The sequence below is a fragment of the Clostridium sartagoforme AAU1 genome (genome assembly GCF_000401215.1).
Lineage (GTDB): Bacteria > Bacillota > Clostridia > Clostridiales > Clostridiaceae > Clostridium > Clostridium sartagoforme.
Map to the genome: position 1 here is coordinate 1 of NZ_ASRV01000132.1, position 57671 is coordinate 57671.

At 28.7% G+C, this 57671-nt stretch carries 59 protein-coding genes and 2 pseudogenes (1 of these 61 running past the window's edge); 52 read left to right on the forward strand and 9 right to left on the reverse strand.

Translation table 11 applies throughout. The features are described 5' to 3' along the window. Positions 1-217 precede the first annotated feature (217 nt). Positions 218-805 carry a flavodoxin family protein gene (locus A500_RS10395; RefSeq protein WP_083935692.1) on the reverse strand — a complete coding sequence of 196 codons (588 nt, stop codon included), beginning with the start codon at positions 803-805 and terminating at the stop codon, positions 218-220. Between the two features lie 110 nt (positions 806-915). Beyond that, the gene (locus A500_RS10400) at positions 916-2004 is read right to left on the reverse strand and encodes a glycosyltransferase (RefSeq protein WP_016207546.1); all 1089 of its coding nucleotides are present in this window, start codon (positions 2002-2004) and stop codon (positions 916-918) included. A gap of 125 nt (positions 2005-2129) precedes the next feature. Between A500_RS10400 and A500_RS10405 the strand changes: the two genes are divergently transcribed. From A500_RS10405 to A500_RS10420, 4 genes and pseudogenes are all read left to right on the forward strand, one after another. Next, entirely contained in the window at positions 2130-2699 is a 570-nt protein-coding gene (locus A500_RS10405; RefSeq protein ID WP_016207547.1) for a TetR/AcrR family transcriptional regulator, read from the forward strand. Between the two features lie 605 nt (positions 2700-3304). After that, a complete protein-coding gene (locus A500_RS10410; protein ID WP_016207548.1) occupies positions 3305-4108 on the forward strand; it encodes an alpha/beta fold hydrolase in 804 nt (267 codons plus the stop codon). 124 nt (positions 4109-4232) lie between these two features. After that, entirely contained in the window at positions 4233-4997 is a 765-nt protein-coding gene (locus A500_RS10415; RefSeq protein WP_016207549.1) for a MerR family transcriptional regulator, read from the forward strand. A gap of 13 nt (positions 4998-5010) precedes the next feature. After that, positions 5011-5253 (forward strand): annotated as a pseudogene (locus A500_RS10420) (ABC transporter permease); the annotation flags it as partial. Positions 5254-5387: 134 nt separating this feature from the next. Here the strand turns inward: A500_RS10420 and A500_RS10425 are convergent. Then, positions 5388-5729, reverse strand: a complete 342-nt coding sequence (locus A500_RS10425) for a winged helix-turn-helix transcriptional regulator (RefSeq protein WP_016207551.1) — start codon at positions 5727-5729, stop codon at positions 5388-5390. Positions 5730-5963: 234 nt separating this feature from the next. Here A500_RS10425 and A500_RS10430 point away from each other — a divergent pair, with 234 nt between their 5' ends. The 5 genes from A500_RS10430 to A500_RS10450 all read left to right on the forward strand — a co-directional run bounded on the left by A500_RS10430 (position 5964) and on the right by A500_RS10450 (position 9166). Beyond that, complete coding sequence (locus A500_RS10430) at positions 5964-6599, forward strand: flavodoxin family protein (RefSeq protein WP_016207552.1); 636 nt, start codon at positions 5964-5966, stop codon at positions 6597-6599. Positions 6600-6714: 115 nt separating this feature from the next. Then, on the forward strand, positions 6715-6972 hold the full coding sequence (locus A500_RS10435) for an aldo/keto reductase (protein ID WP_016207553.1): 258 nt from the start codon (positions 6715-6717) through the stop codon (positions 6970-6972). A 462-nt stretch (positions 6973-7434) separates the two neighbouring features. Next, positions 7435-7755, forward strand: a complete 321-nt coding sequence (locus A500_RS10440; protein ID WP_016207554.1) for a PadR family transcriptional regulator — start codon at positions 7435-7437, stop codon at positions 7753-7755. A 15-nt stretch (positions 7756-7770) separates the two neighbouring features. Beyond that, the gene (locus A500_RS10445) at positions 7771-8499 is read left to right on the forward strand and encodes a DUF2812 domain-containing protein (RefSeq protein WP_016207555.1); all 729 of its coding nucleotides are present in this window, start codon (positions 7771-7773) and stop codon (positions 8497-8499) included. 178 nt (positions 8500-8677) lie between these two features. Continuing rightward, entirely contained in the window at positions 8678-9166 is a 489-nt protein-coding gene (locus A500_RS10450) for a helix-turn-helix domain-containing protein (RefSeq protein WP_016207556.1), read from the forward strand. Positions 9167-9313: 147 nt separating this feature from the next. Here A500_RS10450 and A500_RS10455 read toward each other — a convergent pair whose 3' ends face one another. Beyond that, positions 9314-10426, reverse strand: coding sequence for a DNA alkylation repair protein (locus A500_RS10455; protein WP_016207557.1), 1113 nt, complete (start codon positions 10424-10426; stop codon positions 9314-9316). Between the two features lie 314 nt (positions 10427-10740). Here A500_RS10455 and A500_RS10460 point away from each other — a divergent pair, with 314 nt between their 5' ends. The 7 genes from A500_RS10460 (at position 10741) to A500_RS10485 (ending at position 16511) form a co-directional block, all read left to right on the forward strand. After that, positions 10741-11409: a response regulator transcription factor gene (locus A500_RS10460; protein WP_016207558.1), complete on the forward strand. Its 669-nt coding sequence runs from the start codon at positions 10741-10743 to the stop codon at positions 11407-11409. Continuing rightward, positions 11406-12416, forward strand: a complete 1011-nt coding sequence (locus tag A500_RS10465; protein ID WP_016207559.1) for a sensor histidine kinase — start codon at positions 11406-11408, stop codon at positions 12414-12416. Before A500_RS10460 ends, A500_RS10465 begins: the two co-directional genes overlap by 4 nt. A 94-nt stretch (positions 12417-12510) precedes the next feature. Continuing rightward, positions 12511-13278 (forward strand): ABC transporter ATP-binding protein, encoded by a 768-nt coding sequence (locus A500_RS10470; RefSeq protein WP_016207560.1) that lies wholly within the window; start codon positions 12511-12513, stop codon positions 13276-13278. Beyond that, positions 13268-15073 (forward strand): FtsX-like permease family protein, encoded by a 1806-nt coding sequence (locus A500_RS10475; protein ID WP_242835118.1) that lies wholly within the window; start codon positions 13268-13270, stop codon positions 15071-15073. Before A500_RS10470 ends, A500_RS10475 begins: the two co-directional genes overlap by 11 nt. Continuing rightward, a complete protein-coding gene (locus A500_RS21285; RefSeq protein ID WP_242835119.1) occupies positions 15027-15326 on the forward strand; it encodes an FtsX-like permease family protein in 300 nt (99 codons plus the stop codon). Before A500_RS10475 ends, A500_RS21285 begins: the two co-directional genes overlap by 47 nt. 174 nt (positions 15327-15500) lie before the next feature. Then, positions 15501-15785, forward strand: a complete 285-nt coding sequence (locus tag A500_RS21290; protein WP_016207561.1) for a hypothetical protein — start codon at positions 15501-15503, stop codon at positions 15783-15785. Between the two features lie 183 nt (positions 15786-15968). Continuing rightward, positions 15969-16511, forward strand: a complete 543-nt coding sequence (locus A500_RS10485; RefSeq protein ID WP_016207562.1) for a DUF1697 domain-containing protein — start codon at positions 15969-15971, stop codon at positions 16509-16511. Between the two features lie 183 nt (positions 16512-16694). Here A500_RS10485 and A500_RS10490 read toward each other — a convergent pair whose 3' ends face one another. Next, positions 16695-17444 (reverse strand): acyl-[acyl-carrier-protein] thioesterase, encoded by a 750-nt coding sequence (locus A500_RS10490; protein WP_016207563.1) that lies wholly within the window; start codon positions 17442-17444, stop codon positions 16695-16697. A 295-nt stretch (positions 17445-17739) separates the two neighbouring features. On the opposite strand from A500_RS10490, the gene A500_RS10495 reads away from it, so the two are divergent. The 9 genes from A500_RS10495 (at position 17740) to A500_RS21725 (ending at position 29601) form a co-directional block, all read left to right on the forward strand. After that, a complete protein-coding gene (locus A500_RS10495) occupies positions 17740-18588 on the forward strand; it encodes a helix-turn-helix domain-containing protein (RefSeq protein WP_423219293.1) in 849 nt (282 codons plus the stop codon). A gap of 429 nt (positions 18589-19017) precedes the next feature. Beyond that, complete coding sequence (locus A500_RS10500) at positions 19018-20307, forward strand: ABC transporter substrate-binding protein (protein WP_016207565.1); 1290 nt, start codon at positions 19018-19020, stop codon at positions 20305-20307. A gap of 12 nt (positions 20308-20319) precedes the next feature. Continuing rightward, positions 20320-21237: a carbohydrate ABC transporter permease gene (locus tag A500_RS10505; protein ID WP_016207566.1), complete on the forward strand. Its 918-nt coding sequence runs from the start codon at positions 20320-20322 to the stop codon at positions 21235-21237. Positions 21238-21251: 14 nt separating this feature from the next. Continuing rightward, entirely contained in the window at positions 21252-22106 is an 855-nt protein-coding gene (locus A500_RS10510) for a carbohydrate ABC transporter permease (RefSeq protein ID WP_016207567.1), read from the forward strand. A 17-nt stretch (positions 22107-22123) separates the two neighbouring features. Further along, a complete protein-coding gene (locus tag A500_RS10515; RefSeq protein ID WP_016207568.1) occupies positions 22124-23887 on the forward strand; it encodes an FAD-dependent oxidoreductase in 1764 nt (587 codons plus the stop codon). Between the two features lie 134 nt (positions 23888-24021). Next, complete coding sequence (locus A500_RS10520) at positions 24022-25137, forward strand: response regulator transcription factor (RefSeq protein WP_016207569.1); 1116 nt, start codon at positions 24022-24024, stop codon at positions 25135-25137. 8 nt (positions 25138-25145) lie between these two features. Beyond that, entirely contained in the window at positions 25146-26954 is a 1809-nt protein-coding gene (locus A500_RS10525) for a sensor histidine kinase (RefSeq protein WP_016207570.1), read from the forward strand. Between the two features lie 193 nt (positions 26955-27147). Further along, positions 27148-27483, forward strand: a complete 336-nt coding sequence (locus A500_RS10530) for a rubredoxin-like domain-containing protein (RefSeq protein WP_016207571.1) — start codon at positions 27148-27150, stop codon at positions 27481-27483. Positions 27484-27813: 330 nt separating this feature from the next. Further along, a complete protein-coding gene (locus tag A500_RS21725; protein WP_016207572.1) occupies positions 27814-29601 on the forward strand; it encodes a methyl-accepting chemotaxis protein in 1788 nt (595 codons plus the stop codon). Positions 29602-29668: 67 nt separating this feature from the next. Here the strand turns inward: A500_RS21725 and A500_RS10540 are convergent. Beyond that, positions 29669-30978: pseudogene (locus A500_RS10540) on the reverse strand (DUF4317 domain-containing protein). A gap of 455 nt (positions 30979-31433) precedes the next feature. Here A500_RS10540 and helD point away from each other — a divergent pair. Beyond that, positions 31434-33677, forward strand: coding sequence for an RNA polymerase recycling motor HelD (helD, locus tag A500_RS10545; protein WP_016207573.1), 2244 nt, complete (start codon positions 31434-31436; stop codon positions 33675-33677). A 77-nt stretch (positions 33678-33754) separates the two neighbouring features. Here the strand turns inward: helD and A500_RS10550 are convergent, their stop codons facing one another. Both A500_RS10550 and A500_RS10555 read right to left on the reverse strand, forming a co-directional pair. Continuing rightward, a complete protein-coding gene (locus tag A500_RS10550; protein ID WP_016207574.1) occupies positions 33755-34684 on the reverse strand; it encodes a TDT family transporter in 930 nt (309 codons plus the stop codon). A gap of 11 nt (positions 34685-34695) precedes the next feature. Then, a complete protein-coding gene (locus A500_RS10555; protein WP_016207575.1) occupies positions 34696-35181 on the reverse strand; it encodes a C-GCAxxG-C-C family protein in 486 nt (161 codons plus the stop codon). A 218-nt stretch (positions 35182-35399) separates the two neighbouring features. On the opposite strand from A500_RS10555, the gene A500_RS10560 reads away from it, so the two are divergent. From A500_RS10560 to A500_RS10570, 3 genes are read left to right on the forward strand one after another with little or no spacing between them, the layout of a single operon-like run. Further along, positions 35400-36695: an SPFH domain-containing protein gene (locus tag A500_RS10560; protein WP_016207576.1), complete on the forward strand. Its 1296-nt coding sequence runs from the start codon at positions 35400-35402 to the stop codon at positions 36693-36695. Positions 36696-36713: 18 nt separating this feature from the next. Continuing rightward, on the forward strand, positions 36714-37379 hold the full coding sequence (locus A500_RS10565; RefSeq protein WP_016207577.1) for a hypothetical protein: 666 nt from the start codon (positions 36714-36716) through the stop codon (positions 37377-37379). 26 nt (positions 37380-37405) lie between these two features. Further along, a complete protein-coding gene (locus A500_RS10570; RefSeq protein WP_016207578.1) occupies positions 37406-38047 on the forward strand; it encodes a UbiA family prenyltransferase in 642 nt (213 codons plus the stop codon). A 177-nt stretch (positions 38048-38224) separates the two neighbouring features. On the opposite strand, the gene A500_RS10575 is transcribed toward A500_RS10570, so the two are convergent. Then, positions 38225-39076: a Cof-type HAD-IIB family hydrolase gene (locus A500_RS10575; protein WP_016207579.1), complete on the reverse strand. Its 852-nt coding sequence runs from the start codon at positions 39074-39076 to the stop codon at positions 38225-38227. Positions 39077-39305: 229 nt separating this feature from the next. Between A500_RS10575 and A500_RS21305 the strand changes: the two genes are divergently transcribed. The 23 genes from A500_RS21305 to A500_RS10685 form a co-directional block, all read left to right on the forward strand. After that, positions 39306-39809, forward strand: a complete 504-nt coding sequence (locus A500_RS21305; protein WP_016207580.1) for a helix-turn-helix transcriptional regulator — start codon at positions 39306-39308, stop codon at positions 39807-39809. 29 nt (positions 39810-39838) lie between these two features. Next, the gene (locus tag A500_RS21310) at positions 39839-39934 is read left to right on the forward strand and encodes a hypothetical protein (RefSeq protein WP_242835121.1); all 96 of its coding nucleotides are present in this window, start codon (positions 39839-39841) and stop codon (positions 39932-39934) included. Then, the gene (locus A500_RS21315) at positions 39922-40275 is read left to right on the forward strand and encodes a GIY-YIG nuclease family protein (RefSeq protein ID WP_016207581.1); all 354 of its coding nucleotides are present in this window, start codon (positions 39922-39924) and stop codon (positions 40273-40275) included. The genes A500_RS21310 and A500_RS21315 overlap by 13 nt, the downstream gene beginning before the upstream one ends. A gap of 288 nt (positions 40276-40563) precedes the next feature. Continuing rightward, positions 40564-41433 (forward strand): AraC family transcriptional regulator, encoded by an 870-nt coding sequence (locus tag A500_RS10590; protein ID WP_016207582.1) that lies wholly within the window; start codon positions 40564-40566, stop codon positions 41431-41433. A 190-nt stretch (positions 41434-41623) separates the two neighbouring features. Continuing rightward, positions 41624-42772: a 1-propanol dehydrogenase PduQ gene (locus A500_RS10595; protein ID WP_016207583.1), complete on the forward strand. Its 1149-nt coding sequence runs from the start codon at positions 41624-41626 to the stop codon at positions 42770-42772. Between the two features lie 163 nt (positions 42773-42935). Next, entirely contained in the window at positions 42936-43772 is an 837-nt protein-coding gene (locus A500_RS10600) for a MerR family transcriptional regulator (protein WP_016207584.1), read from the forward strand. 515 nt (positions 43773-44287) lie between these two features. Beyond that, positions 44288-45415, forward strand: a complete 1128-nt coding sequence (locus tag A500_RS10605; RefSeq protein WP_016207585.1) for a membrane spanning protein — start codon at positions 44288-44290, stop codon at positions 45413-45415. Continuing rightward, the gene (locus A500_RS10610) at positions 45402-45668 is read left to right on the forward strand and encodes a hypothetical protein (protein ID WP_016207586.1); all 267 of its coding nucleotides are present in this window, start codon (positions 45402-45404) and stop codon (positions 45666-45668) included. The genes A500_RS10605 and A500_RS10610 overlap by 14 nt, the downstream gene beginning before the upstream one ends. 83 nt (positions 45669-45751) lie before the next feature. Next, complete coding sequence (locus tag A500_RS10615; protein WP_016207587.1) at positions 45752-46048, forward strand: BMC domain-containing protein; 297 nt, start codon at positions 45752-45754, stop codon at positions 46046-46048. A 25-nt stretch (positions 46049-46073) separates the two neighbouring features. After that, the gene (locus tag A500_RS10620; protein ID WP_016207588.1) at positions 46074-46379 is read left to right on the forward strand and encodes a BMC domain-containing protein; all 306 of its coding nucleotides are present in this window, start codon (positions 46074-46076) and stop codon (positions 46377-46379) included. 62 nt (positions 46380-46441) lie between these two features. Next, on the forward strand, positions 46442-47932 hold the full coding sequence (locus A500_RS10625) for an aldehyde dehydrogenase family protein (protein WP_016207589.1): 1491 nt from the start codon (positions 46442-46444) through the stop codon (positions 47930-47932). Between the two features lie 49 nt (positions 47933-47981). Continuing rightward, positions 47982-50522, forward strand: a complete 2541-nt coding sequence (gene cutC / locus A500_RS10630) for a choline trimethylamine-lyase (RefSeq protein ID WP_016207590.1) — start codon at positions 47982-47984, stop codon at positions 50520-50522. Positions 50523-50576: 54 nt separating this feature from the next. Further along, positions 50577-51530 (forward strand): choline TMA-lyase-activating enzyme, encoded by a 954-nt coding sequence (gene cutD / locus A500_RS10635; protein WP_016207591.1) that lies wholly within the window; start codon positions 50577-50579, stop codon positions 51528-51530. A 37-nt stretch (positions 51531-51567) separates the two neighbouring features. Further along, positions 51568-51921 (forward strand): BMC domain-containing protein, encoded by a 354-nt coding sequence (locus A500_RS10640; protein WP_016207592.1) that lies wholly within the window; start codon positions 51568-51570, stop codon positions 51919-51921. Beyond that, positions 51918-52358, forward strand: coding sequence for a EutP/PduV family microcompartment system protein (locus tag A500_RS10645; RefSeq protein ID WP_016207593.1), 441 nt, complete (start codon positions 51918-51920; stop codon positions 52356-52358). The genes A500_RS10640 and A500_RS10645 overlap by 4 nt, the downstream gene beginning before the upstream one ends. A 13-nt stretch (positions 52359-52371) precedes the next feature. Beyond that, positions 52372-53028: an ATP--cob(I)alamin adenosyltransferase gene (locus A500_RS10650; RefSeq protein ID WP_040436760.1), complete on the forward strand. Its 657-nt coding sequence runs from the start codon at positions 52372-52374 to the stop codon at positions 53026-53028. Continuing rightward, complete coding sequence (eutJ, locus tag A500_RS10655; protein WP_016207595.1) at positions 53010-53855, forward strand: ethanolamine utilization protein EutJ; 846 nt, start codon at positions 53010-53012, stop codon at positions 53853-53855. The genes A500_RS10650 and eutJ overlap by 19 nt, the downstream gene beginning before the upstream one ends. Positions 53856-53869: 14 nt before the next feature. Then, entirely contained in the window at positions 53870-54172 is a 303-nt protein-coding gene (locus A500_RS10660) for a BMC domain-containing protein (protein ID WP_016207596.1), read from the forward strand. Then, positions 54169-54432, forward strand: a complete 264-nt coding sequence (locus A500_RS10665; protein WP_016207597.1) for a EutN/CcmL family microcompartment protein — start codon at positions 54169-54171, stop codon at positions 54430-54432. The genes A500_RS10660 and A500_RS10665 overlap by 4 nt, the downstream gene beginning before the upstream one ends. 17 nt (positions 54433-54449) lie before the next feature. Then, positions 54450-55778 (forward strand): 4Fe-4S dicluster domain-containing protein, encoded by a 1329-nt coding sequence (locus A500_RS10670; protein ID WP_016207598.1) that lies wholly within the window; start codon positions 54450-54452, stop codon positions 55776-55778. A gap of 1 nt (position 55779) precedes the next feature. After that, positions 55780-56328, forward strand: a complete 549-nt coding sequence (locus A500_RS10675; RefSeq protein WP_016207599.1) for a BMC domain-containing protein — start codon at positions 55780-55782, stop codon at positions 56326-56328. 54 nt (positions 56329-56382) lie between these two features. After that, positions 56383-57042, forward strand: coding sequence for a cupin domain-containing protein (locus A500_RS10680; protein WP_016207600.1), 660 nt, complete (start codon positions 56383-56385; stop codon positions 57040-57042). Between the two features lie 24 nt (positions 57043-57066). Next, positions 57067-57671: the 5' portion of a BMC domain-containing protein gene (locus tag A500_RS10685; protein WP_016207601.1), read on the forward strand. Its footprint extends 43 nt past the window's final position; only the first 605 of its 648 coding nucleotides appear in the window; the start codon lies at positions 57067-57069; its stop codon lies off the right edge, out of view.

Genomic DNA, 57671 nt, shown 5'->3' on the forward strand with positions numbered 1-57671 from the left:
TTATGTTATAATTTGTGTAAGTGAAGTATATGTTTAAAAATGTAAAAACAAAATAAGAGCAAGATTTTTATATGACTTTACCAAATTTAGTGCTACAAAAAGAATAAGGAAAGACAATAGCTCTATAATATGACAAAATATACAATTTTATTAAATAAAGTATAAATTGGTGAACAGGATGTTTTAATGAGATGGATTAAAGTAATGTAAGTATTTTTTATATATTTTTCCCAATAGAAATTAGTTTTGATTGAAGTTTTACATCATTTTTAACCTTATCAATAGTAGTACAACCATGAATTATAATATTCCTGTTATTAACTAATCCCATTGCTTTTAAAGATTTACCTGTATTTCTAATATATTTTGAAAAAATAAAAGGGATAGGTGCACCATAGGTGCAAAGCATTATAACATTACGTTTTCCGAAACGTGGTTTATGGTATTTATCGGTAAGTGGATAACATCTATCCAGAAAGGTTTTTGTGTATCCGTTAACTTGGTTAATATAAATTGGCGATGATATTATTACAGTATCAGCGGTTTTAATATTTTCAAAAATCTCAGTGAAATCGTCTTTCAAAACGCATACACCACCATTTTCTACACATTTTCTGCAACCTAAACAGTTTTTTATGTTAATTTTAGAAAGCTCATATTTTAAAAATATTGCTCCTTTTTCTTTTGCACCTTTAAGTATGCAATCTAAAGCAAATGCACCATTTCCATTAATATGTGGACTACCTAAAATTGCTACAATTTTATGCATATTTAATTTACCATCCTTATAATTATATCTACACAATGCTTTGCTCCATTTTCACTTGCAATATTTTTACCCAATTGCTTTGCATTTTTGGTGATTTTGTCAGATAAAGCATAGTTTATTGATTCTACAAGCTTTTTTGCTGATAATTATTTTTTGTATATAGGTTTTGTCCCTACGCCAATGTCGTAACTACGATGTGCCCATGCAAATTGGTCGTTGGAAAAGGGAATAATAATAGACGGCACTCCTGCAGCAAACCCAGCTGCTGTTGTACCTGCCCCACCGTGGTGACAGACAGCCAAGCATTTTGGAAATAGCCATGTATGAGGGATTCTGTCTATTGCGAATATATTTTCAGGTAAGTTCTTAACATTACCCATACCACAAATAATTCCACGATTATCTGTTTTAGATAATGATTCCTTTACATAAGATATAAACTTATCTTTATTTTTTTCGTTAAATACAGAACCAAATCCAAAATAAATAGGTTTTTCACCCTCTGATAAAAACTCTACAAGTTCTTTTGGTGGAGTATATTCATCATTTTCTTGAGTAAACCAATATCCAAATTGGTAAACATTTTTATTCCAGTCTCCTGGACGTGGAAAAACATAATTTGAACAAGAAACAATGGATGGATGGTTTTCATCTACTAGTTCAAAAGGACAATTAAAATTTTCTGGTAGTTTACCGAATTTTTCTTTCCAATAAAGTATAACGCCTGTTTTAGATGCCATCCATAACATGCCCTGTAGCATTTTATAAGACAAAGAAATAGGCATTTTCGTTTTCCCATAAGCGATAATTGATGGCACCTTAGAAGTTTTCAACATAGGAAAAGGAGATGCCATAACAGATGGTATTCCCATTTGTTCTGCAGCAAAATAGCCAATGGTGCAACCAGTATGATATACAACAACATCACTACCAATACATGCTTCATACATTTCATCAACCATCATTTTCGAATACTTTTTCATTTTGTTAAAGGTAAAAAGCATTTTAAGTGGATTTGTTGAACTTTGAGCAGCCTCTAGAAGCTTAGGATCAATATCTACAGATTTATAATCTGCTGCAAGTGGAAAATGTTTTATTCCATAACTTGTAATAAAATCTCCAAAGCTTTTACCTGCTGCAATTCGTACATATTCCCCCTGTTTTTTTAACTCAATAGCCAGAGCAATATATGGCTGAATATCTCCACGAGAACCACTACATAAAATTGTAATCATTATTGCCTCCTAAAATCTATTTGATTTGAACAACAGCTTGTTGTATGATTTTAGTGTATTCTACATATAAGAACTATTCAACCGACAATATCCGTCAATATGTCGGATTTTATAAAGGAGCAGTTATGGCAAAATATAAGGAAATATCTACACAAACAAGACAAAACCTCATAGACGCTTTTTGGGAGCTTTATTGTGAGAAGCGTATTGAAAAAATAACAGTCCGTGAAATAACCACAAAAGCAGGATACAATCGAAGTACTTTTTACGAGTATTTTAACGACGTTTATGATGTTCTTAAGCAGATTGAAGAATCTCTTTTACCAAACATTGAAGAAATGCCACCACTTTTACCAACAGGATACAATGAATCGGTACCTATAGATTCATTTATAAAGCTATATTCAAGTAGTAGTAAGTATTACACTGTGCTTTTAGGTGATAATGGAGACCCTGCTTTTGCAGGTAAGATGAAAAATGGTATAAAAGCAAAACTATTGGAGCAGTTAGAAGCAAATGAGAGTACTATGGAAATTGATTATACCCTTGAGTATATGTTATCTGCTATGATTGGAATATTAACCTATTGGTTTAAAAATAATGAAAATATTTCAAAAGAAGATTTAGTTAAGTTAATGTATGAGCTTATGAACAGTGAGGGGATAAATAAATTGGTCACGAAATTAAAATTGTGATTATTACCAAGTTATGAAAATATTACAAAGAGCTTCATGCGTTGATGAGCTTGTACACAGCAATAGAAAAAGCTGAACAAAAAATCGAATATTTAAGTAGTAACGAAGATGCAATAAGAATTTATTAGATGTTTTAGATGATGAAACTATATAAATTAAGACAGGATTAAATATAGAAGAAATTAAAGATTTAAGAGATAAGAATTATTAGGATAGGTAAAAATCTATCTTATTTTCATATAAAAATATAATGAAAACTTAAATTTGAAATTCTATTAATTATATTGTATGTGTGGAAATCTAAAGTTTTTTACTTATGGTACAGTGAACCGTACCACAAGTAAGTGACTACTTTTGATAAATGAGTCACTGGTATTTATAGTTAGTTTACGAAATTATTGAATATTAAATTTTAGGTCTTCTAAAAAACGGTCAGTAGGTTTAAAATAAAACTAATCTACTGACCGTTTTGGTCTATAAAGGAGCATATTATGAAAGCTTTGAAGAGATAAAGAAGGTAAGTGAGTTTAAGTGTATGATGGATTCTTTGAAAAAATATTATTACAAGGAAGAATTTGTGATTAAACTATAAGGAGGAGTTAATTATGGAGGATAAATTCAGACTTTTGGTATTTCAAAATCTGAATTGTGAGATTCATTACTGGTATAGAAAGGGAACAACAAATAAATGGGTAATATTTTTTCATGGAGCAGGTGTTAATCATGAAATGTTCAATGAACAATTTAAGGCATTTGATGATACTTATAATTTAATTGCATGGGATTCTCGAGGACACGGTTTATCTAAATTGGAGCAAGGGAAAAAATTTCAGTTTAAAGATATGATTAGCGACTGCAAAAAATTATATGAAATTTATAATATTGATAAAGCGATTCTTATAGGTCAATCAATGGGAGGAAATCTGGTTCAGGAAATATCTTATTATTATCCAGAACTAGTAGAAAAATCAGTGCTGATTGACTGTACCAAAAACACAGGTAAGCTCACATTTATGGAAAAGTGTTCACTGAAATGCACTAAGTTTATATTTAACTGCTATCCATGGAAGTTACTAATAAAACAGAGCGCGAATGCTTGTGGAAACAAAGATAGTGTAAAGAAATACGTTAGAGATTGCTTTGAAAGGATAGATAAAAAAATCTTTATTGATATTATAACAGATTTAATAGGATGCCTTCACTATGACCCGGAATTTAAGTTTAAAAAACCTGTATTGTTACTTTGCGGTTCAGATGACAAAACAGGTAATATTAAAAAAATTGCTGAGGCATGGGCAAAAGATGATAGTAATTGTACATTTTATTTTATTAATCATGCAGGTCATAACTCAAATCAAGATAATCCAGATATGGTTAACAAGTTGATCATTGACTTTATAAATAATTAATTATATTAGGGTTATAGTTGTTTACTTATATTTAAACAAATTTAACAAGAACTAAATAAAACTCTCCACTATATCACCATACTTTGTATAAGTGTTATTATAATAACATGGAGGTGCAAATAGTATGGATAATATATATAAAACAGCAGAAGTAGCTAAAAAGGTTGGAGTACATTCAAACACTGTACGTTTGTACGAGAAGCTTAAATTAATACCAGAGGCAAGTAGATTACCAAATGGTTATAGATTATTTACTGACTATCATATAGAGCAGTTTAATCTTGCTAGAACTGCCTTTAAAGTAGAGATTCTGCAAAATGGACTTAGAAAAAAGATAATAAATATTGTTAAGTTATCTGCCAGGGGAGAGTTTCTAGAAGCAATTAGTTGTACAAATGACTACATTAATCAAATAAAACAAGAGCAAAAGAATGCAGAAGAAGCTATAGAACTTTCAAGGAAGCTTTTATTAGGTATAGATGCTAAGGATAATGATATAATCTTCTCAAGAAAGCAAACTGCAGATTATCTACAAGTAACAATGGATACATTAAGAAATTGGGAGATGAATTGTTTGCTTACAGTTAAGAGAAAGCAGAATGGATATCGAGTTTATACTGAAAGTGATATTAATAGATTAAAGATAATACGGACATTACGTTGTGCTAACTATTCTCTTTCAGCGATTTTAAGAATGATGAATGCCTTATCAGAAAGCAGGGATATTGATATTAGAGAGGTGATTAATAAACCCCAAAAGAATGAGAACATTATTACAGCATGTGACAAACTTCTTACCTCCTTAAGTGATGCAGAAAAGAATGCTCATAGTATATTGAAACAATTAGAATATATGAAAAATGAATTCAATATAAACTCTACACTTTAACACTAGACTTTGAGCTGGTGTTATTATTTTATATTTTCCTATGCTTATATTTTCAGGAGCGACATTACCATATGATGTTATGCCAATAGCACTTCAGAAAGTATCAGATATCTTACCATTAACTCAAGGGATAAAGCTTTTAAAAAGTGCATCACTTAATTTAAGTATTGATAATGAAATGCTTCCAATTTTAGTTATAAGTATACTTGCTGTGATATGTATTGGAGTAGCTATTAAATTTTTTAGGTGGGAGTAATTTTAAAAGCAAAATTGAATTAATATAAAACTTAAAATCAGGACAATAGATAAGTTTGTGCAAACCTAATTTATCTACTGTCTTTTTTGTATTATTAGTTGGTAAATTTGCAATAATAATCACAATTATATATGTTAATCACAGCTACCATCTAAATCAGGGTAATATTTAATAGACCAAGATTCAAGTTCCTTAATGAGCTTAGTAATTTCTTTCCCTTTATCAGTTAGATGATACTCAACTTTAGGTGGAACTTCAGGATATATTTCCTTACCAACTAATCCGTCATTTTCTAATTCTTTTAAATTTTCACTTAAAATTTTTTGGCTTATACCTTTAACAATTCTTTGAAGCTCTAAAAATCTTTTTGGTTCATTATATAAACTACATAATAAAAGAGCCTTCCATTTGCCACGTATAAAATCCATTGCAAAATCTAATAAACAAACATAAGTTTTGTTATTAAAGGAAATCATTAAATTACCTACTTTCAAATATTTTTACATAAGATATTATACTAGAATTTTTAATGTAAATAAAGAATGTTAAATATTAATAAATTATTTTCTATATAAATACCATATCTTAATAAATCATACTTTTAGGTAAGCTATCTAACGTAAAAGTGCGTACTTGTTAAGTATCACAGGCATTTATATAATGAGAGCATAAATAATTTACAAATAATAAATAGATTAAGGAGATGTAATATGAAGGTAGTTGCTTTTAATGGAAGTCCTAAAAAGGAAGGGAATACATATAAATCAATAGAGACTGTAGCAAAAGAATTGGAGAAAGAAAATATTGAGGTAGAAATTATTCACGTTGGAAATAAGGTAATACGTGGATGCTTAGCTTGTGGTGGATGTAGTAGAAATAAGAATGAAAAGTGTGTCATTAATAACGATGAAGTTAATGAATGGATTGCAAAGATGAAAGAGGCTGATGGGATTATATTAGGATCTCCAGTTCATTATTCTGCTATTGCAGGAACCATGAAATCATTCTTAGACCGTGCTTTTCTTGTAACATCAGTAAATGATGGTATGCTTAGACATAAAGTTGGAGCAAGTGTTGTTGCAGTTAGAAGATCAGGAGGAGTTCCGGTATTTGATCAATTAAATAATTATATTAATTATTCAGAAATGTTAATGCCTACATCTAATTATTGGAATGTAGCTTATGGTAGAACCGAAAATGAGGTTCTTCAGGATAGCGAAGGAATGCAAATAATGAGAGTATTAGGTAAGAATATGGCTTGGTTAATGAAGCTTGTTGAATTTGGTAAGGATCATATTGAAGCACCAAAGAGAGAAGAAAAGAATTTTATGAGTTTCATAAGATAAATATATTAATAAAAATAACTAATGATTTTTAAGGAGAAGACCTTACTTAAGTCAAAAAAGTGTTAGGGAATTTTGAAGAGAAAATGATATTCAAGTTGAAGCATGGTCACCTTTAATGGCTGGTAATGGATTATTAGAAAATGAGACATTAAAAGAAATAGCTAAAAAGTACAATAAAACAGTAGCTCAGATAGTGTTACGTTGGGATTTACAAAGTCAAATAGTAACTATCCCTAAATCTACAAATGAGAGAAGGTTAATTGAAAATATAGATATATTTGATTTTAATCTAAGTAAAGATGATATTGATAAGATAGATAGCTTAAATAAAGATTTAAGAGTAGGGCCAGATCCAGATAATTTTGATTTTTAATGTATATTGTATTATTTCTATTTTAGTAAATTTAATTATATAATTAAAAGCTCACTTTAAATAGTTAAGGTGAAGCGTATCATAAGTAAATTATATTATTAATAAACTAAGATAATTAAATATATGGGATAATATATAGTTCCTCAATAGTAAGTTTTAATGAAGTTGAGGAACTTATACTTTTATTATTTACCAAATAATGGGGGTGATGTATTAGTAAAGTACAAATATTTAATTTTACTTTCAAATATGAAAAATAAAATATTTTTGAGAATTTTAATATCACAATACATTCAGAAATTATATACATGACCATTTGTGAATAACTTAAATTGTTATTTGCTAGTAGTTATAATTTTAAAAAGAGAACATATGTGAATATTTGACAATTGTATCATTTATTGATATATTATATTTAATGATATATCAATAAATGATATATAGAATAGAAAGGAGAATTTTATGCCAAGAAAAGATTCTATTGATATTGGGGAACTAACAGATTCTGCTTTTTATATTTTATCTAGTGTTATTGAGGAAAAGCACGGATACCTAATTATGAAAACTATTGAGAACCTTACTAATAATGAAGTTACTATTGGTCCTGCATCACTTTATACAACACTGAAAAAGCTTTTATCAGCAGATTTAGTGGAGTTAGGTTCTGACACAGATGATAATAAAAAAGTATATAAAATAACAAATAAAGGACGAGAGATGCTGATAAAAGAGATTGAGCGTAAAAAACAGATGGTTAAATTTGCTGAAAATTTTTTAAATTAGAAAAGAGGTATATTCATGAAAAGTAAATATGTAATGATTAGTGGATTTGCATTTACTGAAGAAGGTGATATGGAAAAACTAAAAAATTATGCAAGGCAAGGCTGGATATTAGAAGACATAGTAGGAGGTTTTTTCTATAAGCTAAGAAAAGATAAGCCTCAAAATATAGTGTATAGTTTAGATTATCAATCGGATACCGATGGAGAGTATTTTACCATATTCAAAGAAGCAGGATGGGAACTTGTTATTTCTATAAATAACCAAATGCATATTTTTTTAGCGCAAGCTGGGACTAAGCCTATTTATAGTGATAGTAAATCGGAAATAGATAAATATACACGTGTAAGAAATCAAACAAGAAGGGGAACAATCTATTCTTTAATAATAGCTATAGTATTAATAAGCTTGTTAGTTGTTTCTGTAATAGCTATAAGACCTATATTTCTGATTATCTTAGGAGTATTAGTAATTGATATTTTCATATTTATCTTTAATTTTATGCCTTACTTAGCTTATAACTCTAGAATTAAACAAATAAACAGGTATGGTAGATGTAAAAGTGAAGCAGAAAATAACAAAATCACATGGAAGTTATATGCAATTTCAGGCGTTCTATGGTTAGCTATAGGAATATGGCATTTAATTGGTAAACTATATTTTTCTGCAATATTTTTTATAATTTTTGGTGTTTATTTTATTTTTTCAAGTTCAGCCTACTTTAAGAAATATAAAAAGTCATTTTAAATTTTATTCAAAACATTTAAAGTGTAAAAATCTCATTTAAAAGTAATACGTAGAAGTGTATCATAAATGAGTTTTTTACTAAACCTGTAATATTCTACTTTTACTCTATCGATTCTACTTGTGGTGGGTTTCAATATAGTGACTTTGAAATTATTATACTATTAAAGGTGGTGTAATCATGGATACAAAAAAAATCGGAAAATTTATATCAGATGCTAGAAAAAAGAAAAAATTTACACAAGCAGAACTGGGAGAATATTTAAATGTAACTGATAAAGCTGTTTCAAAATGGGAGTGTGGTAAGTGTCTACCAGATAGTTCATTATTTGAAGAGATAAGTAAAGTATTAGAAGTTTCAATGATTGAATTATTAAAAGGAGAATATATTGAACAAGAAAATGCAGAAGTAGAAAGTAATAAAACTATAAACTCATTGCTTAATGAGATTAAAAAGTTAAAGAGAAATGAATCTTTGGTTGGAGCTTTATGTGCTATATTAATATCATTTGTTACAGCAATTTATTCTGTTATATGGGAACCAGGTGAAAAAGCTTATCAACAATTTTTTTCAGGATTTATTGAAGCTATCAGTGGTAGCTGCCTTATTATAGGAATAATTCTTATATTCTATACATGGGTAAAATACTCTGAAAAAAATTCTAAATAATAAGTAGATTATAAATTAACTCTAATGGAGCTGTCGAATAGACAGCCCAATCAAGAATTAATAATTAAAAGTGGATAGTTATTTTTAGTAATTTGTTCAAAGTTACTGAAAATAACTTAGTTTTGAAAACTCCTAAAGGAGTTTTTTTCATTTTTTACTTTCTATAATATTTAGTGTACTGTGAGCAATTTCTATTCCATTTACAAGTAGTGTAATTTTATGAATACCAGGATAATGTTTACGTGTAGTAAGATCTGCAAAGTTGTGAGTGCGTCTTCCAGATAAATGTTCACCACCTGACATAGTTTTATCGGATAAGAAAAACAACTTACGGGATAAGCGTGAATTTGATTTTATAAAGTCAATACCATACTCTAAACGGATATGTGAAGGCGTATTACGTACTATATCAATTGAGTAATTAAGCTCACAGCTATCTCCTATTTTAAGTTCCTTTGGAGTAACATTAAAAATTACATTCTTAAATAAAGGGTTTTCATCAGAAAAATCTGTATAACCAAAGAGATCTAATGCTATAGGATTTGCATTTCGCACTAGAGTACGACAACCTTTTCGAAGAATCCAGTCTGTTTCAGAACTATAGCCTATCCATTTTTTTACTAGTTCTATAACAACTTTAGGATTATCTTTTGAAATATCATTTAGGTTGTTGGCTACACTTTTGCGTACATAAAGTGATGTGTCTGCCATAAGATTTTCCAAAATTTTTAAAATTGGTGATGGATTATTTTTAAACATAGGAAGTGATGTTCCCCATGGAAGACGGGGACGACAGCCTTCACTGGAAAAGCGACGAATATGTTCATTTTTATGCAATGACCATTTAAACATATAGACCATTACACGCTCAGGATCATTAAGTAAAAATGGGCGGATAGCGAACTCTGATGATGACTGCTCTGTAAAACGTTCTAAGGCATTCATTGAAAGTTCAAAGTGTTTTTTATTCTGTCCATAAGTAGCGACAAAGTCAGGAAAAAATAAATATGGAAATCCAACACAGTCTTCATTTATTAAAAATAAAATTTGTAGAGCGTCTTCAAAATCCTTTGGAAGATATTCGCCTAATTTCTCTGCGATCTTATGTATTCTGGCTTTTAACTCTAATTCAGCCCATGGAGGTGATAAAACACAAGCTGTAAACAGCTCTGAATTAAATTCTGTATAGACTTTATGAACTTTATCTCCAAAGTCCTTTAAAAATTCACTTGAATAAATATTTTTTAATGGTTCACTCATAACTAATTTTCATTCTCCTTCAAATTCTTTGTTTATATTAAATAATGATGATTTACTTAGCATATTTTCTAAACGCGTAGAAGTTTCATCTAAAAGTATAAATTATATAACTTGACAGCATAATGTCATATTATGTGATTTTTTAATAAAAATATACGATATTCTTTTCACAATTTTCTATAAAAAATATTTCTAAATAACGGGTACAATTATGCAAATATCAAATACAACTTTTAAGGAAAACTTATTATTTATAACTATCTAATAATAGTATAATAAAAATTAAGAATAACTATAGTAAGGATTTGTTAAATATGTATAATATAATGATAATTGATGATAATGAACAACTACAAAATGGAATAGGAAATGTGTTAGTTAGTAATGGATATTCCATTATTAAACCAAGGGAGTTTTGTAATATTTCTTATTTAGTAAAAGAAAATAATCCGAGTCTTATATTGTTAGATATAAATTTGCCTGAAAGTGATGGGTTTAAAATTTGTACAGAAATAAGAAGTTTTTCAAGAGTTCCAATTATATTTATAACAAGTAGAGATACTAATATAGATGAATTAATGGGCATAACATTAGGTGGAGATGATTTTATAACTAAGCCTTATAATACTCAAATTCTTTTAGCTAGGATAAAATCTCTTTTAAAAAGAACTTATCCAAGTGATGGAATAACAGATATTATTGAACATAATGGAGCTAGGATAAATATTTTATCAAGCACTGTTGAGCATAATGGTAAAGTCATTGAGCTTACTAAAAATGAATTGAAAATATTACATTACTTATTAAATAATAATGGAAAGATAGTATCTAGAGTAGATATTATGGAATATCTTTGGGACAGCTCTATGTTTGTAAATGATAATACTCTTACAGTCAATATTGGCAGGATTAGAAGTAAATTTGAGGAGCTTGGACTAAAAGATTATATAAAAACTAAAAGAGGTCAAGGGTATTTAGTATGAGTTTAGGTGATTTCTTAAAAAGTAGATTTTCAGTAATATTTTCAAACTCAATTGCCTTGATAACTTTATTAGTTTTTCTTTTTAGTGTAGGAAATACTTTAGATACTTTAAAGATAATATCAATTATATGGATCATAGTGCTTGGAGCTTATTTATTCTTTCAATATAAAAATAGAAAAGCATTTTTCAATGAGATTTCAAAGAGTATAGACAATTTAGATAAAAAGTATTTAATTAGTGAGGTTATTGATAAGCCAGTTTATTTAGAAGCAGAACCTTATTATTATTTACTAAAAAAGGCTGGGAAGTCAATGAGAGAAGAAATAAATTCTATTAAAAATGAAAGAAAGGAATACAAAGAATATATTGAACAGTGGATACATGAAGTTAAAACGCCAATAGCATCTATCAAACTTATAGAAGAAAATAATAAGACAAAGATATCAAGGATTGTGCTACAGGAACTTGAGACTTTAGATAGATGTGTAGAGCAGGCCCTGTTTTATGCAAGAAGTGAAGAAGTAGAAAAAGATTACTTAATAAAAGAAATGTCATTAGAAAATTGTATAAATAAAGTAATAATAAAAAATAAACAAATATTTATTTTGAATAACATAGATGTTGAAATAGAAAATGTAGATAAAAATGTATATTGTGATAGCAAATGGCTTGAGTTTATTTTAAATCAAATTGTAGTTAACGCTAGTAAGTATAGAAATCCAGAAAATCCAAAGGTGAAGATATATACTGAGGATATTAAAAATGGAATTCAACTTATAATAGAAGATAATGGACTTGGGATACCTCAAGCTGAATTAAATAGAGTGTTTGAAAAAGGTTTTACAGGTAGCAGGGGAAGATTAAATAACAAATCTACAGGAATAGGATTATATTTATGTAAAAAATTATGCGGAAAATTAGGATTAATAATAGATATAGAATCAAAGGAAAATTTATATACAAAGGTTATAATTGTGTTTCCAAAAGGAAGCTTTGTTATGAAATAGACTTATATAAGGTGACAACATTGTAACATTAAAGTAATATTAAATCTAATTAGATGGGGTTTAAATGTTGTACAATCCTATTGAGGTGAGATAAATGGAAAAGATATTAAGTATAAAAAACGTTGAAAAATATTATGGAAACAAAGTGAATGTAGTTAAAGCTGTTGATGATATAACTTTTGACGTATATAAAAGTGAATTTGTAGGTGTTATGGGACCATCTGGATCAGGAAAGACGACGTTATTAAATATGATAGCAACAATTGATGATGTTAGTTCTGGCAATATTTATTTGGATAAAGAAGATTTAACTGAAATAAATCAAAAGAACATAGCAAAGTTTAGAAAGGAAAACTTAGGATTTATATTTCAAGACTTTAATTTATTAGATACACTAACTATTCATGAAAATATAGCTTTAGCACTTACTATAAATAAAACTAAAAAAAGTGAAATAGATAATAAAGTGTTAAATATAGCAAGAAAAATTGGAATAGAAGATTTACTAGAAAAATACCCTTATGAAGTATCTGGAGGACAAAAACAAAGAACTGCTTGTGCAAGGGCATTAGTGACTAATCCTAAACTTATATTAGCTGATGAGCCAACAGGAGCACTTGATTCTAAATCTGCTCAAATGTTAATAGAAATGATGTCAAATTTAAATAAAGATTTAGGTGCAACTATATTAATGGTAACTCATGATTCATTTACAGCTAGTTATTGTAATAGGATATTATTTATTAAGGATGGTAAAATATTTACAGAACTAGTGAAAGGTGAAGATACACGTAGACAGTTTTTTAATAAAATATTAGATGTAGTGGCATTATTAGGTGGTGATGTAAGAGATGTACGTTAAATTAGCCAAAAGTAATGCAAAAAAATCTATTAAGGATTATTTAATTTATTTTATTACAATAACAATATGCGTAAGCTTATTTTATGCTATTACATCACTTTCAAGTTCAAGTTATGAACTAATTACTGAGGAATCTTATAACTTTAGAAATTTAAAATTAATATTAAAGTATTCAACTTATATAATTACAGCAATGCTTATTTTACTTGTAGCTTATGTAAATAAATACATAATAAGAAGACGTCAAAGAGAGTTTTCAATATATATACTACATGGAATGGAACAAAAAAATGTGGCATTGATGTTTTTCATTGAAACACTCGTAATTGGAATTTTAGCTATAATATCGGGAATATTTGTGGGGACTTTATTTTCTCAAGTAATTACAGCTATAGTTTTAATAAGTGCAAAGCAAGAAGTAGCATTTAGCTTTAAGTTATATATGGATACGGTAGGAATTACATTTATATTCTTTATATCTATGTTTTGTATAATAGGATTGTATAATATTATAGTTTTAAGAAAAATAAAACTTATAGATATGTTAAATGCACATAAGCAAGTTGAGTTTCAATTTAAAAGAAGTGGGAAAGTTTATAGTGCAATATTTGCATTATCAATAATTTTATATATAATATGTGGCTATTGTACTTTTAAATTAATAAATACAAAAATTGATTATAGTATAAAATCTTTAATGTTTATAGCTATATCACTTTTGGCTTTTATAATAGGAACTTATGCACTATTTTATTCTATTTCTTATATACTTATACACATAAAAAATAAGTATATTAATTTTAAGTACGAAGGTACAAATTTATTTTTAATAGGAACACTGGTATCTAAAATAAAGTCGGCTCCAATACTAATGGCTACTATAGCAATGACCTTTTTAGGAGCGATGATAAGTTTTATAATTACACTTGTAATGGCTCAGTGGGCTATAGGATATTTAGATATGAGAGTTCCTTATGATGTAGAAATAAGAAATAATTATAGTAATGGATTTTTAACAGAAAACAATATAACTGATATTAAAGATATACCTCAATTAGATTATAGTGAGATTATAGATTACTTAAATGACAAGGATCATGATGTAAATAGTTATTGCGAGGTAGAAAAATATTTTATAAATAAAGATGATTTTTATAACAAAGATAAAAATAATGTTTCAACTATAGCTATAAGCTTAAGTGATTTTAATAAACTAAGAAGTATGCTAGGGTATGATGAAATAGAGCTTAAGGATAATGAGTTTACAACTCAATGGCATAGTGCAGTCAATGATGAAGAAATAAGTAATTATATTAAAGATTATGCTAATTTGAATGTAAATGGAGAAGAACTAAAACTAAGTGAAAATTCAAATTATAAAGAATCTATTGGAGAAGGGCTTTATGGATCTTACGTAAATAATATTATAATTTTACCAGATAAGGTATGCGATAATCTTACTTTTGCAGAGAAAAACTTTGTAGCTAATATTAATAATAAAATGAGTTATGAAGAAGCTGATGATTTTCAATATAAGTATGTTAATGAGTGGTTTAGAAAAAGTAATGATGAATTTATAAAAAAATATGATATATCATCTAGTGTAGTTAGAGTCAGAATAAAATCATCGGAAACTAATAATATCTTAAATATGACTTTAGCTATGAGAATTCTTGGAATATATTTAGGTGTAGTATTACTTATGATAAGCTTAACAATTTTATCACTTAGTCAGCTTGCAGATTCCATTGAGCATAAAGATAGATTTAGTAGTGCTAAAAAGATTAGGGGTTGAGGATAAAGAAATTAATAAGATTATATTAAAGCAAATTTCATTATATTTTATAATTCCTATATCTATAGCCATGGTTGGAGTTATAGTTTTTATTTATAATTATTATCTGATTTATAAAGATATAATTAGTACCTATATTGGCGATATTACATTTGTTTTAAGTATAATTACTGGAATTGTATTAATGATTGGAATTTATATATGTTACTTTGGAGGAACATATTATACTTTTAAGAGAAATGTTAATAGTTAAATTTATTTGATTATAAATTTATATGAATTTTTATATCAATATTTATTATTAATAAAAAAAGCATAAAATATCACTCATCATAATTCTGAGGATAGTATAATTGATTAAAATAGAAGACAAAGGGTTTTAAAACTATTCTTTGTATCTATTAAAATGATAGGAGTGATTATTATAATGGAAAATAATCTTAGATTTTATCAAGAGCATGATATTATGACAGAAATAAAAACCATGGAAGATATGGTTACCAATATACCAAAGGATATAAAAACTATTATATCTTATGTACAAAATATATTGCTCCATCAACATTGGAGTGAGGCTTATGGAGTGAAGCTTAGTGAATCAAAATATAGACATCGAAACATGGATGATATTGAGTATTATTATTATAATGAAAATGAACTTGTGTTGCTGATCTTTATATACCTATTAGTAATTATTAATATATACAAATAAAAAAGGACTTACTATGATAAGGAAGTCCTTTAAACATATTTTAAGAACAATTCATATTAATAAAGAAATTAACATTATATAAAGAAAGAGCAAACAAAACATCTACTTAAAAACTATTATTATAAAAAGTATAATAAAGAGCAATGATTTAAAAAATATTTGTAAAAAATAGGAGATAAATATATGATTTATGTTGCTTTACTAAGAGGAATAAATGTCGGTGGAAAAAATAAAATAGATATGAAATTGCTGAAAGAAACTTTTATACTAGCAGGAATGGAATCTGTTATTACATATATTAATTCTGGAAATGTGATTTTTACAGATATGAAACATACAAAGTCAGAAATAGCAGAATTTCTCGAAGAAGCTATATTTAGAGATTTTCAGTTAAATATTAAAGTATTGATCCGTAGCCAAAATGATTTTGAGCATATGATGAAAATTCTACCAGAATCATGGAAGAATGATAAAACTATGAGAAGTGACGTATTATTTTTATGGGAAGAATTCGATAGAGAAACAGTTATTAATGAATTTAAAATTAATAAAGAAGTAGATACTGTTATTTATGTAGCAGGAGCAATTCTATGGACATTAGATAAAGCAAATATTACGAAAAGTGGGTTAAATAAACTTGTAGGAACTGACTTATATAAAAAAATGACAGTGAGAAACGTTAATACTACCCGTAAAATATATGAAATTATGAAAGGGATAGAATAACCTGAATTAAAATAACATAGTATATTTATGATAGCTTCTAATAGCATCTTATTTATTGTCGAAATGCAAAAGGTTATCATAAGTAAGTAACACGGATATTTAAATTTTTTTCCATAGATAAATTAAAAATGATCGTGTATTCAATAGATAACACGATCATTTTTTCTCTGTTATATAAAGATATCATTTTTTCTTCCATATTATTTGCAGTTTTGTAAGAAGCAGTCCACTATCACTTGTAATATTATGAATTGTATTAATACCGTTATTTTCATCATAAACCACTTCAGATGAAATATGTAGTGTATCTCCATCAGTTGTTTCCTTTTTAAACAATACTTTAATGTTAAATAAATTATATTCGGTTAAAATAGATCTTGGTAGAGTATCCATAGCCATTTCGATATACTTTACATTATTCACATGCCCATTAGAGTCAATATCACTATATCTAACAGGATAGTTTTTCATGTAATCTGCTTTTTGAATTTTAGGTATATCATCTAAAACAGGTACTTCATCTAATTCTTTTTTAAGACCATATATTTCGCTTTGTTCAGAGGATATCCTCATAGGACGTCTCTTTTCAAAATCTATCAATATAGCGGTTGAAAAAACTTCTCCCATAACTTTTCCTTCAGAGTTTTTTATAGTATTTTGTCTATAACCATAGAATTTTTTTGCACCTAATACCTTAGTTTGAACTTTTATTTCATCTCTTAATTTAGGATATTCATATATAGTTATATCATATTTTAAAAGTACCCAAATACAATTATTTTGAGCAAAGCCTTCCTTAGTTTCTCCTAAAGAGTCAGATTGGGATATAATAACATCCCATAAGAAATTTCCTAAAGATGAAAATTTACATTTATGTTCAGAGTCAACATCAAAAAAGTTTATTGTATAGTCCTTTTCAAAAATATCATTCAATTATAGTCCCTCCTTTTTTAGTTTAAATATGTTTTATATTAAATATTGTATCATAGTTTTAGAAATTTCATATATTTTACAGAATATCTAGAAGATAATGGACTTAATAAATATTAATAAATTTTCTTATAAGTACGATAGTTTAAGTATTGCCGATTATTGATTACTTCTTACATATAGGGACTTATCAATCTAAGAAATCATAGAAAATATAGTAATGCAACCGATGGTTGACAAAAAGAAATTATTAGTTGGTAGATAAAAACAGGTATATTTTGTATAATTTTTAATGGAGGTGAAGAAATTGAAGTTATCGGAAAAATTACAATTATTAAGAAACAATAATAGGCTATCTCAAGAAGAGCTAGCAGAGAAATTAGGAATATCAAGACAAGCAATTTCAAAATGGGAGTCTGGTAAATCAATACCAGATTTAAACAAATTAGTATCGATATCTGAATTATACAATGTAACTATTGATAGTTTAGTTAAGGATACTGATGAAATTTATATCTTAGACAGTAATGAAATAAAAATTAGTGAAGAGCAAAAACCTGAAAAAGTAGATGATAAAAAAACACAGTTAGTTATTAATATAAATAGGGGTTATCCATTAGAATATGAATATAAAAGTAATAAAATATTATTTGGACTACCGCTAGTGCATATTAATATTGGTAGAGGGTTTAAAAAATCAAGGGGTATAATTTCAATAGGAAATATATCATGTGGAATAATATCATTAGGGTTTATATCATATGGAATTTTAAGTTTTGGTTTTATATCTATTGGTCTAATCACATTAGCACTTTTATCAATAGGATTATTGCTAGCAGTGGGAGTTATTTCTTTGGGGATTTTTTCTATTGGCGCAGTATCTGTAGGAATCTTTTCTATTGGAGCAATATCAATAGGGAAATATGCTGTGGGGGCTAGTGCGATAGCATCAGACATAGCTATAGGTGATTATGCAAGAGCTAATATAGCTATAGGAAATAATACAGAAGGAACACAATCGATTTCTCTACAAACTTCAGCAAGTGATATAAAAAATTTAATAAAGCAAGAATATCCTAATTTAAGTGAGTGGGTTATAAATATAATAGATTTCATTATTAAAAATATTAGGATAGGAGGAAGATAATATTAGATTATGGTTTGAAGCAAATAACTCAATATATCAGAGAAATAATTTATATTTAAACTACTAGAAGTAACTATGGGGCTACATCTGAATTTTTGGAAATTATTCAGTATATAGCCTTATTTTTTTATATTATTCAGAATGATATACAATTTTATACGAAATAGTGGATAATATATACCATTATATAATCTTACTAATATAAATTAATTATAGATTAATAGTAGCACTTTGAAACTTAGAAAATAGTACTTTATGGATAAAATAGTACACTTTTTATTTTATAAGATTCATTTTTTTTATTTTATGTTAAAATTGTAATACTAAATTTGAAAAATAGTACCATTTAAATCCTTTTAGAAAACATTTACAATGATATTAAGCTAGTAGTGAGGACACCTAATTATATAAAATTTATGGAGGGATAAAATGAAAAAAATTAAAATTTTAGTTTCAAGCCTTTTAATACTTAGTATATTTGCTGGAGTTGGATGTTCAAGTAAGACAGATAAAGTGAATAATAAACCTAAAGAAAAAACTAATTTAGTATGGGCAGGCTGGAGTGGTGAAGAAGAAGCCAATAAAGAAACAATAAAGGAAATTATTGATATTTATAATAATTCAACAGATATGTCAGAAATTTCATGGGTTGGCTGGCCTTGGGCTAATACATTGCAGCAGCTAATAATAAGAACTCAAAGTAATCAAGATCTTGATGTGGCACAAGTAGATATGGCATGGCTTGCGACTTTAGCAAAGATGGATGTATTAGTAGATTTAAATGAGATATTAGGAGAAGATTGGATGAAGCAAAACTTATCAGATGCATCCTTAAACTCTGGAAACATTGATGGAAAGCAACTTGCAGTTCCTTGGACTCAAGCATCTATAGGAATGGTTTATAATCCTACTATATTAAAAAATGCAGGTGTTGATAAGGTTCCACAAACTGTAGAGGAGTTTGAAGCAGCACTTAAAAAGATTAAAGAATATGATAAAGATATAATTCCTTATGCAGCAGCAACTAAAGAAGCAGGAAGTATAGCTAAAGATGTAAATGCATGGTTTTGGACTTTTGGTGGTCAATATATAGATGATGATGGAAAGGTTGTAATAAATAGTGAGGCAAATGAAAAAGCATTAACTTGGTATAAAGGTTTAAAGGATAAAGGTTATATAGCAATGGATTTAACAAGATTTGATGCAAGACAATTATTTGCCCAAAATAAAGTTGCTTTCTATGATGACGCTATACTTGCAAGAGGTATTGCTAAGAGCAATGGAGTTTCAGAGGATAAACTTGACGAAACAATAAAGCCAATGGAAAGACCTGTTTTAAAAGCAGGAGACAAGCCTCAATCTACACTATGGGGGCATCAATTAGTTATATTTAAGAGCGCTAAAGATAAAGAGAAGGCTGGAGATTTTATAAAATATTTAATAAGTGAAGAAACTTCCCTTAAATACTTTGAGGCTTCAGGATCTGTTCCTGTAATGAAATCAGCTATTAACAGTGAAAAGGTTAAAAATGATAATTGGTCAAGTGAATGGCTTAAGATAACTGAAACTGGGAAAAAAGCAGAAACACAAAAATTTGAGAATGACAGCCAATTAGCAACTATAATTACTGAAGAAATTCAAAACACTCTACTTGGAGCTAAAACTCCTAAGAAGGCATTAGAAGATGCACAAATGAGGCTTGAGCAAAACATCAACTAAGGAGGTTACTATATGCAATCAAATTTATTTTTAAATAATAAATCTGATGATATGATAAAAAAGAATAAACTAACAGATAGCCAATTTGGCTTTCTGTTAGTACTACCAGCCCTTATAGTTTTTTCTCTAATAGTACTGTATCCTTTCTTGTCATCAGTTTCACATAGTTTTTTTAAAGCAGGAATGTTAACTACTGAGAAAAGTTTTATAGGATTAAATAATTTTAAGAGTATTCTCTCAGATCCTAATTTTACTAAAATACTAATAAATACTTTTATATTTGTTTTTGGAACAACTTTTTTATCATTTATATTAGGATTCATATGGGCTATAATATTAAATCAAGGATTTAAGGGGTCAGAATTCCTTAGAGGTATTACTCTTGTTAATTGGATAATACCTGGAACAGCTATAGGATTTTTGTGGATGTGGATATTTCATGGTCAATTTGGAGTTTTGAACTATATATTAAGAAGCTTAGGGATTATAAAGGAAAATATTACATGGCTAGCTGATCCTAAATTTTCAATGTTGGCAGTTATAATTGCAAGAACTTGGCAGTACATGCCATGGTTTATGGCACTTCTTATAGGGGGATTAAAAGGTATATCTAATGATATGGTTGAAGCAGCAAGAATTGATGGTGCAAATAATTTTAAAGTGTTTACAAAAATAGTTCTTCCGTCTATGAAAAATATTATCTTCTTCATTTTACTTTTAGGTATTATAGCAGGGCTACAGCATTTTGATATTATATGGGTTATGACTACAGGAGGTCCTGGCATATCAACAACTACATTATCCGTTGAAGTGTACAAAACTGCTTTTCAAAATTGGAACTTGGGTAGGGCTTCTGCTATGGGTACAATATGGGTTGCTATATTATCTGTATTTATGTTTTTATATCTAAAAATGCAGAGAGAAAAGTAAAGGAGGAAGCTATTATGTCAGAATTTAAATTGTTTGATAGCAAAAGTAAAGGATTTAAAATATTTTTTATAGTTTCACTAATTATAGTAGGATTATTTGTGCTTTTACCACTATACTGGATAATAATAACAGCATTAAAGCCAGCGAAAGATGCTTTCAATGTTAATCCAAGCTTGTTTCCTAAGAGTATAACTTTTGATAATTTTATACAGGTAATAACTGATAAGAGAATACTTATATATCTTAGAAATAGTTTGTTTGTATCTTTCGTAAGCTGCTTTATATCTACGGCTCTATGTACTTATGCAGGATATAGCTTTTCAAAGTTTAGATATAAAGGGAGAAAGTCATTTATGATGCTAGTAATGACTGCTCAAATGTTTCCTTTTGCAGTACTACTTTTAACAATATATACAGTAATGCGTAAATTTAATTTATTAGATAATTATCTATCGCTAATTCTGTCATTTGTTACATTTACTTTGCCAATGGGGACTCTAACATTGAAATCATATTTTGATGAGATACCAGATTCTTTAATAGAGTCAGGAAGTATAGATGGAGCATCAAGAATGACTATAATGCATAAAATAATATTTCCTTTAGTAGTACCTGGAGTAATATCTACCGCAATATATGGGTTTGTTTGGAGTTGGAATGATCTTTTATATTCATTGACTCTTGTTACCTCAGCTGCAAAAAGGACTTTAGCTCCAGGATTGTCATTAACATATATGGGAGAATTTCAAAACAATTGGTCTAATATGATGGCAGCTTCTATATTTGTATCAATACCGGTTGCTTTAATATTTATATTTTTGCAGAGATACTTTATTCAAGGTATTACTTCTGGTTCAGTAAAAGGTTAAATTTGTGAGGTATAAGAATGAATAAAAAAATTATAATTAAAGATTATGAAGTAGTGGTTATTGGTGGAGGTATGGCTGGGGTATGTGCAGCAATAGCAAGTGCACGACATGGAGCAAAGACTGCATTAGTAAGTAATCGTCCAGTACTTGGAGGAAATGCTAGTTCTGAAATAAGAATGCATATATGTGGTGCAGATTATCATGGATTTAGAAAAAATGCTAGAGAAACGGGAATAATAGAAGAAATTTTATTGGACAATAAAAGAGTTAATAGAAGTAATTCTTTTTCAATATTAGATACTATCTTATGGGAAAAAACAAAATTTCAAGAAAATCTTGATCTATATTTAAATACACATATTACAGAAGTAATTAAAGATAAAAATAAAATTACTATGGTCAGTGGAGAGCAGTTAACTACAGAAAAGGTACTTAAGTTGAATGGAAAAATATTTATAGATGCTACAGGTGATGGTACTATTGGTTATTTATCTGGGGCAGAATACATGACAGGGAGAGAAGGAAAAGATACTTTTGGAGAAAAGTTTGCTCCTGAAAAAGAAGATAATCATACTATGGGAAACACTCTACTATTTACAGCTATAGATATGGGTAAAAAAGTTGATTTTATAAAACCATATTGGGCTAATACTTATCATGAGAAAGATTTAGCTTACAGAGAACACCATGAAATAAATAGTGGATACTGGTGGATTGAAATTGGTGGTGATGATTTAGATGTAATACAGGATGGTGAAGAAATAAGAGATGAACTATTAAAGGCTGTATATGGTGTATGGGATCATATAAAAAACTCAGGAAATCATAATGCAGATAATTTTGCATTAGACTGGGTTGGATTTTTACCAGGAAAAAGAGAAAGTAGAAGAATATTAGGAGATTATGTTTTAAAGGAACAGGATTTATTTGATGGTAAAATATTTGAAGATGCGATAGCTTATGGTGGCTGGCCTATGGATATGCATACTGTGGGAGGCATAAGGACTAGAATAGAGCCAAATGACTTTATTATGATGGATGATTTATATACAATACCATATAGATCAATCTACTCTAAAAATATAAATAATTTAATGTTGGCGGGAAGGGATATAAGTGCTTCACACATGGCTTTTGGATCAACACGAGTTATGGCAACATGTGCAGTTATTGGCCAGGCTTCAGGAACAGCTGCTGCTATGTGTATAAGTAAGCAAGTTATTCCAAGAGAGATTAATAAGCACATACATGAACTTCAGCAAATACTAATGAAAGAAGACTGTTATATACCAGGTTTTAAAAATGAAGATAAAGATGATTTAGCATTATTTTCAAGAGTAAGGGCTTCAAGCTTCATTAAAAATTGTGAACCTGAAAATATTATAAATGGATATTCAAGAACAGTTAAAGATCAAATAAATGCGTGGATTACAGATGATAATGACAAGAATCCATGGATTGAATTATATTTTGATAATAATATTTCACCTAAAGAAGTAATTATAAAATTTGATTCTAATCTATCAAAAGAAATAATGGTTTCCTTAACGCATAGCGTTAGAAATCGCCAGGAAGAAGGCATTCCAAAGAAAATAGTAAAAGATTATGATATTGAGTTTTATGATGGAGAAGTATTAATATCAAAAAGAGGAGTTAGGGATAATCATAGAAGACTTAGTTGTACTAAGTTTAATAATATTACCTGTAACAGAATAAGAGTTAAACCTTTAAATACATGGGGATCAGGTAATATGTGCATCTATGAAATTAGGGTATATTAAGAAGGCTATCTTTTGATAGTCTTTTACATTTTGAGAAATTTGAGATATTAGATATAAAGGATTTTTAATTAGTATGAAGAATAATATAAAATGGAAACTAGATAAAATTATTTGAATTACTGGTGGTGATATAAGTGTATAATCTTGTCATAGCAGATGATGAAAAGAACATAAGGGAAGGCTTAAGTAAATTTATTGATTGGAAAGATCTCGGGTTCAATGTTGTAATGAAATGTGAGGATGGAGAAGAGGTAATAGATTATATAAATACCATGTCTGTAGATGTAGTACTTTGTGATATTAGAATGAATAGAAAATCTGGGCTTGATGTAGCTAAGTTTGTGTCTGAAAACCCTAGGGATATAAAGGTTGTTTTAATGAGTGGTTATCAGGAATTTGAATATGCTAAAAAAGCTTTAGAATATAATGTAGTTTCTTATATAGTAAAGCCTATAGAAATGAGAGAAATTAAAGAAAAGTTTATAAAAATAAAAAGTGATCTTGATGTTTTGAAAAATATTAATGAAAAAATGAATGAGGAAAAGAAAAAAGTAATTGATATACAAAGGGATTTTAGTGTGCTTATAGATATGCAGTCTAATTTAATAGAATCTTTTTTGAACTTTGATAAGATTTTTATTTATAGTATTTTCAAGGATATATCAAATAAAGTAGTAAATATGCCTTTTAATTCTGGGATAAAGTTTTTAGAGAATACTTTAGCACTTTTGCTAAATAAAATAATTGGATTATATTTAGGTTTAAATATAAAAGAAGATTTGATAGATATAATAAGAAATATTAGTGAATCCCAAAATTATAATAGAGCACTTGAAGTCTTTGAATTATGGATAGATTCAGCAGTTAATGGAATTGAAGAAAATAATAATAGTAATTATAAATTAGTTATAAAAAAAGCAAATAAGTATATTGAAAAAAATTATATGAATGATTTAACCTTAGAAAAAGTCTCTGAAATCGTATTCCTAAGTCCTGTTTATTTAAGTAAGGTTTATAAGAAAGAGATGGGAATTAACTTTATTGACTACGTAACCAAAATAAGAATAGAAAGATCAAAAGAGCTTTTAAGAAATAGAAACCTAAAGGTCTATGAGATATCTGAACTTGTGGGCTATAAAAATCTTAAATATTTCTACAAGATATTTAAAAGATATACAGGATATACCCCGAATAAGTATAGAGAAATTCTTGTTAAGGATAAATGTATTAAATATAAAGAAGATAAATAGGTGTTTTTATGGGGAAAATTAAGAATTTGAATATATGGAAATATATAAAAGAATACAGATTTAACAGTATTTTAGTAAAGTATTTTATAACCATTAATCTTTTTATAACTTTTCCGCTATTTTTATCATTATTTATTGCATTTAATCATTTAAATAATATTTATAAGAATCAGATAATGAATGCTAACTTAGCTGCTTTATCAAGAACAAAAGATAGCATTGATATGATAAGCAGGCAGGTTGAAACTACTCTTTTAAGTCTTGCTACTGATTTGGAAGTAGAAAATATATTAAGATTTAGTAGTAGAAACTATGATGAAAAAAATTCAGATATGCTAAAAAGTATAAACAACATAGAAAAGGTAATAAATACCTATGTATATTATGGAGATTTCATAAATTCTATTTGTATCTATTCTGAAAAAAGTGATTATAAGATTGTTACAAGTAATATGTCCTATATAGATTGGAAGTATAGTGATACTCTTGAAAAAGAATTTTATAAAAACATTTCTAAAAGCTATTGGACATCTGTTATCCCTGAAAAGAATACAATATCATTTTTTAGAGCCATACCTTTATATTCTACCGAAAAAAGCGGAGTAGTTGTAGTTAGCATTGATATTGATAGAATTAATAAACTTATAAATCAAAATAAGGATTTCACTATTGAAGATTTCTATATACTAAATGATGATTCAATTATATTTAATAAAGATGCAAATCTACTAAACAAAAATATTAGTAGCATAAAATCACTACAAGGAATAGATATATCAAATCTAGGAAAAGGAAGCACAATTACAATAGATGGGAAAGAGTACTTTATAAATAATATTAAATCTAATTATAATGACTGGAATTTTATATCTCTTATAAGTACAAAGGATAATAAATTAAGAGTAAATAGAATCAGAGATATAATGATCGGATTTTTAATTTTTAGTATAAGTTTGGTACTAATTATTTCGTTTCTTATAGCTATTAAGCTTTTCACTCCAATAGAAGAAATAGTTAGAATACTAGAAAAGAAAAATTATGATACTATTCCGATTTATAGTAAATCGAACATAAATGAACTTAAAATAATATCTAGAGGTTTGGAAAACTCTATAAGCGATGTTCAATATCTTAAGAAAGAACTTAATAATAGAATGCATTTACTTAAAAAAGCTAGATCTATAGCACTTCAATCACAAATTAATTCTCACTTTCTATTTAATACTTTAGAAAACATAAAGTGGAAGGTTATGGAGTTTACTAATGGAGAAAATGAAGGAAGCCATATGATTTCAAATTTATCGAAACTTTTGAGAATAGGACTTAATACCAAAGGTTATATGAATACTTTAAAAAATGAAATTGAACATGTAAAAATATATTTAGAGATACAAAAAATAAGATATGAGAATAAGTTTGAAGTTTTCTATGATATTCAAGAAAAAACTTTAGAATCCATGATTCCCAAAATAACTTTGCAACCAATTGTAGAAAATGCAATATACCACGGAATAAAGCCAACAAATAAGAGATGTACCTTAACAATAAGATCGTTCCTTTTAGAAGATAAGATTTTAATAGAGATAAATGATGATGGTGCAGGGATGCAAGAAGAAGATAGTAGATCTATTAATAATGAGCTTCAGACAGAATATATAAAAGAGGAAAACCATATTGGAATAAAAAATGTTAACCAAAGAATAAAACTTAGTTTTGGAGAAAACTACGGTATAGAAATAAAAAGTAAGATTAATATTGGAACAAGTATAATTATATCAATACCTTCGGATTCTAAAATTAATTCCAATGAAATTTGATATATATTTGTGAATAAAGATAGAATTTATATTAATATTTCATAGAATTATAACTTCTTTTAAGAGTTAAGAACATACAAATAAATAATAAAAATTATTAGTTGACAATAAATATTATTTAAGCTAATATATTAATATAAACTTGAATAAAAAAAGTTGAAAATTATAGATAGAATATGAAGGAGAAATGATTATGAAAAAGTTATTTAAATGTACTGTATGTGGATATATACATGAAGGAATGCAAGCACCAGAAGTGTGCCCAAAATGTAATTTAGGAAAAGAAAAATTTGTTGAACTTACTAGTGAAGAAGCTGAAAAGATTTATTCATCAGATAGAACTAATGACATTCATTCTGAAATAATTGTATTAGCAAATAAGATAGCTAAGCTTGCACAAGAAGGAATAGAAATAAACTTAGATCCAAAATGTGTAAATGGCTTTGAAAAAGCAAAAAATGAAGCTTGGACTATAAAACAAAGATGTAAAGCAGAGCTTGCAGGACATATGACTAACGGTAAGTGGTAAGATTACATTAAGACAGCTAAGCAAATTTTAATAGAATATTAGAAAATAAGCTATGTGCGTAAAAACATTTGTCAGTGAAACCTAAAGTGTTTTTTTCTTGCATAGCTTTTAAGCTTTTATTCAAAAAAATTAATATATGCGTAAGTAACATTTGTATTTAGAGGAATATCCATTAGGGGTATTCCTCATTATTTTATTATAAATATTAGTTAAAATTATTATTAATAATAATTTTAAAACATATTATTGTCGAAAAAAGAAAAAAGCAAAGGAAATATGTTGAATAAAAGGAAGGGATAATATATAATTTGGGAGGTAACTATAAAATGAATGTGGAGGAGTTTTATAAATAATTTTAATAGTAAATCAATTAAGTTTAAAATTCGTGTTGTTCCAATTATAAGTATTCTATTAGCTATTATTGCAATAACACTAAGTTTAATTTTAATTACTAAACAAGCAATACTTGATCAATTAAAAGAAGATGGTTTAATGGTTGCTGAACAAGCGGTTTCACAAATAGAAATAAGTGATTCAGCATTAGATATAATGAATTTAAATATAGAAAGTAATATAAAGAATTTAGGAAATTTTATAGAAAGTAATGATAAAGTAATAAGCAATGAATATTTACAAAAAATAGCTAAGCAATTTGAAGTTGATGAAATAAATATTGGAAATTCAGAGGGTAAAATCATATATTCAAATTTGCCAAGTAGTATAGGTACAATTTATGAAGAAGATCATAAAGCTAGTATAGTATTAAAAGGCGGAAAAAATGAATATATAGAGGATATCAGAAAAAGCACAGAAACAAATGACTATTATAAATACGGATATATAAAAAGAAGTAATGGTGGAGTTATTCAAATTGGAATATTAGCTAATAAAATTCAAAGCTTTAGTGATAGTGTAGGATATCAAGCCTTAGTTAGCAATATTGGTGAAGATCCTGATATTGTATATGCACTATTTATAGATAAAGATTTAAATGCAGCTGCTCACTCTGAAAAAGATAGAATAGGTATAAAACTTGAAGATGAAGGAAGTAAGAAAGCAGTTCTTGAAGGACAAGTTTATACTTCAGAATATTTTTATGATAAAGAAGGGGTTAACGTATATGATATAATTGTTCCAGTAATGCATGGAGATGATATTATTGGTGCTATTGATATCGGACTTTCTTTAAAAAATGTTGAAGATACTATACAAACTATTATACTTATTATATCAGCAATTGGTATAGTTTCTTTTATAATTATTTTAGTTTTATTAACATTAATTTCCAATAGCGTTATAAAACCTCTTAATAAACTTTCAATTTCATCAAAAAGTGTAGCAAATGGTGAATTATATCATTCTATTGAAGTTAAAAGTAAGGATGAAATAGGTGTTCTTGCTTTAAGCTTTAGAGATATGGTCAATAATTTAAAAGAAATAATAAGTAATATTCAGGGTAAGACAATTGAAACAGATGAAATGGCAGAACAGCTTTCTAGTGCTTCCAATCAATTAAGTTCTGCATCAAGTGAGATAAGTTATGCAATTCAAGAAGTTGCATCAGGCGTTACTAGTCAAGCCAACGATGTTTTAGAAATTACAAATTATATGTCGGCCTTGGCAGAAGAAATTGAAGGCATACATAAAAAGATGGATATTGTAAAGCTTAATGTAGATGCAGCTGAAAACAAAGCCAATATAGGAAAAGAGAATATAGATAATATATTAATTTCATTTAGTAATTTAAGTAAGGGATTTAATGCAGTAAATGAAAAGGTTAATATTTTATCAGCTAGTATATCTCAAATAGGAAATATAACTGAAGTGATAAATGGAATATCAGATCAAACAAATCTTTTAGCATTAAATGCAGCTATAGAAGCAGCAAGAGCTGGAGAAACTGGAAAGGGTTTTGCGGTTGTAGCAGAAGAAGTTAGAAAGCTTGCTCAAGAATCTAGAAACTCCACAGAACAAATAAAAACATTAGTAAATTCAATTACAAGCGAAACAGAAGAAGTGACAAAAACTTCACAAGAAGTATCAGCTTATGCATCAAAGCTAAGAGATACATCAGAGGAATTAACTAATGGAGTTAATAAGTTTAAAGTTAATAAATAATTAATAATAAAAAGGACAGTATAAACTACTATAAGGGGATTATACTAAAACTACTGTCCTTTTTATATTAAATTAAATTATTTATTCCATTAACTGTAGTTTGCTCATCCTCATCAATAGGAATAACTATACATTTTTGACCATCAATTATTTGAGATTTAATTTGAGGTATTTTTTCAGGTTTTACTTGAAGAATAACATCATATTCAGGCTCTTCATCTAAAATCATATTATCAGTAGTACTTTCTAAATTATCATGATCTTCTGTAGCTGCAGGATTTTCGTTATCTACTGCAACTTCCTTTTTAACTTGCTCAAGTCTAGTTTGAAGTATTTCTACTTGTTTTTCCAACTGTTTTTCTTTTTTGATTTGTTCATTAGCCTTAAGTACTTTTGCATCAATTAAATTTTCTACTAAAGGAAGGTCATCACCAAATGTTTCTACATAGGATTTTTCAATTTTTGCAGTAATTTCTTCTGGAATTCCACTTTCTATCAATAGGTTTTGCATGTCAGACTTGGTTAGACTTATAGGTTCAGAATCTGTATCATCATATATAGAATTGTATTCATCAAGCATATTATTTAAGTTTTCTTGTACTTCCATAAAGATTTTCTCGGATTTTTTTCATCAGAGCTAAAAGTATCTTTAATAATTGATTGGAAGGTTTCTTTTTGTATAGTAGCAGTTTGCTTTGAATAACAACCTAAAGCATTTTCCATTAATTCAGGATGTGTATCCTTTGCATTTTTTGTGTAGTACATAATGGAATTAACGTCTGAGCTACGATCAATAAATGCAGGAAATACAAAACCATTAATTGGAGCTTCAACTACCCAATCTCTAATACGTGCCTTTATTTTATTATCTTCTTCAAAATATCTAAGACCAGGCTCTGAAAGTGAAACAGGGCATATTGCACATAAAATATATTCATATACTTCTTCTGATTCATCTATCTTAGCATTATCTTTTGTTTTGGTGATAACATCGTATGCATCATGAAAAATTAGTATTAAAAAATTACCTGTATAATCATAATTATCTATAATTGAGTCATAAAAATTATCAAGAATAATATCGTCCTTTAATTGACTATTTTTAAGCTGCATAAGGAATATTTGCTTTTCATTTATAAGATCTTCATTGGTTGGAAAATTAAGCTCTAGAATATTATTACCAATAGTTCCAGATAAAACTTTCTTGGAAATTTCTAAGTATTTAAAGTATTCATCTTCATCTAAGTTTAGAAAAGTTTCTCTAAACTTTAATATAATATGCTTTTCTCCATTAACATAGCAACCACACATTTTAGTAAAGGTGCAATGATCTTTCTTTAAACGTCTTTTTAGCTCAAGTATATCTTTTTTTCTCATATATAAACCTCTCAATCTAGTTTTATATTTCTATTACTAATCTATTGAATTGTTAAAGTATTTATGTCATTAGTAAGTTTTGTGAATTAAATCAAAGTCTTGTACACTTATTTTAGTATAATATTTTTTCAAATTAATTAAAGGTATTATTATAAATAAGATTGAATAGTAAAATAATGATGGAAATGATACTTTAAGTTTCAAGTTATATGATAAAAGAAATAGATTTTGGAGGTTAAATATGAGCACAATAAGTGAAAATAATAGATAGATAAAAAATCAAACATTAAAATTTATTGACATGAAAAATAGAAGTGATATAATAAGATTTGAAATCACTTTTTGACAAGGTGTAAAATATAATCCCTCAATTATATTTTACACCTTTAAAAGATTGATGTCAATAGAATTTATAAATTATTTTAATAATTTTATATTAAGGAGAGTGAAGTAGTATGAATAGCAATAATTATGAATGGAACTTTGAAAATCAATGGCTACAAGAGGTACTTAAAGAGGTTAAAAATCAATTTGATGAAAAGCATAATTTTAAAGAAAAATTTAGAAAAGAAACTCTTGAAACACAAAAGCAACTATGGGAAGATGTAGGGTCTGTTTCAGTAACTAATGGATTAGATCAAATTGTAGATTTCATGGAATTTATAACTACAATGAAAATTCAAAAAAGAAGACATGAATTTACAAGAAAGCTTGAAGAAAAATATGAAAAAATGCTTTTATCTCCTTATTTTGCAAGAATAGATTTTAATGAAGAAGGAAAAGAAATTCCGGAAAAATATTATATAGGAATTTCTAATTTAATTAATAATGATTTTGATTTTTTAGTATATGATTGGAGAGCACCAATATCTAGTATGTTTTATGATTACGAAATTGGGAAAGCTGGATATACATGTCCTGAAGGGGTTATTAATGGTAATCTTACACTAAAAAGACAATACAAAATTAATAATGGTAAACTTGAGTATATGTTTGATAGTAATATTAAGATAGATGATGAAATGTTGCAGGATATTTTAGCTAAGAGTAGTGATAGTAAGATGAAAGCTATAGTAACAACTATTCAAAGAGAACAAAATCAAATAATTCGTAATGAAGAGTATAAGAATTTGATTGTGCAAGGACCAGCAGGAAGTGGAAAAACTTCAGTTGCACTTCATAGAATTGCTTATTTATTATACAAACATAGAGAAAAAATATCACCTCAAAATATACTAATCTTTTCTCCAAATAATATTTTTAATGACTATATTTCAGATGTATTACCACAGCTTGGTGAAGATAATATGTGTCAAACTACATTTAAAGAGTATATGCATAAAGCTTTAGGAAATGAGATTATTAAGGAAGAATATTGTGAGATGATGGAATATATACTAGATTCTAAGAATGAGGATAGATATAAGGAGAGAGTTAAAAGCATAAAATTTAAGTCATCAAAACAATTCATAAGTATCTTAAAGGAATATGTAAATTACTTAGAAAGTACTAATAGAAAATTTAAAGATATAGTTTTTAAAGATAATTTAATAATATCAGCTAAAGGAATTGAAGAGTTATTTTTTAATGATTATAGTAATATGCCATTAAAAAGAAGACTTGAAAAGTTAAGGGAAAGAATATTATATCTTTTAGAGCCTTATGAAAAGAGTAGAATGGGGGAAGTGACTAAAGATATAAAGGATTATGGCAGCTATGTTGATGATGAAGAGGTTATTAAACAAAGTAAGTCAATTGTAAAAAATGAAATAGAAAAGATACATTCAGAAATATATGAAATGACAGAATTTAATATAATTGATATCTATAAAAAGTTATTTGAGAATATAGAATATTTTTCAAAGATATCAAACACAGAGTATGATAAAGAAGATATCAAAGAAGTTAAGATGTATACATTAGAAATGTTAAAATACAAAAAAATTAATTATGAAGATCAACATGTGCTTTTATATCTTAAAGGAGCATTAGGTGATATTTTAAAAATTTCAGAAATTAAATATGTTATTATTGATGAAGCACAAGATTATACTCAATTACAATATGAAATATTATATAATCTTTTTAGAAATGCCAATATTACTATACTTGGAGATTTAAATCAATCTATAAACCCATTTATGAATCTTGGAAATTATGAAAATATATTACATGTATTTCCAAAAGATGATACATGTATAATCAATTTAACAAAAAGTTATAGATCTACAATAGAAATTACTGATTTTTCTAAAAAGATTTTAAATAACAATATTAATTATGAATCAGTAGCAAGAAGTGGAGATAAACCAGTTGTTTTTGGATTTTCAAATGGAAATGATATAAAAGAGCAATTACTTAAGGATATAAAAGTATATAAAGAGCAAGGATATAAATCAATTGGAATTATTACAAAAACTATAAAAGAAGCACAGGATGTTCATAGTTTTCTTAAAGATAAGGTACATGTTAATGCTCTTCTAAATGATGAGGATGAGTATGTAAATGATACATTAGTAATTCCATCTTTTCTAGCTAAAGGATTAGAATTTGATGTAGTCCTTATATATGATGCAGGCGATAAAAATTATAATTGTGAGGAAGAAAGATTACTTTTTTATACAGCTTGTACTAGGGCCCTTCATATTTTACGTATATACTATTTAGGTAAATGTACAAAGTTGCTTAAACTTAACTAGGATTAATAATAAATTAAAAATTACTAAAAAATAGCAGCTTCATTTTGGAAGTTGCTATTTTTATAAATTTATAAGTGCTATTGAGTTACTGAATGCTCATTTTTTTCTGGAATTAAAAAAAGTATAAATCTGCATAATGTATATATTACTAATATAGTTGCTACTATTGTTTGTAATAAAACAACATATTTTAGAAACACTATAGTATATCCTATTTTACTTAAGTAAGCCATAGTCATTTTTGTTGCAATTCCACTTATAACAAAAGGAAAGGTGAATGCTGAATAACTTGGAAAAAATGACATTTTTAAATAACTTGGTAATTTAAATAGAACCATAATATATGTTATGAATGCTAAAATAGCCAAAAAACTTATCAATATTAATAACTTAGTTTGCACTGATTGAATATATCCAGCAAGGCAAAGGTTTACAGGAGCTGCATATATACAAAATAATGGTTTAGCTGGGTTAGGAATTTCTTTATATTTAGTATATCTATAGGTTACAACTACAAGTAATATTATACACAATGTAAATGCGAACCAAAATGCTGCTGTTCCTATATTTGTTTTTTCAAAAGCTGGAGCAGAAACACTTGCAACAGCTAGTCCAACATAAACTATGAAATATGTTGTAAAAACTTTTTTTATGTTAAACTTTAATATAAATTTTATTGAAAAATATATTATTAAAGATAAATGAAGAAGTATTCCTAAGTACCAAATATAAATAGCCTTTTGTCCTATAAATGGTTTTATATAAGTAGATAAAAGCATTATGGACATTGGAAATGTTGCAGATACACCGGCCGTAATTGGATTTTTCATATCTTCTTTTATCATGGATGGATACATTACAACTTTACATAGCAATAGTAATCCTAAAATTAAGGATATAATTCCGCATACTAAACGTATAGATTCAGAGTAGCTTTGAAGTAAATTACCTAAAGCAGCAAAACCTAGCATTACCCCTGAAATAGGAAGTGGTATTTTCTTTATCATATTGCACACTCCTATACTGTAACTAAATTATCTGTGTTAATTAAATTTAATTCTCTTACTATTATTTCAGCAACTTTTCCAGCAACCATGCCCGTAAAATGTATACATTGCTCTTTATGAGCGCCAGATGACATATCAAAGCCTTTAGTTAATATACGGCAACAAAGAGCATTTTTACCATTAGCTTCTTTAAACCAGTCATGTAATTCTTTTGCAACCTCTAAATTCTTTTCAACCTTAGAATCCCCTTGTTTAGTACGTCCGAAGAATAGTCCTAATGCCATTACCCCACCTGAAACTGCGCCACATAGACATTTAGAACGGCCTATACCAACAGGAAATCCTGATGCCATTGATATTACTTCTTCAGGTATATCTAACTCAAAGTTAGAACGTATTGAACTTATTAGTGCTTCAGAACAAAAAAAACCTCCTCTAAACAAATCTTCAGCATCTTGAGATATTTTCTTTACGCTTACCTCTTTTTTCCAATTCATACAAAAAACCTCCATTATATATAATCATCTTTATTATAAACTAGAAGGAAATTAAATACAAATTTATATTTTAATGATATAAGACTCAGTAATATGAGCTATGTAATAATTATAAAAGGTAAAGTTTTATTGACTAAATAATTACAAGTTAATATAATTTAATTGTTATAATGTAATATTTTATAAAAAAAAGAAATATGGGGAAGTGGTGAGTAATAATGGCTATTGTTGAAGTCGTTAAGTATAACGGAGGAACGGACTTATTTGCATGGAAATATCCTAATGAAGAGTTAGGAACATGGACTCAGTTAATTGTAAATGAGTCACAGGAGGCAATTTTATTTAAAGGTGGAAAGGCATTAGATGTATTTGGAAGTGGTAGACATACACTAGATACATCCAATATTCCAGTTTTGAATAAATTAGTCAATTTACCTTTTGGTGGTAGGTCTCCTTTTACTGCTGAGGTTTGGTATGTAAATAAAGTTTATGATTTAGATGTAAAGTGGGGGACAGCCTCACCTATTCAATTACAGGATCCAAAATACAACATATTTGTTCCAGTAAGAGCCTTTGGACAATTTGGAATACAAATAGAAGATTCTAAAAAGTTCATAGTAAAGCTAGTTGGAACAATGCCTGTTTTTGATAAGAAAAGTATGATTAACTACTTTAGAGGTCTATATTTAACTAAAGTAAAGGATTCTATATCTACTTATTTAGTTAAAAAGCAAATAAGTATTCTAGAGATAAATGCTTATTTAGAAGAATTATCTGAAGAACTTCAAAAAAAGATGATAGATGTTCTTAATGATTATGGTATTAAATTAGTATCATTCTATGTTAATGATATAAATGTACCAGAAGATGATAAAGCAGTAATTAGATTAAAGGATGCTTTATCTAAGAAAGCTGAAATGGATATAATAGGATTTAACTATCAACAAGAAAGGTCCTTTGACACTTTAGAGGGCGCAGCAACTAATCCAAATTCAATACAAGGTAATATTATGGGGGTTGGAATGGGACTTGGAATGGGTGTTGGAGTAGGTGGAGCTGTAGGATCACAATTTAGTGGACTTACTAGTAATATTTCCACAAAAACTGAAACAAAGAAATGTCCAAAATGCAATGCTGAAATAAGTAAAGATACGAAATTTTGTGGTGAATGTGGATATGATACTATTGTAAAAGTAGAAGGGAAGAATACTGAAATAAAGTGTTCATCTTGTGGAGCAAAATTAACTGAAAATACTAAGTTTTGTCCAGAGTGTGGTGATAGATATAATCCATGTCCAAATTGTAAAGGAGATATGCCAGAAGGTGCAACAATTTGTCCTATATGTAATGAACCACTTCCTAGAAAGTGTCCAGGCTGTGGTGTAGATATTTTTAATAAAAATTCTAAGTTCTGTTCAGAATGTGGAATGTCATTAGTTAAGAAGTGTGGCAAATGTGGTAGTGAAATAGAGGGAGAACCAAAATTCTGTCATGAATGTGGTAACAAACTATAATATAAGGGGGGATATAGAATGAGTGAAGATAAATGGTCAAAAAGTATACTTATAAGTGGAGGAATTGTATTTTTTGTAACAATCCTTATTTATTTTATTGGATGTAGAAATATAATTAAGGTTCCTATGGTACTGTTATCATTACTTTTCATAATTTTAGCTGAAGTAGTGACTTTTCTTATAACAGCAAAGACTAAGAAAGACGTATTAAGAAGTAGCGTAATTACAGCATTATCTTTATATCTTCTTTCTACTATAGTATTAGCTTTAGTATTTGTTAATATCTTAATGGTATTTTTAACTTTATATATAATAATAAATATAGTGCTAATGGGAATTACGGGTATAGCTTTAATTATATTAAATAATTTTGCAGATCGTGTAAATGAAAGCAATAATAGGACTTTAGCAGCAGAGGGAATAATGATTGAATGCGAAAGTAGAATTCAATCTTACATGAATAATAATGAGTACAGTGAACATAAAGAAGAATTAAACAAAATTTATGAGAATATAAAATATAGTGATATTTCATCAGAATGTGATATGGAAGGATCATTACTGCAAAAGATAGAAGGTATATCAGAAAATAAAGAAAAATTACCAGAGTACTTAAAAGAAATTTCTTTTCTTATAAAAGAAAGAAATATAAAGGTAAAGAGTATGAAAAAGGGATCAATATAATTTTTTAATGTATGGAGGGGAAATAAATGAATAATAATGATGATAATAAGAAAATAAATCCATTATATTCTTGGCCTGTAATTATAATATCTATTATAGTATTTTGGCCATTAGCAATATTCTTAGTATATAAAAGGGTTAGAATTGATAAAAAAGCTGGATTTACTATTGGTAGACTTGTAAGGTATGGATCATATTTATGCTTCTTTATGGCGGGAATAGGAATAATAGCTTGTTTAGGTCAAGGATTCACAGGGCAAGATGTGGGAATGATTTTATTCTTCCTTATTGCAGGAGTAGCATTATTTATGTTTGCTAAGAAGCTATCAAGTAATGCAGAAAAATATAAGAAGTATATTTCTATAATTATAAATGGAAATGAATATATTTTAGATAATATTGCAAGTGCTATGTCCTTACCTATAAATATTGTAAAAAAAGACTTGAAGGATATGATTAATAATGGATATTTCCAAGGTGCTTATATAAATGATAGTACTAACGAAATAGTTTTACCAAAGACAAGTAAGGAAAATATTAATGAGACTACATTTAATAATAGTGTACCACAAGATGAAGTGAAAGTTATAACATGTAAATGTTGCGGAGCTCAAAACAAGGTAACTTCTAGTGGAGCAGAATGTGAATATTGTGGATCACTACTATAATATTTGCAAATATAAATTAAATAAATAGAATGATACGAAAATCTCAGATAAATACTAATTATCTGAGATTTTTATATGAAATATATAAATAGATATTCTTATAAATATAAATTTGAAAATTAACTTTTCTGAAAAATAAATATTTTTGTAAGATGCATAAGAAGTTAGGTATAGTTTTTAAATATCTATACCTTTAATATATTTACTTAGGGTATATGCAATACCATCTTCTTCATTAGATAAAGTAACTTCATTAGCTATAGCTTTTAAATCATCTACTGCATTAGCCATAGCTACACCAATACCAGCATATTTAACCATAGAAGCATCATTATGACCATCTCCAAAAGCAATCATTTCTTCTTTTTTATAGCCCATAGGAATTAACACAGAATCTAAGGCTTTAGCTTTATCAATTCCTTTAGCAGTAAATTCAAAATAGAAATCTGCTGTAAACATACAATTCAAAGTATCTTTAAATGGTTCCATCATTTCTTTGTAGTGAGCTTTTAAATACTCAGGTTCTCCAGCAGTTAAAATCTTATTTAATGGATAATCAGCAAAAGCTGCTAAATCATCTTTTTCACACAGTTTGAACTTACCACCACGAGCTTCATATTGAATTATATTAAAAGGTACTCCCTTATAATTTATTTCATTGTCAAAAACATTGTTGACATACATATAGTCATCTTTATCTATCATAGGCTTAACGTTAAAATTTTTCATATGCTCTAGAACAGCTTGTCCCTCTTCAATGCTCATAGTTTCATTAAATAAAACTTTATTATTTTCACAGTCAACAACCTTAGAACCGTTAAATGCAACTAAAAGACCATTGTTTTCATTCATTTTTAATTCTTTAGCTAAATCCATTAATCCAGATGTAGGTCTTCCTGAAGCCAAAACTAGTATGGCTCCTTTTTCCTGTGCTTTAATTAAAGCATTTTTAGTTTTTTTAGTTACTATTTTTTTACTATTAGTTAATGTACCATCTACATCTAAAATAATTACTTTTATATCACTCATTTATATTTCCTCCATAGTTCTTTTTATTTAATTATACTAGCATTAAACCTATAAGTGAATTCATTAATTAAATAATGAGTAATTTATATCAAAAAGTAATATAGTTTAAAATAATAAAATTATTAATTCTTGTTAAAAAATATAAATTATAGAGTTAATGAGTTAAATATTTGACTTACACACAAATAAATGTTATTATGTCTATAAAATTAATAGATAAGAGGGAAAAATGAAAGAACTTATGCGTAATGCAACAATAGAAGATTTTAAGCGTGGATATATATGGAATAATGAGAAAGGTGAATTTATATGCTTAATATGTCAAAAGAATATTGGTAAAAATAATATTAGTATAAATAATCACATGTCAATTCATGGGACTTCTATAGAAAGATTACTATTGTTAGATAAGAAATATACTGGTTTGACTGAAATTCAAAAAGAGTTACTTGATATGTTATCTAGTAAATGTAGTGATAAAGAAATAGCAAACAATCTTTCTTGTTCAGAATCTACAGTAAGAAATATTAGATTTGCATTAAGGGAAAGAGCAAGGCAGGCAAGAGCTTTTTTAGCTATTATGGAATTAATTGATGAAAATTCCTCTAAGTCAGTAAATCATAAGATTAGATATTTTCCAGTTAAAGAAGAAAAAAGAAAAGCATTATTACCTAGATTTGCTAATTTGTTTGAGCCAAATAGATTTTATACAGAAGAAGAAGTTAAAAAATAATTAAAAAAATCTATGATGATGATGCATTAATAAGAAGGTATTTAGTAGATTATGGCTATTTAAAGAGAGATAAGTATGGGGAAAATATTATAGAGTTGAGGTGGAAAGTACTATGGAAAATGTGAAAAGAAAAGAGCTTATAAATAATTATAAGCAGCAAGAAGTTGAGATGGGAATAATTCAAGTATACAATACAATTAATGGATTTTCATTTGTAGATATATGCCAAAATTTATATAAACCATTTGAATCAATAAAGTTTAAATTGAACTTAGGAAAAATAAGAATTAAGAATTTTCAAGAAGATTGGGATAAGTATGGAGAAAATGTATTTGAGTTTATAATTGTAGAAAAACTTAAGAAAAAAGAAAATTCTACAGACAAAGAAACACTTGATGATTTAAAAGAACTTTTAAATCTTTGGATTGATAATCAAGGGGATAATTTAAAATTATATAATAAGTAAAATAATTAATAGCAACGTAATAAGAAAATATAAGATATCATATTTTGTTTTATACTGATTATGATTTACAACTAATATAAAATATCCTTAGCTACAACTAACAAATAGCTAAGGATATTTTTATAGAATCATATATTTCTTCTATAGTAAATAGATGGTTTTTCCAAATTTATGATATTATATATATTAATTATTTTGCTTTCCCAAATAATATAGTCTGCAAAATGCGGCATGAAAAGTCGAGTAGTATTACTATAAAAAAGATATTATTTAATGAGAGGTGAGGAAATGGATTGGATAAATAAATTAAATGAGTCAATAAACTATATAGAAGAAAATCTTACAGGGGAAATATCTTATGAAGTTATTTCAAAAATTGCTGGATGTTCTGTTTATAATTTTCAAAGAATGTTTTCATATATAGCTGATAAGCCCTTATCTGAATATATAAGAAATAGACGCTTAACTATGGCAGCTTTTGAGTTGTTAAATAATAATGAAAGAATAATTGACATTTCTTTAAAATATGGATACGAATCTCAAGATGCATTTACAAGAGCTTTTAAAAACTTTCATGGGGTATTACCATCAAAGGTTAGAAATGAAACGGTACAGTTAAGATCTTGTCCTAAAATCTCATTTCAAATTACAATAAAAGGAGAAAATCATATGAATTATAAAATTGAACAATGGCCTGAATTTAAAGTAATGGGAATATCACAAAAGTTAAAAACTGAAAAGGCTTTTGAAGTGATTCCAAAGTTATGGGAAGATGCTTGGAAGGATGGGACTATGCAAAATCTTTTAGACAACTTTCCTAACTATAGACCATCAGGATTCTTGGGGATCGCACAAGGAGGAGAATGGGGAGAATCTGAAGATATGGAGTATATTATAGCTGTAACAAATTACGTTGATACGGCAAAATGCGAGTATGTTCCAGTAATTGAAGGGATGAAGGAATTTACGTATCCAGCAGCAACATGGGCTGTTTTCGAAGCAAATGGAGAATTACCAGGAGTAATACAAAATGTCTATAAACAATTCTATAGCGAATGGCTTCCAAACTCAGGGTATGAACTAGATAATCTTCCAGTTATTGAATGTTATATGCAAGAAAATCAACAAGAAGTTTGGATTGCTGTTGTAAAAAAATAACTTAAGAATAATATTACCTATGAAGTAACTTTATATAAGTATTTGCTATATGAAAATGATTGTAGTATAATTAACAAATAAAGATTTATTTTGATTGATATAATTAATTTGTAGGTTAATTATTGTTTTGAGTTTAAAGAATAGCTAAATTATTCATATTTTACAAACTTTAAATTAGGGAGAAATTTATATGAAAGAATTTAGTGTTAGCACCAATATTTATTTTGGAGAAGGTTCTTTAAATAGGTTAAGTAAAATAAAAGATAAAAAAGTGATGATTGTATGTGATAAATTTATAGAATCATCAGGTATGGCTTCTAAAATTCAAGAGAAACTAGTTAATTGTGATGTTACTATATTTAGTGATATAGTTCCAGATCCTTCAGTTGAAATTATTGCATCAGGAATTCAAACATTAAAAAATTGTGGTGCAAGAACTATAATAGCTCTTGGTGGTGGTTCTTCAATTGATGCAGCTAAGGCAATAAGAGAATATTCAAAGCAGCTTTTAGGAGCTGATTTTGAAATAGAAGAATGTTTTGCTATACCAACTACAAGTGGGACAGGTTCTGAGGCTACTCAATATGCAGTAATAACTGATAAAAGTGAAGGATTAAAATATGCTTTGTCAGATAAATCACTTCTTCCTATGGTAGCAATACTTGATCCATCCCTTGTAACATCTGTACCTAAGTCTATTATAGCAGATACTGGTATGGATGTAATTACACATGCAATAGAAGCGTATGTTTCTAAAGATGCAAATGATTTTTCAGATGCGTTAGCAGAGAAAGCCATTTCTTTAGCCTTTAAATTTTTGCCAGAAGCTTTTGATAATGGAAATAATTTATTAGCAAGAGAAAAAATTCATAATGCATCTTGTTTAGCAGGGATGGCATTTAATTCAGCTGGACTTGGAATTACTCATAGTTTAGCTCATGCAGTAGGTGGAAAGTTGCATATATCTCATGGAAGAATTAATGCAATAATACTTCCTCATGTTATAGAATATAATGCTAATTTAAAAATAGACAACTATAATAGTGAGTATGATATAGCTGCTAGAAAATATCAAAGATTAGCAAAAGTGTTGAATTTACATGCCTCTACAGTGAATATAGGAGTTAATAATTTAATTAAGTGTATTATTGAACTTCAAAAGAAGTTAATGATTCCTTTAACACTAAAAGATCAAGGCTCAGATTTAGGTTTATTATGTGAAGTAAAGGAAGAAATAATAAATGCAGCTATGAAGGATATTTGTACTGCAACAAATCCTAGAGAAGTAACAAATAAAGATTTATTAAAGATTCTAGATAGATTTACAGGAATTAAGTAATTTAAAAACCACTCATTTTTGGGTGGTTTTCTCTTTTATTTATCTAATTTTTAATGGTAGACATTGAAAATAAATATAAATTTAAGTAAACTATAAACAAATAATATATTACTGAATTTCATTACAGCTAAGATTTTGGGGAGAAAATAGGGGAGGTTGTTTTATGAGAGAAAGTGACTTGTATTCGATAGGGAAGGTAGAGGAATTATGTAATTTATCCAAAAAAGCTCTAAGATATTATGATAAAATGGGGATATTATCTCCTGATAAGGTATCTGATGAAAGTGGGTATAGATATTATAGTAAAAAGACTTTATTATCAGTACCAATGATAAAATACTATAAACAAAGTGGGTTTAAGCTTGAAGAAATGAAAGCATTTCTTGAAGGAACATCTTATTCAGTTTTTGAAAAAAGCTTTAGAAATAAGATAGATGAGTTAAAGGCAGAAGAAAGTGAAATAGGTTTAAAACTTAAATCTATAAAGGATTGGTATGACCTTATAATGGAAGCACAGACGGTTATAGAAAATGAAATTAATGAAGTATCAATAAAATATATAGATAGTTGTAGAATGATATACTTAGATCAAGATTTTAAGTATGATTATATGGATTCTATTATTAATATAGAGTTTACCAACTACATAGAAAGTAAAAGTAATGCTATAACAGGTCCTGTAATAATAAAATTTCCTTCTTTTAAAGACAAGATGAATGGAAAGTGTAATAAGATGAAAATTATGCAAGAGACTATATTAAAATGTAAAGAATGTGAAACTATTGAATATGGTGGATGTATGGTAGCATCTTGTTATCATATAGGATCACATGAAACTATAAATGAAACATATAAAAAAATAAGTAATTGGGCGGATAAAAATAAATACACTTATGAAGAAAGCTCATATGAAAGATATGTTACTGATTATTGGACAACTAAAAATGCAGATAAATTTGTAACAGAAGTAATGGTTAAAATTGGCAAATATAAAAAGTGAACAAAATGAAAACGTTACCCTAAGGGGAATGTATAAATATTAAAAATAGGCATTTTAAGAGATAAATAGTTATAGATTTATCTTTTAAAATGCTTTTTTTATATTTGAAGTTATTATATGAATAAAATTTTATGTAGTAAAATAACAAATATTAGTAGATAAAACCTTTGGATTTACCAAGTTTTAGAATTAATTAAATGAAAAGCTAATACGAAAAATATGAGCCTTAAAATTTATATATAAATATGCATAATTTCATATTGACTTTCCCCTAAGGGGAACAGAATATAATTTAATCAAGAATAAAAAATACCTACAAAACATAAGATAAAAAGCTATTTTTAAATCAAGACATATTAAATAACCATAGATAAAATTATATCAATCATAAATTTAAACAGGTTATATAAGTATATTTTATATTTGTAGAACCCTTGAAATGATCATTATAAATCTTTATTTAATGATAATATAAAACGAAACGTGATAACGTTTAAATGGAGGGAGTTTTATTTATGAGTGAAATGTCAGGAGTGGCTAATTCGTCTGCAATTGCTGCTAAAAAGAAATTATCATCTAATTTTCTTAAAAAAGGTATATCTATTGCACTATTCTCAGGGCTTATGTATGGATTTTATTCAGCATTTATGACACTTGGAATGAAGAAAGGTGTTTGGGCAGATTGGTATGGTGATAACAACACAGGATTATCAGTGCTTGTAATTACATACTTGTTAGGGGCCCTTGGTAGTGCAGTAAATGATACATGTAGTGCTGTATGGGCGATTGCTTATGCAACTATAAAGGGGAAAATTGGTGATTTCTTTAGATGTATTAGAACAACTCCAGGTGGAGTAATGATTTTAGCAGCATTGATTGGAGGACCAATTTCAAGTACTGCTTATGTTGTTGGACTTCAAATGGCTGGATCAATAGTTATTCCAATTACGGCACTTTGCCCAGCTATTGGCGCTATTTTAGGCAGGATATTATTTAAACAAGAATTGAACAAAAGAATGATGGCAGGTATTGTAATCTGTGTTGCATCAAGTTTCCTTATTGGAAGTACTAGCCTTTCGGGAGATGCTCCAGAAGGAATGTTTCTTGGATTGTGTATTGCTTTTATAGCTGCTCTTGGATGGGGATTTGAAGGATGTGTTGCTGGATATGGTACATCAATGATTGATTCAGAAATTGGAATTACAATACGTCAAGCAACTTCAGGTTTATCAAATCTAATAATTTTAGTTCCTATCTTCGGTATGATATTTGGAGATGGTGTTGGTTTTTCAATTAATTTAGTTACTCAAGCATTCACTAGTGGTTCTGCTATGATTTGGTTTGCTTTAAGTGGACTTTGTGCATTTGTTTCATACATGTGTTGGTATAACGGCAACAGTATGTGTGGTGCTGCTCTTGGAATGGCATGTAATGGTACTTATTCGTTTTGGGGACCTTTCTGTTGTTGGATTGTTCTTGGAGTATTTGCAGGAATGGATGGATGGGCATTGCCTCCAATAGTTTGGATAGCAGCTGTTCTTATGATTTTTGGTATTCTAGTTATTGCTATGAATCCACTTGATTTATTCAAAAAGAAGAATAAAGATCATGATAAGGAGGTAGATAATTATGAAACCACTTAATTATGCTATATTAAAGTATTTTACTAATGTTGAAGAAGCTTGTGCTGATGATGTGATTAATGAATTAAAAGGTCAGTACGGTAAATTCAAAGCTCTTAATAAGAAGGATGTAATTACAGCTTTAATGACAGCTGAAGCAAATGGACTCCTTGAAGAAACAAGATTTGACATGGATAAAAATGGTGAATTAAGAGTTTATTATCATGCACATGAAGATGGTGCAGCAACAATAAACAGGTATATTAAAGATTAAAAAGTTAATTAAAAAATTTAGAAATTTTTAATTAAGGCAAAGTATAATAAAAACTTTCTAAATGTGAGAGGAGGTAATTATAAATGAGATATTATGGTGAAGAAGCTTTAGGACTTGTAGAAACAATAGGATTAGTTCCTGCACTTGAAGCAGCTGATAAAATGCTAAAAGCTGCAAATGTTGAACTGATATCGTATGAAAATGTTGGATCAACTTTGGTAACAATTATGGTAAAAGGCGATGTTGCTGCAGTTAGATCAGCAGTGGAGGCTGGTGCAGAAGCAGCTGCAGCAATTGGAAAGTTAACCGCTAAAAATGTTATGCCAAGACCTATTAGAGAAGTTGGAGATATTGTTTCAGTACATGACATAGATTCTTAATTTTAATGGAAGGAAAGGTGTGTAAATGGCAAGATATGAAGCTTTAGGATTAATTGAAACTTTTGGCTTAGTATTTGTCTTAGAAGCAGCAGATGCTATGTGTAAAGCAGCGGATGTTGAACTTATAGGATATGAAAATGTTGCATCAGGATATATATCGGTATTAGTTCGTGGAGATGTAGGAGCTTGCAAGACAGCTGTTGAGGCTGGAGTAAAGGCAGTTGAAAGTATGGAAGGTGGAAATCTTTATAGTTCAGTTGTTATTGCAAGACCACATCAAGATTTAGAAAAAATCATTGAAAGATATAAAATTACTAATTTAATGCCTTAAATAAAAAGTTAAGTTTAAAAAAGAGTATATTACAATTATTTTTAAGAAAAGGAGAGAAAGAAATGAACATAATAGATAACGATTTACTCTCCATACAAGAGGCGAGAATTCTTGCTGAAAATGCTCGTGAAGCTCAAAAAAAATTAGCAACTTTTTCTCAAGAAAAACTTGATGAAATAGTTGAAAGGATGACTGAAGAAATAGAAAAGCATATATGCGAACTAGCTATCATGTCTTGTGATGAAACAGAGTACGGCAAAATGGAAGATAAATGTATAAAAAATCAATTTGTTTGCAAGTATTTAGGTCACAGGTTAAAAGATATAAAGTGTGTTGGGATAATCAATGAAGATAAAGAAAATAAGACTATGGATGTAGGTGTACCAATGGGAGTAATAATTGCTTTTTGTCCATCAACTAGTCCAGTTTCAACAACTATATATAAAGCTTTGATTGCAATAAAATCAGGAAATGCAATTATATTTTCACCTCATCCAAGGGCTAAAAATACTATTTCAAGAACTTTAGATATTTTGATTCGTGCAGCAGAAGGTTATGGACTACCAGAAGGAGCGCTTACTTACCTTCATAATGTTACAAATAATGGCACATTAGAGCTTATGAATCATAAAGATACTTCATTAATAATAAATACTGGAGTACCAAGTTTACTAAAAGAATCATATAAATCTGGAAAACCAGTTATATATGGAGGTACTGGTAACGGCCCAGCATTTATAGAGCGTACAGCAGATATAAAACAAGCTGTTAAAGATATAATAGATAGCAAAACCTTTGATAATGGAGTTGTTTCGGCTGCTGAACAGTCAATTGTTGTGGATAGCTGCATAGAGTTTGAAGTAAGAAAAGAATTAGAAAAAAGTGGAGCATATTTTATGACTGAAGAAGAATCAAATATGCTTGGCTTAATCTTTTTCAATAATGATGGAAGTGTTAATTCAGACGTGGTTGGTAAATCAGTACAAGAATTAGCAAAAAGAGCAGGATTTAGTGTAGCTAAAGACATAAAGGTTCTTATTTCAAAACAAAAATATGTTTCTAAGAGTAATCCATACTCTAGAGAAAAGCTTTGCCCAGTATTAGCATATTACATTGAAGATGATTGGATGCATGCATGTGAAAAATGTATTGAATTATTATTAAGTGAAAGACATGGACATACTTTGATTATTCATTCAAAAGATGAAGAAGTTATCCGTCAATTTGCACTAAAAAAACCAGTAGGAAGAGTATTAGTAAATACTCCTGGAGCTTTAGGAAGCATGGGTGCAACTACTAATTTATTTCCATCAATGACACTAGGAAGTGGTTCAGCTGGTCATGGAATGACATCTGATAATGTTTCGCCAATGAATTTAATCTATATCAGAAAGGTTGGATATGGAATACGTAAAATTAATGAAATAGCTAATTTGCAATTGGTAGAAAATGTATCTCTATCTAAGGTGTCAGAAAAAAATAAGGATTATGATTTGGACAATATAGATTTTCTTGAAAATGTTCTAAAAAGAATTTTAGAAAATATTAAATAAAAATCAAGTCATTAATTTGAAAAATTTATAAGAAATGAGAGGTAAGGATTTGGATATTCGTGAATTTTCAACTAAATTTATGGAAGCTACTCAACATATGTCTTCTGAAGAAAGAGCCTCTTTAATGAAGATGTTTGAGAATATATCAAAAGAAATAATAAAAGAAGAACCAGCTACAAGTACAGTAGTAAGCGATGAAGGCGATAAAATTCCTGATGGAATTACAGAGCGTCTAGTAAAATTAAAAGAAAATTATTTAAAACAAGTGCCAACAATAACAACACATCGTGCAAGAGCTATTACCAAAATAGCTAAAGAAAATCCAGGTATGCCTAAGATTTTATTACGTGCTAAATGTTTTAAGTATTGTTGTGAAACGGCACCATTAGTAATTCAAGATAATGAATTAATTGTAGGGGCACCTTGTGGAGCACCTCGTGCTGGTGCATTTTCTCCAGATATAGCATGGAGATGGATGGTTGATGAAATTGATACTATAGGAAATCGTGCTCAAGATCCATTTTATATATCTGATGAAGATAAGAAAATTATGAAAGAAGAATTATTCCCATATTGGGCAGGTAAATCTGTTGATGAATATTGTGAAGATCAATATCGTGAAGCAGGTGTTTGGGAACTTTCAGGAGAATCATTTGTTTCAGATTGCTCTTATCATGCTATTAATGGTGGAGGAGATTCAAACCCAGGCTATGATGTAATTCTAATGAAGAAGGGTATGCTAGATATTCAACAAGATGCAAAAGATAATCTGGAAAAGCTTAGCTATGAAAACCCTGAGGATATAGAAAAAATTTATTTTTATAAAGCAGTTATTGATACCACAGAAGGCGTAATGATTTATGCTAAACGTTTATCGGAATATGCTAAGGAATTAGCAGCTAAAGAAACAAATCCTAAACGTAAAGCAGAATTAGAAAAAATATCTGAAATTAACGCAAGAGTTCCTGCTCATAGACCAAATACATTTTGGGAAGCGATACAAGCAGTTTGGACAATAGAATCTTTATTAGTAGTTGAAGAAAATCAAACAGGTATGTCTATAGGTCGTGTTGACCAATACATGTATGAATTCTATAAAGGTGATATTGAATCAGGAAGAATGAATGATTTCCAAGCATTTGAATTAGCAGGTTGTATGCTTATTAAAATGTCTGAAATGATGTGGATTACAAGTGAAGGAGGTTCTAAATTCTTTGCTGGATATCAACCATTTGTAAATATGTGTGTTGGTGGAGTTACAAGAGATGGACGTGATGCTACTAACGAATTAACTTACTTACTTATGGATGCTGTTCGTCATGTTAAGATTTATCAACCATCATTAGCATGCCGTATTCACAATAAATCTCCTCATAAATATCTTAAAAAGATAGTTGATGTAGTTCGTGCAGGAATGGGATTCCCAGCATGTCATTTTGATGACGTTCATATAAAAATGATGTTAGCAAAAGGGGTTAGTATTGAAGACGCAAGAGATTATTGTTTAATGGGATGTGTTGAACCACAAAAGTCAGGTAGATTATATCAATGGACATCTACAGCATATACACAATGGCCAATATGTATTGAACTTGTTCTTAATAATGGAGTACCACTTTGGTATAAAAAACAAGTGTGTCCAGATATGGGTAACATAGATAATTTTAAAACCTATGAAGAATTTGAGAATGCAGTTAAGGAGCAAATAAAATATATAACTAAATGGAGCAGTGTTGCAACTGTAATTTCACAAAGAGTGCATAAAGATCTAGCACCAAAACCTTTAATGTCAATAATGTATGAGGGATGTATGGAAAAGGGTAGAGGTGTTGAAGCTGGAGGAGCAATGTATAACTTTGGCCCAGGGGTAGTTTGGAGTGGACTTGCCACTTATACTGACTCAATGGCTGCTATTAAAAAATTAGTATTTGAAGAAAAAAAATATACATTAAGAGAATTAAATGAAGCTCTAAAGGCTGATTTTATTGGATATGAAAAGATTAGGAAAGATTGTTTAGAAGCACCTAAGTACGGTAATGATGATGATTATGCAGATTATATAGCTGCCGATTTAATCAACTTTACCGAAATGGAGCATCGTAAGTACAAGACATTGTATTCTGTATTAAGTCATGGAACTTTATCAATTTCAAATAATACTCCATTTGGACAATTAACTGGAGCTACAGCAAATGGGCGTAGAGCATGGATGCCATTATCAGATGGAATAAGTCCATCACAAGGATCAGATTATAAAGGGCCTACAGCAATAATAAAATCTGTGTCTAAAATGGCTTGTGACAATATGAATATTGGTATGGTTCATAACTTTAAGCTTATAGCTGGACTTCTTGATACTAAAGAAGGTGAAGATGGAATCATAACTTTATTACGTAGTGCTTGCACTCTTGGAATTGGAGAAGTTCAATTTAACTATTTAGATAATAATACGCTAATTGAGGCACAAAAGCATCCAGAACAATATCGTGATTTAATTGTTCGTGTGGCCGGATATAGTGCATTCTTCGTTGAACTATGTAAAGATGTTCAAGATGAAATAATTAGTAGAACAATGCTTACACACTTCTAGAATATGGAGATTTTTGAAGCTTAAGACAATAAAAAAGACTGGAGATTGAATAGTATGGGAAATAAGAACTTAGGAGTAATCGAACGAAAAGCAACAATTTTCAATGTACAAAAATACAATATGTACGACGGACCAGGAGTAAGAACTCTTATATTCTTTCAAGGATGCCCACTTCGTTGTAAATGGTGTGCTAATCCTGAAGGAATGATTAAAAAATATAGAGTTATGTTTAAAAGCAATTCATGTGTAAATTGTGGCGCTTGTGTTTCTGTTTGTCCTGTTGGAATACATACTATTTCCAATGAAAGCTTAAAGCATGAGGTAAATCGTAATATAGAGTGTATTGGATGCAGAAAATGCGTTGATGCTTGTTTGAACTCAGCATTATCTATAGTTGGTGAAGTAAAAACAATTTCTGAACTTGTAGAAATTGTTGAGGAAGACAGAGCTTTTTATGAAGCTTCAGGTGGAGGAGTCACTTTAGGTGGTGGTGAAGTTTTAATGCAACCAGAAGCAGCAAGTAGTTTACTTATGGCATGTAAACAAGAAGGAATAAATACCGCAATTGAAACTTGTGGATATGCCAAGCTAGAATCAGTATTAAAAGTTGCTGAGTTTACAGATTTATTTCTCTTTGATATAAAGCATATTAATTCTGATAAACACTTTGAGCTAACTGGAGTTAGAAATGAACAAATATTAGAAAATTTAAAGGAACTTCTTCGCCGTAAATATAAAGTTAAAATTAGAATGCCTTTATTAAAGGGAGTAAATGATCACAAAGAAGATATTGAAGATATTATAAAGTTTTTAATGCCTTTTAAGGATTATAAAAATTTTAAAGGAATTGATTTACTTCCATATCATAAAATGGGGGTAAATAAATACAAGCAATTAGGAATTGAATATCCAATTGAAGGAGATCCAAGCTTAAGTAATGAAGATTTAAATAAAATTGAAAGCTGGATTAAAAAATATGATTTATCTGTTAAAGTGATTCGCCATTAAAAATTTCAAATAAATAATAAAATGGAAGGTAAGGCTTATGGGAGAGTTTCTTGAAAGAAATATACAACGTGTTATACAAGAGTCAGTACCAGGAAAACAAATTACAATTGCTCATGTTATTGCTTCACCAATGCCTGATATATATGAACGATTAGGAATCGATGAAAAAGGAGCTATAGGAATTTTGACTTTAACACCTTATGAAACAGCTATTATTGCAGCAGATATTGCTACAAAAGTTGCAGATGTTGAAATTGGATTCTTGGATCGTTTTACAGGATCTGTAGTTATAAATGGTGATGTACAAAGCGTTGAAACGGCACTTAATGCTGTAAATGATAAATTGAAAAATTTACTTGGATTTACTACTGCTCCTATAACAAGAACATGAGAAAGAAACGAGTAATGGTAATAGGTCCATCAAGATGTGGAAAAACTACATTGGTAAATGAACTAAATGATTACCATGGTGAATTAAAAAGAACACAGGATATGATTTATGGCAAAAATACAATTGATGTACCTGGATCATATATAGAAAATTCTTGGATGTACAAGCATATAATTGCAGCGGCTCAAGATGCCTCTCATGTATTAATTTTAATTGATCAATCTAGATGTACAGATGTATATCCTCATGGATTTGCAAAATCCTTTAGATGTCCAGTAATCGGAGTAATAACTAAATGTGATTTGATGGAAGAAAATAAAGAGATTTGTATAAAGAAACTTAAGCTTATAGGAATTTCTGAACCATATTTTCATATTAGTTCTTCTAAAGGAATAGGTATTGATTCTTTAAAAAAATATTTATTTGGAAGTGGGTAAAATAAAGGGGGCAATGATGAAATTTATTACTGAAGAGTATTTAAGAGATTTATATAAAAAAGAACCTTTTAGTACTTATCAATTGAATCAAGGAGAGCGCCTTACACCTGGAGCAAAGCAATATCTATCTGATAGAGGAATAAGAATGTCAGATGAAGTTTCATACAATAAAAAAGCTAATGATATAAAAGAATCAAAAACATTGCAAATTGGATGTAAGAAGAGGCTTTATTATAAATTAAAATCTATGGAAGCAGAATTTCTAGTAGTAAGCCGTGATGTTTTAAAGGATGATATTATATTATCTCAAAATATTATTGAATTAGGTAAAAAAATCACAAATATTAGAAATTTTATAGCAGGAGAAAAGGAGTTAGAAAAACTTAGCTGTCAGGAATGTACAGGAATAAACTCAACTAATTTTTATGATGATATTGATGACTGCTTCGAAATTACAGAATTTCATATGCAACTTAATAAAAGTAATGAAATATTAAAATTGCATGTACTTCGCTGTAAGGTTCATGAGTTAGAATTATATCTTTCTGAATTTTATAAAGATGATAATTTAGGTCAGGATGTTATAAAAAGTGTTAACTCAATTATTAACTCTTTATCTCAGATAATTTGTTCAATTGTTGGAGGGAAAATATGTCAGAGGGGAAATTAACTTTTGAATATTGTGACAAGCTTGTTCATGATTTTGAAAAAGTTATAGATAAGGCTATTGTAGGAAATTCAAAGGTTTACTATACAGGTGTTGATTTAGGAACTGCGTGTATAGTTATAGCTGTATTAGATGAAAATTATAGGCCAGTTGCAGGTGCTTATAGATATGCAGATGTAGTACGTGATGGAATGGTTGTTGATTATATTGGAGCTGTTAAGATTGTAAGGGAGCTCAAAGAAGAAATTGAAGAGAAATTAGGTAAGGAACTACTTTATGCTGCTGCAGCAATTCCACCTGGAACAGATGCCTTAGATTCAGGAGCAATTAAAAATGTAGTACAAGCTGCCGGATTTGAACTTACAAATTTGTTAGATGAACCTACTGCTGCAAATGAAGTTCTTAAAATTGAAAATGGAGCAGTTGTTGATATAGGTGGTGGAACAACAGGAATATCTATTTTAAAAGATGGGAAAGTAGTTTATATTGCTGATGAACCAACTGGTGGAACTCATTTTTCATTAGTTATATCAGGGGCCTATGGAATGAATTTTTCAGAAGCTGATAAGTTTAAAAGAGATAACAGAAGACATAAAGAATTACTTCCAGTATTAAAGCCGGTAGTAGAAAAAGTTTCTTCTATTATTAATCAACATATAAATGGATATGATGTTAATGAGATTTCTTTAGTAGGCGGAACTTGCTGCTTAACTGGAATAGAAGAAATTATTGAAAAGCAAACAGGGATTTACACTCATAAGCCTCATAATCCAATGTTTGTAACACCACTTGGTATAGCACTTAGTTGTACAAAAGAAATTATTGAATAAGGAGAGTGAAGGGGATGGAGTTTAGAATTATAAAATCGCCATCTGAAGGTACTTTAGACATTCTAAGACGACGTATGGGAACAAATTGTAAAACTGACTTAGATAGTGCTGATGCAATTGGCCTTGTTCAAGGAAGAATGATAGAAATGATTTGTGCGGCAGATATTGCAGAAAAAGCTGTTGGAGTTACAGTTGAGGATGTTAGAGGAAGTTGTCCACAAAATATGATTTTAATTGCAATTTTTGGAGATACAGCCTCTGTTGAATCAGCAATTAAAGAAATCAAAATCAAGATGGAAGAAGGAAAAACATTATGATAACGGCAAAACTTATTGGCAACGTGTGGGCAACAAGAAAAGCTGAAGCCTTAAGTGGATTTAAACTTATGTTAGCTGAGGAAATAGGTGGAATTAATGAAGGAAGAAGATTAATAGTAGTTGATATTATTAGCGCAGGTATAGGAGATAGAGTAATTATATGCACCGGATCCTCTGCTCGTAGGATGTTAGGGAATGACGATATACCAGTTGATGCGGTGGTTGTAGGAATCATTGATGAAGATTGTAATTTTAAATAAATTCAGGAGGTATAACTATGAGTCTTTTAGATAAAGTAAAGGATGCAGGAGTTATTGGAGCAGGTGGAGCAGGATTTCCTACTCATGCTAAATTAGCAGCAAAGGCAGAATATGTACTTCTAAATGGAGCAGAATGTGAACCTCTTCTGAGAGTTGACCAACAATTAATGGAAATCTTCCCAGATGAAATAATTAAAGGTTTTGAAGTTGCCAGAGAGCTTGTTTCTGCAGAAAAAGGAATTATAGGAATAAAAGGAAAGCATAAAAAAGTAATCTCTATATTAAGAGATAGAATTATAAAACTACAAATTGGAGATGTACTTGAAGTAAAGGAACTTCCAGATATATATCCAGCAGGTGATGAACAAGTGCTAGTTTATGAGCTTACAGGAAGAATTGTTCCAGAAGCAGGTATTCCTATTCAAGTTGGATGTGTAGTTGTAAATAGTGAAACAGCTTTAAATATTTATAATGCATCTATAGGAAAATCAGTTACAGAAAAGTATATAACTGTTTCAGGAAATGTACCAAATCCATTAACATTAAAAGTTCCTATTGGCACAAAAATTATTGATGTATTAAGGCTTAGTGGAATAGATAATTTTAATGATTATGCAGTTATTGATGGCGGACCTATGATGGGACCTGTAATGAAAAGTTTAGATGGTTATGTAACTAAGAAAAATAAGGGATTTGTAATTCTAAAAAAGGAGCATCCATTAATACGTAAAAAGTCTGTTGAAATGAATCAAGCTCGAAGAGTAAATAGAGCTTCTTGTGAACAATGTAGAATGTGTACAGATATGTGCCCACGTTATTTACTTGGACATGGAACTCAGCCTCATAAGATGATGAGGGCTATGGCATATAATCTTGAAGATGTAGAAGGACAAAAAATAGCTCAATTATGCTGCCAGTGTAATTTATGTGAATTATTTTCTTGTCCAGCTGGACTTTATCCTAAAGCAGCAAATTTATATTTCAAGCAACAGCTTATGGAAAAGAATATTAGGTATAAAGCATCAAAAGATAATTTTGAAGTAAGACAAGCTCGTGAATATAGATTAATACCAAGTAAGAGACTTATTGCAAGGTTGGGCTTACGAGAATTTGATAAATCAGCTCCTTTGACTGATATTACGATAGAACCTGAAACAGTTTGCATTGCTACACAACAGCATGTTGGCGCTCCAGCTATTTCTAATGTAAATATAGGTGATTATGTTGAAGCTGGTGATTTAATAGGTAGTATTAAAGAAGGAACTTTAGGAGCTACAATACATGCTAGTATTTCAGGAATTATTACAGATATTGAAAATAATTTTATAACTATAAGGAGGGAGTAATGTGGCTAATGCAATAGGAATGGTTGAGTTCACAAGTATTGCACGTGGAATTTATGCAACAGATCAAATGCTTAAGACTTCAGAAGTTGAAATAGTTACAGCTAGCTCTGTTTGCCCAGGAAAATACATTGCAATAGTTAATGGTGATGTTGCAGCTGTAAATGAATCGGTAAGTGTGGGAGAGAAAATGGCAGGAGAGTTTTGGATCGATTCGATGATTATTCCAAATGTGAGCCCATTGGTTTTCCCTGCAATAACAGGAGCAACAATGCCTGATAGAATCCAGGCACTAGGAATACTAGAATCTTTTTCAATAGCTAACATGGTTATATCAGCAGATGCTGTTTTAAAGGCAGCTAATTTAGATCCAATAGAGCTTAGATTAGGAACTGGATTAGGAGGTAAATCATTTTTCACATTTACTGGTGATGTAGCTGCAGTTGAAGCTGGCATTGAAGCTGGAAAATCAATTATGGAAGAAAAGGGATTACTAGTTAATGCAGAGATTATACCATCTCCATCTGAAAGATTACTACAGTCTTTACTTTAAAAATCAGTAAAGACATTGTATAAAATTAATTTTATAATGAAAGGATGTGAGTAAATGAAGAGGTTAATTGTTGCAAAAGATGTTGAAGCTTTAATAAAACAAGGTGAAACAAAATTTTATGTTGATAGTGATGTAATTATTACACCATCAGCTAAGGATTTGGCAAAAGCTAGTGGAATAGAATTTTCAACAGAAGTTAATAGATGTGAAGTAAAACAATCTGAAGTACAAAATTTATGTACAAATGGAATGGATAGCGAAATGCTATTGACTTTCTTTAAGACAATGATGGATAAAGGATTATTACAAGAAATGCTTAATTGTTTGAATAAGCCAAGCACACCATATGTTTCTGAAAACGATAAAGATGGATTAAAGGTTATTAGAGGCAATACAGTTAAAATGGATGTATTTGATACAGGAAATCCAAATGCAAAGGCCTATTATCAAGAATTAGTAAATAAGGACGAATCTAAGATGAGTGCTGGATTTTTAACAATTGAAAATTCACGGTTTGATTGGGAATTAACTTATGAAGAAATTGATTACGTAATTGAAGGAACATTGACAATTGAAATTAATGGAAAAACTTATACTGCATACCCTGGAGATGTACTATTTGTTCCATCAGGTTCTAAGGTAGTTTGGAGTTCACCAGATAAAGCAAGAGTATTCTATACTACTTATCCTGCAAACTGGGCGGATCTTTTATAGCATAACTTTTAGGAGGATTAATCTATGAAAGCACTTGGATTAATAGAAACAAAGGGACTATTAGCAGCAATAGAAAGTGCAGATACAATGTTAAAAGCAGCAGATGTTAGTATTTTTGAGAAGACTTATGTTGGGGGTGGCCTTGTTTCAGTAGCGGTAACTGGAGATGTAGCAGCAGTAAAGGCGGCTGTTGAAGCTGGTGTAGCAGCAGTAAAGAAACTAGATGCTTCATTACTAGTTTCAGAACATGTAATACCACGTCCACATGAAGAATTATATAGTATTATTGGAATCAAAAATATACCAACTACCATAGAAAAATTAGATATTACTCATGGTATTAATAATAGTGAGGTAAATGTCCATGATGAAAATAATATGAATCTTATTACCAATAATGATACTAATACAAGTACTGAAGCTAAGGAAAGTTCAAATGAAGAAACAAATGTTTCTTTACCAATAGATATAGATATTTTACCAAAAAATGACTTAGATGATCTAATAACTAAGGATGGAATAGAAAAGGCTATTGAGGTGTTAAATAAGATTAAGTTATCAGAACTTAGAAGTTTAGCTCGTCAATATGAAGATTTAGAGATTACAGGAAAAGCAATCTCCAAAGCAAG

Bases quoted from the DNA above. Each gene is read 5' to 3' on its own strand.
- A500_RS10400 (WP_016207546.1), bottom strand. From the start codon at position 2,004: ATGATTACAATTTTATGTAGTGGTTCTCGTGGAGATATTCAGCCATAT.
- A500_RS10405 (WP_016207547.1), top strand. From the start codon at position 2,130: ATGGCAAAATATAAGGAAATATCTACACAAACAAGACAAAACCTCATA.
- A500_RS10410 (WP_016207548.1), top strand. From the start codon at position 3,305: ATGGAGGATAAATTCAGACTTTTGGTATTTCAAAATCTGAATTGTGAG.
- A500_RS10415 (WP_016207549.1), top strand. From the start codon at position 4,233: ATGGATAATATATATAAAACAGCAGAAGTAGCTAAAAAGGTTGGAGTA.
- A500_RS10425 (WP_016207551.1), bottom strand. From the start codon at position 5,729: ATGATTTCCTTTAATAACAAAACTTATGTTTGTTTATTAGATTTTGCA.
- A500_RS10430 (WP_016207552.1), top strand. From the start codon at position 5,964: ATGAAGGTAGTTGCTTTTAATGGAAGTCCTAAAAAGGAAGGGAATACA.
- A500_RS10435 (WP_016207553.1), top strand. From the start codon at position 6,715: ATGGCTGGTAATGGATTATTAGAAAATGAGACATTAAAAGAAATAGCT.
- A500_RS10440 (WP_016207554.1), top strand. From the start codon at position 7,435: ATGCCAAGAAAAGATTCTATTGATATTGGGGAACTAACAGATTCTGCT.
- A500_RS10445 (WP_016207555.1), top strand. From the start codon at position 7,771: ATGAAAAGTAAATATGTAATGATTAGTGGATTTGCATTTACTGAAGAA.
- A500_RS10450 (WP_016207556.1), top strand. From the start codon at position 8,678: ATGGATACAAAAAAAATCGGAAAATTTATATCAGATGCTAGAAAAAAG.
- A500_RS10455 (WP_016207557.1), bottom strand. From the start codon at position 10,426: ATGAGTGAACCATTAAAAAATATTTATTCAAGTGAATTTTTAAAGGAC.
- A500_RS10460 (WP_016207558.1), top strand. From the start codon at position 10,741: ATGTATAATATAATGATAATTGATGATAATGAACAACTACAAAATGGA.
- A500_RS10465 (WP_016207559.1), top strand. From the start codon at position 11,406: ATGAGTTTAGGTGATTTCTTAAAAAGTAGATTTTCAGTAATATTTTCA.
- A500_RS10470 (WP_016207560.1), top strand. From the start codon at position 12,511: ATGGAAAAGATATTAAGTATAAAAAACGTTGAAAAATATTATGGAAAC.
- A500_RS10475 (WP_242835118.1), top strand. From the start codon at position 13,268: ATGTACGTTAAATTAGCCAAAAGTAATGCAAAAAAATCTATTAAGGAT.
- A500_RS21290 (WP_016207561.1), top strand. From the start codon at position 15,501: ATGGAAAATAATCTTAGATTTTATCAAGAGCATGATATTATGACAGAA.
- A500_RS10485 (WP_016207562.1), top strand. From the start codon at position 15,969: ATGATTTATGTTGCTTTACTAAGAGGAATAAATGTCGGTGGAAAAAAT.
- A500_RS10500 (WP_016207565.1), top strand. From the start codon at position 19,018: ATGAAAAAAATTAAAATTTTAGTTTCAAGCCTTTTAATACTTAGTATA.
- A500_RS10505 (WP_016207566.1), top strand. From the start codon at position 20,320: ATGCAATCAAATTTATTTTTAAATAATAAATCTGATGATATGATAAAA.
- A500_RS10510 (WP_016207567.1), top strand. From the start codon at position 21,252: ATGTCAGAATTTAAATTGTTTGATAGCAAAAGTAAAGGATTTAAAATA.
- A500_RS10515 (WP_016207568.1), top strand. From the start codon at position 22,124: ATGAATAAAAAAATTATAATTAAAGATTATGAAGTAGTGGTTATTGGT.
- A500_RS10525 (WP_016207570.1), top strand. From the start codon at position 25,146: ATGGGGAAAATTAAGAATTTGAATATATGGAAATATATAAAAGAATAC.
- A500_RS10530 (WP_016207571.1), top strand. From the start codon at position 27,148: ATGAAAAAGTTATTTAAATGTACTGTATGTGGATATATACATGAAGGA.
- A500_RS21725 (WP_016207572.1), top strand. From the start codon at position 27,814: ATGTGGAGGAGTTTTATAAATAATTTTAATAGTAAATCAATTAAGTTT.
- helD (WP_016207573.1), top strand. From the start codon at position 31,434: ATGAATAGCAATAATTATGAATGGAACTTTGAAAATCAATGGCTACAA.
- A500_RS10550 (WP_016207574.1), bottom strand. From the start codon at position 34,684: ATGATAAAGAAAATACCACTTCCTATTTCAGGGGTAATGCTAGGTTTT.
- A500_RS10555 (WP_016207575.1), bottom strand. From the start codon at position 35,181: ATGAATTGGAAAAAAGAGGTAAGCGTAAAGAAAATATCTCAAGATGCT.
- A500_RS10560 (WP_016207576.1), top strand. From the start codon at position 35,400: ATGGCTATTGTTGAAGTCGTTAAGTATAACGGAGGAACGGACTTATTT.
- A500_RS10565 (WP_016207577.1), top strand. From the start codon at position 36,714: ATGAGTGAAGATAAATGGTCAAAAAGTATACTTATAAGTGGAGGAATT.
- A500_RS10570 (WP_016207578.1), top strand. From the start codon at position 37,406: ATGAATAATAATGATGATAATAAGAAAATAAATCCATTATATTCTTGG.
- A500_RS10575 (WP_016207579.1), bottom strand. From the start codon at position 39,076: ATGAGTGATATAAAAGTAATTATTTTAGATGTAGATGGTACATTAACT.
- A500_RS21305 (WP_016207580.1), top strand. From the start codon at position 39,306: ATGAAAGAACTTATGCGTAATGCAACAATAGAAGATTTTAAGCGTGGA.
- A500_RS21315 (WP_016207581.1), top strand. From the start codon at position 39,922: ATGGAAAATGTGAAAAGAAAAGAGCTTATAAATAATTATAAGCAGCAA.
- A500_RS10590 (WP_016207582.1), top strand. From the start codon at position 40,564: ATGGATTGGATAAATAAATTAAATGAGTCAATAAACTATATAGAAGAA.
- A500_RS10595 (WP_016207583.1), top strand. From the start codon at position 41,624: ATGAAAGAATTTAGTGTTAGCACCAATATTTATTTTGGAGAAGGTTCT.
- A500_RS10600 (WP_016207584.1), top strand. From the start codon at position 42,936: ATGAGAGAAAGTGACTTGTATTCGATAGGGAAGGTAGAGGAATTATGT.
- A500_RS10605 (WP_016207585.1), top strand. From the start codon at position 44,288: ATGAGTGAAATGTCAGGAGTGGCTAATTCGTCTGCAATTGCTGCTAAA.
- A500_RS10610 (WP_016207586.1), top strand. From the start codon at position 45,402: ATGAAACCACTTAATTATGCTATATTAAAGTATTTTACTAATGTTGAA.
- A500_RS10615 (WP_016207587.1), top strand. From the start codon at position 45,752: ATGAGATATTATGGTGAAGAAGCTTTAGGACTTGTAGAAACAATAGGA.
- A500_RS10620 (WP_016207588.1), top strand. From the start codon at position 46,074: ATGGCAAGATATGAAGCTTTAGGATTAATTGAAACTTTTGGCTTAGTA.
- A500_RS10625 (WP_016207589.1), top strand. From the start codon at position 46,442: ATGAACATAATAGATAACGATTTACTCTCCATACAAGAGGCGAGAATT.
- cutD (WP_016207591.1), top strand. From the start codon at position 50,577: ATGGGAAATAAGAACTTAGGAGTAATCGAACGAAAAGCAACAATTTTC.
- A500_RS10640 (WP_016207592.1), top strand. From the start codon at position 51,568: ATGGGAGAGTTTCTTGAAAGAAATATACAACGTGTTATACAAGAGTCA.
- A500_RS10645 (WP_016207593.1), top strand. From the start codon at position 51,918: ATGAGAAAGAAACGAGTAATGGTAATAGGTCCATCAAGATGTGGAAAA.
- A500_RS10650 (WP_040436760.1), top strand. From the start codon at position 52,372: ATGATGAAATTTATTACTGAAGAGTATTTAAGAGATTTATATAAAAAA.
- eutJ (WP_016207595.1), top strand. From the start codon at position 53,010: ATGTCAGAGGGGAAATTAACTTTTGAATATTGTGACAAGCTTGTTCAT.
- A500_RS10660 (WP_016207596.1), top strand. From the start codon at position 53,870: ATGGAGTTTAGAATTATAAAATCGCCATCTGAAGGTACTTTAGACATT.
- A500_RS10665 (WP_016207597.1), top strand. From the start codon at position 54,169: ATGATAACGGCAAAACTTATTGGCAACGTGTGGGCAACAAGAAAAGCT.
- A500_RS10670 (WP_016207598.1), top strand. From the start codon at position 54,450: ATGAGTCTTTTAGATAAAGTAAAGGATGCAGGAGTTATTGGAGCAGGT.
- A500_RS10680 (WP_016207600.1), top strand. From the start codon at position 56,383: ATGAAGAGGTTAATTGTTGCAAAAGATGTTGAAGCTTTAATAAAACAA.